The following is a 56218-nucleotide window of genomic DNA, read 5'->3' as shown; positions in this document are numbered from 1 at the left end:
ACGGCCCGAAGCTGGCCGTATCGCCTCAGCTGAAGTCATGAAGGACCAGCCTCCGGGCCGTAGGCCCTCAAGCGCATCTTGGGAGTCCTGGAGTCCAGTCGAACCGCATCCGCAGGCATTCCGCTTACACGGGGGAGGCTGCCGGGAGATCTCAGGGAGGTAGGGAGTTCTCCCTGACTGCCTCCCTGGACCGCATCCCTCTGTCTGACCTGCGTAGATCAACGATCAGGGAGGCAGGGAGGCACGCAGTTCAGACCGTGCGTGACCCCCTCTGGAGGCTTCCGGTAGGGGGTCTCTTTGCCTCCCTGAACTGCACTGCGGGTGATTCCGCTTGACGGTCTGTGGTGGGCCTCGTCTGGCCGTCGCGTGACGAAACCCGGTGCAGCTGCGGACGTTCCGTCACGTGATTGGCTGCCGGGATACCGCCGCCCGGTGACCGGCTGCCGGGTAGAGGGGGGATCCCCCTACCGATGTCCTGCCGGTACACAGTCGGTCCCGACCGTGGGCGGTTCCTGTGAGGGCGGCCGGGTAGAGGGGGGTCCTTACCTGGGTAATGGGGGTGGTAGAGCCCTCTGACCTGCAAGGTAAGGCAGGTAAAGGGGGTCTACGGCATCCCGGCTAAACCCGGTCCGGCGCCGGTTCCGCCTCATTCCTGTGGGTCGCGGACCATCGCGGACCACCCCATCTGACCTGCGGTTTCCTGGACACCCCATCGCGGACCATCGCGGACCAGGCCGCCGGACACGGTTGGGCCGCGATGGTCCGGACAAGACCGACACAAACCCGCAGGTCAAATGGGGTGGTCCGCGATGGTCCGCGACCCACGGCATTGTGACGCGAACCGAGGAAGGGTGATGAGGACCGCCCTTCGGGCGGACGACCCTCAGGCGCCCATAGCCGCCGGGAGCTCCCGGCCGGTCGGCGTCTACCGGGGCCCTGTTCTCCAGGGGTCGCTACTTCCGCTACTCCCGCTACCATGCAGGTCAGAGCCGTGATCGTGGTAGCGGGAAGGGGTAGCGGTAGCGGATAGAGTGCGCTCCCCACCCGGGACGGGCTGGCGTGGTCTCTTCCCTCTCCCCAGGAATCCGCAACAGCCGCCACGCCGCCACAGTGCAGGTCAGAGGGGGTGATCGTGTGGCGGATCGCGTCCGTGTGGCGGATAGGTACCGCCACAGGCAGGAAGGGCAATGAGGACCGCCCTCCGGGCGGACGACCCTCGGACGCCCCCCGCCGACAGGGGCCCGGTCTGCATGGCGGCATCGAGCCCCAGGGCGAGGACGCCGCCTGTTGCGCCGCGTGACCGTCAGGTGGTCTGTGGGACTCCCACGGGCCACCCACCACAGCCCCCACCACGGCCCGTGGGACTCCCACACCCCTGTGGGAGGCACTGACCTGCATGTGAGGGCGTGGGACTCCCACAGAAAGCGTGCCCGGAATCCCCCCGAGCCGCCCCCTGGCGGTCCGTCGGCGCCCTTCACTTCCTCCTGTGGGAGTCCCACGCCGGGCCCGCCTGCCGCCTACAGGAAGTGAGGACCGGACTACGGGTGCCGGTTGGCCAGCACTCGGCGGGCTCTTAGAAGGAGGGCGTGGAGGATTCTGGAGAAAGTTTCTGAAGAGTCGCGACTCAAGCGACTCGTCGCGTCTCACCGCAGGTCAGATTGGGTGTCCCTGAGTCGGGTTGTGCGACTCATCGCGGCTCAGTGTCCGACTCAAGCGACTCAGGGAGCTTCGCTGAGCGGCTTTGAGTCGCGATGAGTCGCGACTCAGGGCAATGTGCGCGGACCTGGTCCGGCCGTCCTGACAGCCTTCCAAGGGGCAGTCGGCGGACTGGGGCAAGGCCATTGGGCCCCCCGCCTTGGAAGGCTGTCAGGAAGCAATCCAGGCGGGCAGACGGCCGCGCAGCGCAACTCGGAACCTGACCCCCGCCGCCTGGACTGCCACTACGGCTTTTCAGAGGGGGCGACCGGGCGCCGGCCGGACCTCCCCCACTTGAAAAGCCTCGGTTGGCCACGCCCACCGGGACCCGCCGGAGGGCCGGACCAGGTCCGCGCATTGCCCCCTTCTAAGAGCACTGCGGAGTGGGTCACCGGCCGGTCATCGGCGGGAACAAGCAAGAGGAGCACCACGTGCGCGGGCGTGCTCCTCTTGCTAGTCGACGGCCGCCCGTGCCGCACTGCACCGCTACAGACAGATACCCCCTCTTTTTTTCCTAAGTAGGGAAGCTCTGCGTCACCGCGTCACCTGATCATGAAAAACACCCTTTGACCTGTGTATATAGCGGTGACGCAGACGGTGGATTCTGCGTCACCGCTGCGTCACCTGCGTCACCTGCGTCACCGGTGTCGGACGCCTGCGTCACCGGTGACGGGCCCCCAATGCTCTGCGTCACCCGAAAAATGCAGGTCAGAGGGCTTGGGTGTCGCAGGTGACGCGGTGACGCAGAAATCCGCACCTCGGACAGACGCGGTCCGGCCGGGCCCCGTTGGCGGGGGGCGTCCGAGGGTCGTCCGCCCGGAGGGCGGTCCTCATTGCCCTTCCTGCCTGTGGCGGTACCTATCCGCCACACGGACGCGATCCGCCACACGATCACCCCCTCTGACCTGCACTGTGGCGGCGTGGCGGCTGTTGCGGATTCCTGGGGAGAGGGAAGAGACCACGCCAGCCCGTCCCGGGTGGGGAGCGCACTCTATCCGCTACCGCTACCCCTTCCCGCTACCACGATCACGGCTCTGACCTGCATGGTAGCGGGAGTAGCGGAAGTAGCGGCCCCTGGAGAGGGGGCAGGGGTCAGAACTCGTATTGCAGCTCGTAGAGATGCCCTGCCTTGGCCATGACCGTGACCTCGATCGGGTGCTCATCGTTGCTGTAGACCACCCGGAAGGTACGGAGTACGGGCAGGTCACTCGGGAGTTGCAGGGCCTCGAACTGTTCCTGGGTGGGAACGCGGGCGGAAACCCGGTCCACGGTGTGGAGCGGTGGGTAACCCATCTCGGCGAGCAGGGCGGGCGTGCCGCCCCGGATCTTCCGGCGTTCGGCCATCGCCGTTCCACGAGCCAGTTCGACCGGGTAGTAGGACTTCACCAATTCGACTGGCGATCCGTCGTACAAGAGGACTTGGCGCCGCAGCACGGCCACACCGTTTTCATCGAGCCGCAGTGCTGCTGCGACGTCCGCGGGCGGGCGTACCTCTGCGACCTCCAACAACTCGATGCTTCCGCGTTTGCCTTTGCTGTTCGCCACCGTGAGCCATGAGTACTGCTCACCGGGTGGCGCCGGTTGGCCGGTGTCCGCCGGGCGGATGGTTTCCTGTTGGTGCGGCCGTACCGTCACGGCCGCACCAGGGCGGCCAACAGCGAGACGTTCGTCCTTCAGTACCTGGAGAGCCTTCTGGACAGTTGCGTTGGCCGCCTCGAACCGGTCCTTGAGTTGCTGGGTCGAGGGGAGTTTGGCTCCCGGCTGAAGATCTCCCGACATGATTTCGTCGCGGAGATCAGCCGCGATACGTTCGTGAAGCGGGCGCCGGTCGTGGGCGTCCAGTTCCGCCTTGGGCACGTCAGATCCTCGGTTCGAGTTCGTAGCGGAGTCGTTGGCCAGTCGCCGGGAAAACTGATTCATCTACCTGGAAGCGCCGGCCGTCGGCGTCCATCGTCAGCCGGGTCATGCAGAGCACGGGTTCAGTGTCGTCAAGGCTGAGTACGTGTCGCTCGGCATCGGTGGGCATGCGTGCCGAGACTTCCTCCCGGACGCGGTGCGCGGAATAGCCCAGTTCGGCAAGGAGGGTGACCGCGCCTCCCCGGATCTTCTTGGTTTCTTCCAGTCGAGTACCGCGCGCGACTTCCATCGGGTAGTAGGTGTCGGTCAGCTCAACGGGTTGGTCGTCGAGGTAGATGACGCGTTGGCGCGCCACCACGGCGGTGCCCTCTTCGACCATGAGCAGCCCTGCCACTCCCGGGGGCGCGGGGACTTCGCCCGCCCGAATGACCCGCTGACTGCCTACGCCTCCCCTGGCCGCAGCTTCCTCCTGCCACGCGTCGCCCTGCGCGTTCTTCCGGGGCGCCACGTACGGCACTGAGCTGCTGACCCAATCGCTGCTGCTCACGCCCGCACTCCTTCCACTCGATCCAGAGGACGACCTCATCGCTTTACACGATAAGCGATACGGCTACGGCAGCAACCTTGCCACCTTTCATGGATAGCGATACGGTTCTCATGTCGCACCGCACCAGCGGAAGCGGCGCAGAGGAGCGTGTTTGCGCTGCTCAGAGGTCTGAAGGAAAGCCCGCAGGGGTGAGTACGGACGACACAAAGAGAGAGCCCCGGCGGGGTGTCCGGTGTTGACGCACCGGGCCCGCCAGGGCCTCAAGCACAGGAGCGGCGCTCGCGGCCAGCAAAGCCGCCGCTCCCTGACCCTCGAAGGGGTAACTCCATGATGCCTGGAACCATCTCGTTACGGCACGCGGAAGCGGTCACGGTTGAGGCCACCACTCCCATTGACGTCCGTGACCTGACGGGTGCGGAGCGGACGGTGGCGTTGTTCGCGTCGGACATGCCGAGCGCGCGGCGCCGCCACACGAAGGACCAGATCCGGGCCTGGATCGTGCAGGGTGTCGAGCGGCTCGGCATGGATGAGGTGCAGCGCAGGGCGGAGTACCTCCGTGGGTGGCGGTTGCTGGATCTGGAAGGGCTGGTGACGGCTCAGATCCAGGCCCTTCACGAGCAGCGTTTCCCCAGGCCCCGGCGCCTGAACAATGCGGAGACGGAAGCGGCGGGCAGCGTCTTCGTTCACGGCATGTCCAGGGCGGCGCAGGTCCGTAACGGCTGGGCCGTCGTGGACGGCGAGTGCCCGTGTGGGCGTACCGGTGACATCGACGTGTGGGGCGGTGACCCGGACGCGTCCTGGAGGCAGGTGTGCCCGGTCCACTGTCAGACGGAGATCGTTGTGGACCACCGTGACCACCGGGCGGCGCTCTGATGGCCGGGCCGGGTCCGCTGGGCGCGCTGTATGCCCGTGTGGCGGTCCCGGCCGCTCCTGCCGTGCCTCTGGCATGGCGGGAGCGGCGCCGGGCCCCTGAGGAGTTCCCCACGGTCCCCGTGGGCGGTCTGGAGTGGTCGCCCCTGGATGTGGCGGCCACCTTGTTCGAGGCGGGTGCCGACTACGAGCTGGGGGATCCCGTTCCCAGTACGGATGTCCTGTACGAGCTGCTGTGTGCCTCGGTGGAGGAGCTGGGTCCGGCCGGGATCGCCGCACTCGTCGACGACTTCGCCGTGCTGGAGGCGGAAGAGTTCTCCGAGGTGGGCGTCTGCCGCCGGTTCGCCTACCGGCTCGCCCTGTCGTTCTGGTACGAGGGGGCCCGCTCCCGGCCGATGACGGTCGGGGAGGCGGCCGTGGCGCTGTACCTGTCGCCCGCCTACCGCCACCACCAGGTCGACGCGTTCACCGTGCGGCGTGCTCCGCTGCTGGTGTCCAGGGCGATCCGGCAGGGCGCCGCCCTGGTCCCGGTGGAGACGCTGGCGCGCCTCGGGGAGGCCATGCGCCGGGAGTTCGCCGCGCCCGTGACGCCGGGCGTCACGCAGGTCAGCGACACGGCCGTGGAGCCGTCACGGGAGGGCGTCACGGCCGTCACGGCGGGGCGTGACTGGCTGTACCGGCAGGCTCTGCCGGACTGGCACCGGCGCCGGTTCTGCTTCGACCTGATCCGCGCCGATGTCCGTCAGCCGTCGCCGCTCGTGGTCCGGTTGGACGGGGGTGGCTACGTGCTGGGGGCGACCCCGCCGGCGGGCCCGGACGGGACCTGGTCGCGGACGCTGCGGGCGCGGTGGTGACGTGCCGGACAACAAGCCCCACGGGGAGGTGCGCCGCCGCCGCAAGCGGCAGGCGGCGTACGTCCGGCACCGGTGCGCCTACTGCCGCCGCCGGTTCCCCCTGTCGATCGCCCTCCTGATCGCCGCACGGCACCCCGTTCACGAACCCGACCCGCCGTTCACGGCCGGAGGGCCGACCGTTCACGGCGGGCCGGTCGTGTTCACGGTGAACGGGTCGGGTGTTCACGGCGGGCCGGTCGTGAACACCGATCGGGCGGGGGTGTTCACGGCGCCGCTCACGCTCGATGTCTGGCGGCTGCTGGCCCGACTCGCCCACGCCAACCAGCCGACCCACAACACCCCTTCGGGTCGGCCACGGTCTACCCCCTGCCTGCACGAATCGACCCCGCACAGCCCGACCCCCGACCCGATCCCCGAGAGGGAGGCTGCATGAACGCGCCCCGGAACCAGTCGACCGACTCCCGTGCCGTCCTGCGGGGCGGACTACCCGACCGCTACCTCACCCCGGAAGACCTGGTCACCACGTTCAGCCTGCCGAGTGTCGAGACCGTCTACGCCTGGCGCCGCAAGCGCATCGGACCGCCCGCCATCCGCATCGGCAAGTACCTGCGCTACGACCCCGCCGCCGTCCACGCATGGGCCCAGCAGCAGACCGACCAGGACACCGCCGCGGCGTAGCCCGCGCGCCGCGCGGCGGGGGAGACGCCATCGCACGGCCGGGGGAGGCGGGGAGAACTCCCCAACCGCCTCCCCCGGCTGCCTCCCCCGCACTGATCAGCAAAAACAGCTCTTGGGGGAGGCGGGGAGGCGGCAGTGAGCACCCACGAAAAACGCCCTCTGGAAGCCACCTGGAGCCCGTGTCTCTGCCTCCCCGAACTGCCTCTTTCGCCCCCCTGCTGAAGGGAGTCAGCCAGCATGGCTGGCCACATCCAAGACCGCTGGTACAAGACCGAAACCGACGCCAACGGCAAGACCACCCGCGTCAAGACCAACCGCCACGGCACCGGTCTTCGCTACCGGGCCCGCTACATCGGCCCCGACGGAACCGAGAAGTCCAAGAGCTACCCCGACGGACAGAAGCGTCTCGCTGAGAAGTGGCTGTCGCAGACCGAGGCGGACATGTCGCGCGGCCAGTACATCGACCCTCGCGCCGGTCGGCTGACGGTACGGCAGCACGCCGAACGGTGGCTGGCGTCGCTCACCATGGACCCCGGAACCTTCGTCAGCACCGAGCAGCGCGTCCGCCTGCACGTCCTGCCGCATCTGGGCACCCGCACACTCGACTCACTGAAGCCGGTGCACGTCCGTGAGTGGCTGCGCAAGCTCCACGACGGGGGAGTAGCCCCCGCCTATCAGAGGGTCATCTTCGCGAACCTCAACGCGATGTTGGGGGCTGCTGTCGAAGACCGTCTGATCCCACACAACCCGTGCCGGTCGGCGTCCGTGAAGGCGCCCAGGCCCGAGCCTCGCCGGATCGTGCCCTGGCGTCCTCAGCGCGTGCTGGCCGTGCGCTCGGCACTGCCGGAGAGGTACCGGGCCACGGTGGACCTGGCCGGCGGGTGCGGCATGCGACAGGGCGAAGTGCTCGGACTGGCTCAGGATGACGTCGACTTCGCGGAAGGAGTCGTGCACATCGTCCGGCAGGTCAAGCTCATCGCCGGAAAGCAGGTGTTCGCGCTGCCCAAGGGAGGCAAGACGCGCACCGTCCCTCTCCCTGAGAGCGTCGCGAGGGTGCTTGAGGCTCACATCGCCCGGCATCCGTCCACGGTCGTGGCGCTGCCGTGGCGATCGGTCGACGGCTCGCCGGTGACTGCTTCGCTGCTGTTCTCCAACGCTCAGGGGCGAGCGGTGAACCGAGTGGTCTTCAACCGTCTGGCATGGCGTCCCGCCCTCGACGCGGCGGGCGTGAGCCGCGCCAGGGAGAACGGCATGCACGCGCTGAGGCACTTCTACGCGTCCGTTCTGCTCGACGCAGGAGAGAGCATCAAGGCCCTGTCCGAGTACCTGGGACACCACGACCCTGGCTTCACGCTGCGGACGTACACGCACCTGATGCCGAACAGCGAGAAGCGGACGCGCGAGGCGGTGAACCACGCGTTCGAGGACGGCCCGCAGACCGATGACGGCCCCACGACGGCCCAGGGGGACTGACGCGGGTAGGAACGTGCAGGTCAGACCGCAAGCGCCGTCAGTAGCGCTGGTTGAGATACCCCAGCAACTCGTCGTGGAGCAGTCCGTTGGACGCGGCGGCGTTGCCGCTGTGCGGGCCCGGGCGGCCGTCGAGGCCCGTGAAGGTGCCGCCGGCCTCCGTCACGACGATCGCCGTCGCGGCCATGTCCCAGAGGGACAGCTCGGGTTCGGCGCAGATGTCCACCGATCCCTCGGCGACCATCATGTACGGCCAGAAGTCGCCGTACGCGCGCGTGCGCCACACCTCGCGGGTGAGGTCGAGGAAGCCGCCCAGCCGGCCCTGCGCCTCCCAGCCGGACAGCGAGGAGTACGCGAAGGAGGCGTCCGCCAGCGTGGAGACGTGCGAGGCGTGGATGCGGTGCGCGGAGGTCAGGCTGCGGCCGGTGAAGGCACCGTGACCCTTCGCCGCCCACCAGCGGCGGCCCAGCGCCGGGGCGGAGACCAGACCGACTACGGGCTGGTAGCCGCCCTCGCCCGCCTCCATCAGCGCGATCAGGGTGGCCCAGACCGGGACTCCGCGTACGTAGTTCTTCGTGCCGTCGATCGGGTCGATCACCCAGCGGCGGGGGCCGGTGCCCTCCATGCCGTACTCCTCGCCGAGGATCGCGTCCCGGGGCCGGGCGCGCTGGAGCTGGCCCCGGATCAGCTCCTCGGCGGCCTTGTCCGCCTCGCTGACCGGGGTCATGTCCGGCTTGGTCTCCACCTTGAGGTCGAGGGCCTTGAAGCGGGACGTCGTCGCGGCGTCGGCCGCGTCCGCGAGGACGTGGGCGAGGCGGAGGTCGTCGAGGTAGTCGGGCATGTGCTGAACCGTATCCGGCCCGGTCGCGGCCCGGCCACCGGGGCCGTCGCTCCGGCACCGGCCCGCGGCCGGCGAAGTGGCGGACATTCGTTCCCGTGGCGGGCGTCCCCGACGCGAACCCTTGACAGTGCGGGGGCACCCGTCAAACCTGTCCGCTAAGCCGTTCACCCCAGGAGGCGACGATGCCTGCTGCCCGGGAATCCCTGCTGGACGCCGCGTACCGCGCGCTCGCGCAGCGGCCCTGGCCCGCCGTGCGCATGGTGGACGTGGCCGCGGCGGCCGGAGTGTCCCGGCAGACCCTGTACAACGAGTTCGGCAGCAAGGAAGGGCTCGCCAGGGCACTCGTGCGCCGGGAGGCCGACGGCTATCTCGCGGGGGTCGAGCGGGCCCTGGCGGACGGCCTCGAACCGCGCGACCGGCTCACCGCCACCGTCGAGTGGACCGCGGCCGTCGCCCGCGACAACCCGATCGTGCGCGCCATGCTGACCGGCTGCTGGAGCGAGCGGCTGCCCACGCCGACACTGTCGGCGGTGCCGTCCTCCTCGGCCGCACCGGCGCAGCGCCGTGCGGACGGCCCGCTGCCGTCGCCCGGCGACTTCGTGCGGATCGTGCGGGACCGGGCGCTGGCGTCCCTGACCGGGCCCGGTGCCGTCCGGCCGGGCAGCGCCGAACTGCTCAGGTCCTGCGAACTGGTGGTACGGCTCGCGCTGTCCTGTGTGGCCGCGCCGCCCGCGGAGGGCCGGATCGCCGACCTGGTGCGGGACGCGCTGCACCGCCAGCCCGTGTGACCGGCGGCCGGACGCTCAGTGGGTGGATCCCGACAGCTGGAGCCCCATCACGCCGATGATGACCAGGCTGATCGAGACGATCTTCAGCGTCGACACCAGGTCGCCCAGGAAGATCATGCCGTAGATCGCGGTGCCCGCGGCGCCGATGCCGGTCCACACGGCGTAGGCCGGGCCGACGTCCAGTTTCTTCAGGGAGAGGGTGAGCAGACCGAAGCTGCCGAGGGCGAAGCAGGCGAACGCGATGGTCGGCCACAGCCGGGTGAAACCGTGCGACAGCTTCAGGCAGACCGCGAAGCCGGTTTCGAGAATTCCGGCCACGACGACCAGCAGCCAGGCCATGTGCTGTCCTCTCCCGTATGTCCGGCTCGGTGCGATTATGCACGTGCCACAGCTGCACCCCCGCAAACGCCGCCGAGGTCAGTCGCCGTCCCTGCGTTCCCGCGTGGCGAGCAACCGGCGCAAAGAGTACAGGCGAGCCGGGTCCGCATGCCCCTCGGCCACCCATTCGTCCAGCGCACAGTCCGGTTCGTCGTGGCTACAGGCCCGCGGGCAGCCCGCGGTGCCGGGCTCCAGGTCCGGGAAGGCGTGGATCACGCGGGACGGGTCGATGTGGGCGAGGCCGAAGGAGCGCACGCCCGGGGTGTCGACGACCCAGCCGTCACCGTTGCCCAGTGGCAGGGCGAGCGCCGACGTGGTGGTGTGCCGGCCCCGGCCGGTCACCGCGTTGACATGTCCGGTCGTACGCCGCAACTCCTCCGGGACCAGCGCGTTGACCAGCGTCGTCTTGCCGACCCCGGAGTGGCCGATGAACGCGGTGACCTTGCCGGTCAGCTGCTCCCGCACCCGCTCCACCGCGACGCCCTCCGCCAGCTCCTGACGGCTGGTGACGACGTACGGGATGTCCAGGTCGCCGTACAGCTCCAGGAGTTTGTCGGGCGAGGCCAGGTCCGACTTGGTCAGCACCAGCAACGGGTCGAGACCGCCGTCGTAGGCCGCGACCAGACAGCGGTCGATCAGCCGGGGGCGGGGTTCGGGGTCGGCGAGGGCGGTGACGACGGCGAGCTGGTCGGCGTTGGCGACGACCACGCGCTCGTACGGGTCGTCGTCGTCCGCGGTCCGGCGCAGCACCGACGTGCGTTCCTCGATGCGGACGATTCGCGCGAGGGCGTCCTTCTTGCCGGACAGGTCACCGACCAGCGCCACCCGGTCACCCACGACGGCCGCCTTGCGGCCCAGCTCGCGGGCTTTCATCGCGTGGACCGTACGGTCCTGGACGAGACAGGTCAGCCGCCCCCGGTCGACGGTGAGGACCATGCCCTCGGCGGCGTCCTCGTGCTTGGGCCGGATGCTGGTGCGCGGCCGGTTGCCCTTGCGGTTCGGGCGGGTACGGATGTCGTCCTCGTCAGTGTGCTTGCCGTAGCGGCGCATGATCCCGGCCCGCCCGTCAGTTCCCGAGCATCCCGGCCCACAGTGCGGGGAAGTCGGGCAGGGTCTTGGCCGTCGTCGCCACGTTCTCGATCCGCACGCCCGGCACCGCGAGGCCGATGACCGCGCCGGCCGTCGCCATGCGGTGGTCCTCGTAGGTGTGGAAGACCCCGCCGTGCAGTGGGCGCGGACGGATGTGCAGGCCGTCGGCGGTCTCCGTCACGTCACCGCCCAGCTCGTTGATCTCCTTGGTGAGCGCGGCCAGCCGGTCCGTCTCGTGCAGCCGCAGGTGGGCCACGCCGCGCAGGGTCGAGGGGGAGTCCGCGAGCGCGGCGACCGCCGCGATGCCCGGGGTCAGCTCGCCCACGTCGCCCAGGTCCACGTCGATGCCGTGGATCGCGCCGGAGCCGGCGAACTCCAGGCCGTACTCGGTCAGCGTGCAGGAGCCGCCCATCTCGGTGAAGATCTCGCGCAGCCGGTCGCCCGGCTGGGTCGTCCGGGCCGGCCAGTCGGGGACCAGCACCTTGCCGCCGGTGACCAGGGCCGCGGCCAGGAACGGCTGGGCGTTCGACAGGTCCGGCTCGACGGTCAGGTCGCGGCCCAGCAGGGCGCCGGGAGTGACCCGCCAGACGTTCGGCTCGCCGCCCGACTCCGGGGTGTCCACCTGGGCGCCGACCCCGCGCAGCATGTCGACGGTCATCCGGATGTGCGGCAGGGAGGGCAGGGAGGCACCGGTGTGGCGGACCTCCACCCCCTGGTTGAACCGTGGCCCGGAGAGCAGCAGCGCCGAGACGAACTGGGACGACGACGAGGCGTCGACCGACACCGGGCCGCCCTCCAGGGCGCCGCCGCCGTGCACGGTCAGCGGCAGCGCGCCGCGGCCGTCGTCGTCGATCCGGGCGCCGAGGTCGCGCAGGGCGTCGATCACACCGTTCAGGGGGCGCTCGTAGGATCGCGGATCCCCGTCGAAGCGGATGGGGCCGTCGGCGAGTGCGGCGACCGGCGGCAGGAAGCGCATCACGGTGCCCGCGTTGCCGACGTCGACTGTGGCCGGGCCGCTCAGGCCCGCGGGCAGCACCCGCCAGGCCTCGCCGGAGCCGTCCGGGCCGACCCCTTCCTCGATGCCGACGCCCATGGCCCGCAGGGCGCCCGCCATCAGGAGCGTGTCGCGGGAGCGCAGCGGGCGGCGCAGCCAGCCCGGTTCGGAGGCGAGCGCGGCGAGCACGAGGGCACGGTTGGTGACGGACTTGGACCCGGGCACGTGGACCGTCGCGTCGACGGCTCCGCTCGCGTGCGGGGCGGGCCAGAGGGCGGTGGGTGCTTCGTTCGGGGCCATGGCCCCACTTTAGTGGGCGGGTGGTGTCCGGGTGCGGCGCCGTGGGGCAGGTCGTCGGCCCGCTCGCGGCTCCGTCCGGCCGGGGGAATCCCGCCGGCGGCGGAGCCGGACGGCGGTGCGGTCCGGGCCGCTGCGGCGGGGGCCGGAACGGGTCCGGCGGCCGGGGCGGCGGCTTTGGCGGCCGGGGCGGGTCACATCCCGAGCAGCCAGCGGCCCCCGCCGATCAGCGAGCACAGCGACACCGCGTGGAACAGGAACAGCCACAGGCCCGCCGGGACGTGGGTCAGGCGGGACAACTGGTCGGCGTCCGAGTCACCCGCCGCGCCCCGCACCCGCTTGGCCTGGAGCTCGAAGGCCGGGCGCACCCCGCCCAGCAGCAGGAACCACACCACCGCGTACCCGAACGCCGCCTGCACCTGCGGTCCGGCCAGCCAGGACACCAGCAGGAAGGTGCCGCCGCTGAGGACCACCGTCAGCACCCCGTACGCGTTGCGGATCATCACCAGCATGGCGACGAGCAGCGCGGTGGCCAGCCAGAGCAGCAGCGTGATGTGCCCGGCGGCCAGCAGCGCCGCCCCGCCCAGGCCGAGCAGCGGGGGCGCGGTGTACCCGGCGGCCGCGGTGAGGATCATGCCGATGCCGTGCGGCTTGCCGCGGCTGACGGTGAGGCCGCTGGTGTCCGAGTGCAGGCGTATGCCGGTGAGCTGCCGGCCGGTGACCAGCGCCACCAGGCCGTGACCGCCCTCGTGCGCGATGGTGACGGCGTTGCGCGAGACGCGCCAGGCCGAGCGCGGCACGACCACGGCGAGCGCCGCGGCCAGGGTGGCCAGCACCACCCACAGGGCCGGGTCGGGCTGGCTGCCCCAGAGCCGGTCCCAGAGGTCGGGCAGCGCGGTCGATGCGGTGCTGTCCATGTGTGGCGGTCGCTCCCTCTGGCTGGTCGAGCCGGTCGAACGGGTCTGGCTGGTCGTGACGGGTCTGGCCGGTCGGACGGGTTTGGCGGGTCGGACGGGTCTTGCGGCTTGTGCGGGTCGTGCGGGTCGCGCCGGTCGTCCGGCAGGTCGGGTCCCGCCGATCGGGTCCGGTGGCCGGGCGGGCGGCTGGGCCTGGCAGTGTGGCACGTACGTGCGGACACCAGGTGAGACGCCATTGCGGCAGCGATCGTTCCTGACGGCGAACGCGCAGGTCACCGTCGTAGAGCCGCGGAGCGGTCCGCGGTTCCTGTGCCACCCGTCGTCCCTGTGCGCCGGCCAGGAGACGCCTGTGACCACCCCGGCGAACCCGCCCCACCCCGTGCCGGGCCGGCACCGCTCCTCCGCGCGCCCTCCCGCCCCCTCGCGACCCCCACCGGTCTGCCACCCTGGGAGGTGTCCGGACGGCCCGGACACAGGAACAGGGTTTGCGCAGGCCGGAGGGGCGAATACAGATGTGTGGACGGTACTCGGCGAGTCGTGCGCCCGAGGATCTCGCCGGAGTCTTCGAAGTCGAGAGGTTCGACCCCGAGGAGACCCTCGCGGCCGACTACAACGTGGCCCCCACCAAAGAGGTCTACGCCGTGCTCGACCGTCCGTTGAAAGACACCGGCGATCCGCGCCCGGTGCGCCAGCTGCGCCGGCTCAGGTGGGGGCTGGTGCCGTCCTGGTCCAAGTCGCCCGAGGGCGCGGCCCGGATGATCAACGCGCGCGCGGAGACCGTGCACGAGAAGCCGTCGTACCGCCGTGCCTTCGCCGCCCGGCGCTGCATCCTGCCCGCCGACGGCTACTACGAGTGGGTGACCGGCACGCAGGAGCGCGACCTGGAGGTCGAGGGGAAGAAGAAGCGCCCGCGCAAACAGCCGTACTTCGTGCTGCCCGCCGACGGATCGGTCTTCGCGATGGCCGGCCTGTACGAGTTCTGGCGGGACCGGACCCTGCCCGACGACCACCCGCGGGCCTGGTGGGCGACCTGCTCGGTGATCACCACGGAGGCGGAGACCACCCCGCTGGCCGTGGCCCCGGCCGACGGGCCGCACAGCCTCGCCGAGATCCACCCCCGGATGCCGCTGATGCTCACCCCGGACCGCTGGGACGCCTGGCTCGACCCGTCCCGCACGGACGCCGGGGACCTGCGCCCGCTGCTCGAACCGCCGCCGCACGGCCTGATGCGCGCCTACCCGGTCCCGACGGCCGTCAGCAACGTCCGCAACAACGGCCCGGAGCTGCTGAAGGAGCTGACGGGCCCGGAAGAGGGCACACTCTTCTGATGTGACGACAGAGATCACCGGGACCACCCAGACCATCGCCACGGACGCGGGGGACGCCCGCGTCACCTGGCACCGGACCCGGCGGGCCCGGCTGGTGCTGGCCGTGAGCCACGGGGCCGGCGGCGGCATCGAGGCACGGGACCTGCGGGCGCTCGCGGCGGCGCTGCCCGACCGGGGCGTCTGCGTGGCCCTCGTCGAGCAGCCCTGGCGGGTGGCGGGCCGGAAGGTCGCCCCGGCGCCGAAGACCCTCGACACCGGCTGGCGCGGGATCTGGCCCGCGCTCACCGCACCGGGACTGCCGGTGATCTCCGGCGGGCGCAGCGCCGGGGCCCGGGTCGCCTGCCGCACGGCCGGCGAACTGGGCGCGCACGCGGTCCTCGCCCTGAGCTTCCCGCTGCACCCGCCGGGCCGGCCCGAGAAGTCCCGGGCCGCGGAGCTGCTGGGGGCGGGGGTGCCCACGCTGGTCGTCCAGGGCGGCAACGATCCGTTCGGCAGGCCGGCCGAGTTCCCCGAGGGGACGTACCGGCTCGTCGAGGTGCCGTACGCCGACCACGGCCTCGCCGTGCCCAAGCGCGCCGGCATCGGCCAGGAACGGGCCCTGGAGATCGTCACCGAGGCGGTCGCGGAGTGGGCCGCGTCACTCGGGTGACGCCCGGGAATGCCGGGCGTGGGCGCACTGTTGTGGCGGTCAGAGTGCTGAGATTCTCCGGCACCGACGTCGTGGGAGAGAGGAAGTCCGCCGCATGGGTTCGACCATCTGCCCGAGCCACAGCAGCCGCCCTGACCTGGACTGGACGGTGCTGCATGCGGCCAAGACCGCACCCATTCGAGGGGCGGCGGGCCCGGGTGGTGTTCTATCCTCCGATTCGAGTGGGACCGCTCTCGGTCCCGTCCGGGATCTTGAGGAGGTGGGTGCGGTCACTGGGACCGACGCAGGGACCGGCAACGGCCAGGCGGAGCTGCCCGAGGGCCGGGGCATCGGCGCGGAGTCCAGCGCGCAGCGCAACGCGCGCTTCGAGCGGGACGCGCTGGAGTTCCTCGACCAGATGTACTCGGCCGCGCTGCGCATGACGCGCAACCCGGCCGATGCCGAGGACCTGGTGCAGGAGACGTACGCCAAGGCGTACGCGTCCTTCCACCAGTTCCGTGAGGGCACCAACCTCAAGGCGTGGCTGTACCGGATCCTCACGAACACCTTCATCAACTCGTACCGCAAGAAGCAGCGCGAGCCGCAGCGCAGCGCGGCCGAGGAGATCGAGGACTGGCAGCTGGCCCGCGCCGAGTCGCACATGTCGACCGGTCTGCGCTCCGCCGAGTCGCAGGCGCTGGACCACCTGCCCGACTCCGACGTCAAGGAAGCGTTGCAGGCGATCCCCGAGGAATTCCGCATCGCCGTCTACCTCGCGGACGTAGAGGGCTTTGCCTACAAGGAGATCGCGGACATCATGGGGACACCCATCGGTACGGTGATGTCCCGGCTGCACCGGGGCCGCCGGCAACTGCGCGGCATGCTGGAGGACTACGCCCGCGATCGCGGACTGGTCCCGGCGGGTGCCGCTGAGTCGAACGAAGCGAAAGGCTCGGGCTCATGAGCTGCGGAGAGCCGCACGACACGGACTGCAGTGAGGTACTCGACCATCTCTACGAGATCCTCGACAGCGAGATGCCGCCGGCCGACCTCGACAAGTTCCAGCAGCACTTCGAGGAGTGCTCGCCGTGCCTGGAGAAGTACGGCCTGGAGCAGGCGGTGAAGAAGCTGGTCAAGCGGTGCTGCGGCCATGACGACGTGCCGATCGACCTGCGCGCCAAGGTGATGGGGCGGATCGACCTGATCCGCTCCGGCCAGGTCGTGCCGGAGCACGAGGTCACGGCGACCCCGCAGGAGTCCTGACCCGGCTCGGTCCCGGCCCGTGCCCACCGGGCCCGTCCGCACGCCCGAGCCGCGGCCCGCGCCTCCGGCCGGCTCGCTTCCTGACTTCGGGGTCATCACCCGAACGTGCTAATCCGTCCGGTACGGGCCCACGGGCCCCCCGAGCCGCGCCTTAGGCTCCGGAGCCAGGACGGGCTGGTCGGGCGGGGAGGGCGTCATGGAGACGGTTCCGGCGCGCGCACGCGTGTACGTCGCCTGCGTCGCCGCCCTTGCCGTGATCGCGATGCTGCGCCTGCCCCACGTCCGCTCGCCCTGGTGGGTGATCACGCTGCTCGCGGTGCTGTACGCGGTCTGTGAGCGGATCGTCCGGCGCCGCTTCGGCGGCACCTTCCACCCCGTCCTGCTCGCCGGGGCCTTCCTGCTGCCCGCGCCCGCCGCCGCGTTCGTACCGGTGCCCGGCGCGCTGCTCTCGCCCGCCGAACGGCCCCGCGTGCTGCGCCGGATCTGGCGCGCCGCCCAGTCCTCGCTCGCCGTGTGGGCGACGGCCCGCGTGCACTGGTGGCTCGGCGGCGGGGACGCGGTCGTGCACTCCGACTTCCCGTACGCGCTCGTGCCCGTCGCCGCCGCCGTACCGGTCTTCTGCCTCGTCCTCGGCGCGCTCGACGGCGGCCTGCGCGCCCTGGGCGTCGGAGTGCCGCCCGCCCCGTGGGGACAGCGCGGGACGGGTCTCGCGCGCCGCGCCTGGCGCGCGCTGCTGCCCCGCTCGCTCGCGCCGATCGCCGTGCACGGGCTGGCCGGGCTGATGATGGCCGTGCTGTGGCGCGGCCCGCACGGGCCCGTCGCGGCGCTGCTCGTGCTGCTGCCGATGGGCGTGTCCTGGTGGGTCTTCGCGCAGTACCACCGGGAGCGGGCGGCCCACCAGGCGACCATCCGCGCGCTCGTGCAGGCCGTCGACATCAAGGACGGCTACACGCGCGGCCACAGTGAGCGGGTCGGGCAGGCGTCCGTGCTGATCGCCCGGGAGCTGGGCCTGGGCGACGACCGCGTCGAGATGCTGCGGTTCGCCGGGATCCTGCACGACGTGGGCAAGCTGGGCGTACCGACGCGACTGCTGCGCAAGGACGGGCCGCTGACCCCCGAGGAACGGCGCGTGATCGAACTGCATCCCGAGTACGGCCACGAGATGGTCCGCGGGATTTCCTTCCTCGGGGAGGCCCGGGCGGCGATCCTGCACCACCACGAACGGCTCGACGGCACCGGCTACCCGTACGGCCTCGCGGGCGGTCAGATCCCCGAGTGCGCGCGGGTGGTGGCCGTCGCCGACGCCTTCGACGCGATGACCTCCACCCGCACCTACAGCAGGGCGCGGCCCGTCCCGGCGGCACTGCGGGAACTGGAGCGCTGCGCCGGCGCGCAGTTCGACCCCCGGATGGTCGCCGCGCTGGCGCGGGCCCTGGGGCGGCACGGCTGGCATCCCGCGGTCACCGCCGACGAGCCGCGGTATCCCGTGCTGCCGGCCGAACCCCTCGCGGACCCCCGCGGAGCACACCGGTGACCCCGCTCCGGCTGGTCCACGCCGCCGCCGCGCTGCTAGCCGCGCTCTCCCTCGCCGTCACCCTCGTCTCCGGCGTCGACCAGCGGGGGACCGCCCTCGCGTTCGGCGTGCTCATAGCCGTCGGCGAGCTGACCGTCCCCCGGGGGCCGGGACCCGCTCGGGCGGCGGGCATCCCCGTCCACGTCACCGGGGCCGACGCCGTCACCGGCGTCGACACCCGGGAGACCGCCTCGCTCGGCGCGGCCGGCGCGCTGTCGTACGCGCTGCTCGGCGAGGGAGCCGGACATCCGGCCACGTCCCAGGCGCTCGGCCTGGCCCAGAGCGCGGGGACCCCCGTCCGCGCCGCGCAGGTCGTCACCATCGTGGTCGCCGCCTCGCTGCTCGGCAGCGTCCCGCACATCTGGTGCGGCCGGACCGCCACCCCCGATCTGCTGGCCCGCCGCGTCCTGACCACCGGCTTCGCCGCCGTCTGCTGCCAACCCCTGGACGGCGACGGCGTGTTCGGGGCCTGGGGCGGCGTCACCCACGCCGTGCTGCTGCTCGTCCTCCTCGTGCTCACCGCGCTGTGCGACGCCGTACTGGCCGCCGCGCTGGCCCACTCCCGCACCCGGTGGCCGTTCGGACCGCTGCTGCGGGACGAACTGCGCGCGCTGCCCGGGATCGGGTCCGCGGTGTGCGCGACGGGCGCGGTGATGGCGCTCGCGGTGGCCGCCGTCGGACTGTGGGCGCTGCCCGTGTTCTGCCTGCCGCTCCTGCTCACCCAGCTCTCGCTGCGCCGGTACGCCGCCGTGCGGGCCACCTACCGGCAGACCATCGCCTCTCTCGCCCGGGCCACCGAGACCGCCGGGTACACCCCGGCCGGACACGCCCACCGGGTCGCCGCGCTCAGCCGGGCCGTCGGCCGGGACCTCGGGTTGACCTCGCCCGAGCTGACCGTGCTGGAATACGCGGCGCTCATGCACGACATCGGCCAGCTGAGCCTGGTCGACCCGGTGCCGGCCGGTGCCACCGCCGGGCTGCCCGCCGAACAGCAACGGCGGATAGCGCTGCTCGGCGGTGCCGTCGTACGGCAGACCGGGGTGGACGCCGCGGTCGCCGTGGTCGTGGAGCGGCAGGCCGACCCGTACCGGGAGCAGCCGGTGGCCGCGCGGATCATACGGGCCGTGAACGCGTACGAGGAGAAGGCGCGGGACGCCGGTCCCGGCGCCCCCCTCGCGGCGCTGGAGGAGCTGCGGCTGGGCACCGCCGGGGACTACGCGCCGGACGTGGTGGAATCGCTCGCGCGGGTGCTGGGCGACCGGGCCGCGGGACGCGAGCGGTTCGGGCCGGGCGGGGGCGGACGTCGGACGGGGCTGTCTGACCCGGCCCGCGGCTGGGTAACCCATGGGTAATGAGCGGCCCTCCCGCCGTACGTGGTTGGATGCGAGGGAGAGGGTGTCCGGGGGCACAAGCCAGCCCACAGTGCGGATCTGGAACTGGCAGGCGGGAATCGTGAGGATCTTCGGCAAGGGACGGCACCGGCCCTCCGCCTCGTGGCGGCAGGCCACCGACCGGGCGTTCACACTCATCGGTGACGGCCGGTACGAGGACGCGGGCGAGCTGCTGACACGCGCCGCCGACCTGGAACCCTGGCTGTCCGAGTCCTGGTTCAACCTCGCCCTGCTGCACAAGTTCCGGCACGACTGGGAGCAGGCCCGCGCGGCCGGACTGCGCGCCGTGGCCCTGCTCGACCGGGAGACCGGCGCGCCCGACTGGTGGAACGTGGGCATCGCCGCCACCGCCCTACAGGACTGGCCGCTGGCCCATCGTGCCTGGCAGGCGTACGGACTGCGGGTGCCCGGGGGCTCCCGGCCGGGAAGCGCCGCCGCCTCCGGCGAACCGCTCGGCATGGAGCTGGGCAGCGCGGTCGTCCGGCTGTCCCCGGAGGGGGAGGCCGAGGTGGTGTGGGGCAAGCGGCTCGACCCGGCCCGGATCGAGGTGCAGTCCATCCCGCTTCCCTCGTCGGGGCGCCGCTGGGGCGAGGTCGTCCTGCACGACGGGGTGCCGCACGGCGAGCGCACCACGGCGGCCGGGCACGCCTATCCGGTCTTCGACGAGATCGAACTGTGGGCGCCGTCGCCGGTGCCCACCTGGGTGGTCCTGCTGGAGGCCGCCACCGAGGCCGACCGGGACGCGCTGGAGCAGCTGGCCGCCGACGCCGGCTTCGCCGCCGAGGACTGGTCGTCGTCCGTGCGGCTGCTGTGCCGGATGTGCTCCGAGTCGCGGATGCCGTCCGACGAGGGGGACGGGGAGCACCTCGACCCGCACGATCACAGCGAGCCGGGACATCCGGGGCCGCTCGGGCACCGGACGGACGGCCAGCTGTGGGTACCGGAACGGGAGTGCGGGGTGGCCGCGCCGGCCTCACTGGTCCGGGGGCTGCTGGACGGGTGGGTGGCGGACAGCCCGGACTCCCGGGACTGGCGGGATCTGGAAGAGGTCTGCTAGGCGCTTCACTGGACGGGCGGGGGTGCGCCGTCGCTCCGGCTGCGACTGCGCCTGGGTCTGCGGCTGCACCTGTACCTGTACCTGTACCTGCACCTGGGTCTGTGCCTGCGGCTTCGGCTGTCTCCGCGTCCGCGCCCGTGTCTGCGGCTCCTGCTGTCTCTGCGTCCGAGTCTGTGCCGGGGGCGCTTGCACGTACCCTGTATCAGCAACATTTCCCCGTTCCAGCATTTCCCCGTTCCACCATTCATTTCCCTGTTCTTTGAGGAAGGCATACGTCGGTCATGGCGCAGCAGGACACCGATCAGCAGCACGCGGGCGTGCTCCCCGTGGACGACGAGGGCTTCGTCATCGACACCGACGGCACCGAGGAGCGCGAGGCCGCCTGGCGGGAGCGCGGCACCTCGCGGCCGATCACGGTCGTCGGCAATCCGGTGCTGCACAAGGAGTGCCAGGACGTCACCGAGTTCGGTGACGAACTCCAGCAGTTGGTCGCGGACATGTTCGCCAGCCAGCGCACCGCCGAGGGCGTGGGCCTGGCCGCCAACCAGATCGGCGTCGACCTGAAGGTCTTCGTCTACGACTGCGGGGACGACGGCGGCGAACGGCACGTCGGCGTGGTCTGCAACCCGGTCCTCGTCGACCTGCCCGCCGACCGGCGCCACCTGGACGACAGCAACGAGGGCTGCCTGTCCGTGCCTGCCGCGTACGCGCCGCTGGCCCGTCCCGACTACGCCGAGGTGACCGGGCAGGACGAGCGGGGCAACCCGATCAAGGTGCGGGGCACGGGCTACTTCGCCCGGTGTCTTCAGCACGAGACCGACCACCTGTACGGCTACCTGTACATCGACCGGCTCTCCAAGCGCGAGCGCAAGGACGCGCTGCGGCAGATGGCCGAGAACGAGCCGCGCTACCCCGTGGTCGCCAACGACTGAGGCCCCGGCAGGGCCTCGACCAGCCGGCTGTGACGCCCGGCCAGGGAACCCCTGGCCGGGCGTCGTGCGTAGCGGTCCAAAGCCGAGCGTACAAGAGGGGAATCTCGGCGCGCGGGGGTAGTGAATGGAGCGAATCCGTTCCCAGACCGGTCAGTTGTGGTGCTGAATGGGGTGCGCGGGATACGCAACGGCGCACGCCCGGCACAGCGGGAGGGGCGTGCGTATCTGACGGCTGAGAGGGGTTAGTTCGTGCGTGCGTTACCACACGGCACCATATCGACGCCGACGGCGGTGGCAGTGCCACCGCCGCTCGCTCTCCCGGTGATCGAGGAATCCTTTCCCAGGCAACTGCATCCGTATTGGCCCAGGCTCCAGGAGAAGACCCGCCTCTGGCTGCTCGAAAAGCGGCTCATGTCGGCGGACAAGGTTGCGGAATATGCCGATGGTCTGTGCTACACGGACCTGATGGCGGGGTACTACACGAGTGCCGCCGACGACGTGTTGCAGGCCATTGCCGACTACAGCGCGTGGTTCTTCGTCTGGGACGACCGACACGACCGTGACATCGTGCACGGCCGGACGGCCGACTGGCGGCGGCTGAGATCGCGGTTGCACACGGCCCTCGATTCACCACGGCACCATCTGAACCATCAGGATCCCCTGGTCGCGGGGTTCGCGGACAGCACGCTGCGGTTGTACTCCTTCCTTCCGCCGACCTGGAACACGCGGTTCGCCCGCCACTTCCACTCGGTGATCGAGGCGTACGACCGCGAATTCCACAACCGCACCCAGGCATATGTCCCGGGCGTCGAGGAGTACCTGGCCCTGCGCCGCCTGACCTTCGCGCACTGGATATGGACGGACCTGCTGGAGCCGAGCGTGGGTCTCGAACTTCCCGACGCCGTGCGGAAAGATCCGGCATACCGCCGTCCGGCACTGCTGAGCCAGGAATTCGCCGCTTGGTACAACGACCTCTGCTCACTGCCCAAGGAACTGGCGGGCGCCGAGGTGCACAATCTGGGAATCAGCCTCGTCACCCATGAGGGAATGGCCCTGGAAGACGCGGTCGGTGAAGTCAGGCGACGTGCCGAGGAATGCATAACGGAATTCGTCGAGGCGGAACACACCGCCGTGCGGTTCGCCGACGGTCTGGCCGACGGAACGACGCAGGGAAAGGAACTCAGCGTCGCCGTTCGGGCCTGCATCTGCAATATGCGCAATTGGTTCAGCTCGGTCTACTGGTTCCACCACGAGTCCGGCCGCTACCTGGTCGACCGCTGGGCGGACCGGTCCACGCCCCCGTACGTCAACAACGAAGCGGCAGGTGAGAAATGACCGTCGAGTCCGTGCGGCCCGTGCCTCCCGGGACGCCACCACTCTCCGAGCCACCGCTGGCCGGCGGCGGTGTGCCGGGCCTGGGCCACGGCTGGCGGCTGGTCCGCGATCCGCTGGCCTTCATGTCCCGACTGCGCGACCACGGCGACGTCGTACGGCTGAAGCTCGGCCCGAAGACGGTGTACGCCGTCACCTCCCCGGAACTCACCGGAGCGCTGGCCCTCAGCCCCGATTACAAGATCGACGGGCCGCTGTGGGAATCCCTGGAGGGGCTGCTCGGCAAGGAGGGGGTGGCCACCGCCAACGGGCCCAGGCACCGCCGCCAGCGGCGCACCATCCAGCCCGCCTTCCGGCTCGACGCGATCCCCGCCTACGGGCCGATCATGGAGGAGGAGGCGCACGCGCTGACCGAGCGCTGGCGGCCCGGCGAGACCGTCGACTGCACCTCGGAGTCCTTCCGGATCGCGGTGCGCATCGCCGCCCGCTGTCTGCTGCGCGGCGAGTACATGGACGAGCGGGCCGAGCGGTTGTGCGTTGCGCTCGCCACCGTCTTCCGCGGTATGTACCGCCGGATGGTGATGCCGCTCGGACCGCTGTACAAGCTGCCCCTGCCGGCCAACCGCGAATTCAACCGGGCGCTGGCCGACTTGCACCTCCTGGTCGACGAGATCGTCGCCGAGCGCCGCGCGTCGGGGCAAAGGCCGGACGATTTGCTGACGGCTTTGCTGACGGCCCGGGACGAGAAGGGCGACCCCATCGGGGAACAGGAGATCCACGACCAGGTCGTCGCGATACTCACCCCCGGCAGCGAAACGGTGGCCTCCACGATCATGTGGCTGCTCCAGGTGCTCGCCGAACACCCGGAACACGCCGAGAAGGTGCGCGCCGAGGTGGAATCCGTCACCGGCGGCCGGCCGGTCGGATTCGACGACGTCCGGGCGCTCGGACACACGAACAATGTCGTTGTCGAGGCGATGCGCTTGCGTCCGGCCGTATGGATATTGACCCGGCGCGCGGTGACGGACACCGCGCTCGGCGGCTATCGCATTCCGGCGGGGGCGGACATCGTCTACAGCCCGTACGCGGTCCAGCGCGATGCCCGTTCGTACGCCGACAACCTCGGCTTCGACCCCGACCGCTGGCTGCCGGAGCGGGCCAAGGACGTGCCGAAGTACGCGATGAACCCGTTCAGCGTGGGCAACCGCAAGTGCCCGAGCGACCACTTCTCGATGGCCCAGCTGACCCTGATCACCGCGGCACTGTCGGCGAAGTACCGGTTCAAGCAGGCCGGCGGGTCGAACGACGCGACCAGGGTGGGCATCACGCTCCGCCCGCACCGGCTGCTGCTGACACCCGAGGAGTGGTGACGGGCCCGGCGCGCCAGGCCCCCCGTCCCCGGTGACGGTGCGCGACGCCTGTTGCCACCGGCGCGCGTTCAGGCGGCCTCGGGGCCCCGGAACGTGCGCCGGTAGGCGTACGGGGTCGTCGCCAGCGTCCGGACGAACTGGTGGCGCAGTGCGGCGGCCGTGCCGAAGCCGGTACGGGCCGCGATCGCGTCCATCGTCTCGTCCGTCCGCTCCAGCAACTCCTGGGCCAGCAGCACCCGTTGGCGCAGGATCCAGCGGTAGGGGGTGGTGCCGGTCTCCTGCTGGAAGCGGCGGGCGAAGGTGCGCGGCGACATGTGCGCGCGGTCGGCGAGCTGCTCGACGGTGACCTCCTCGTCGAGGTGCTCGTCCATCCAGGCCAGCACGTCGCCGACGGTGTCGCACGGGCGCTTGGGCAGCGGACGCTCGATGTACTGGGCCTGCCCGCCGTCCCGGTGCGGCGGCACCACCATGCGCCGGGCGATCTTGTTGGCGATCTCGGGGCCCTGCTCCTTGCGCACGATGTGCAGGCAGGCGTCGATCCCGGCCGCGGTTCCGGCGGAGGTGATCACCGGGTCGTCGTCGACGTAGAGCACGTCCGGCTGGATGATCGCCCGCGGGCAGCGCAGGGCGAGGTTGTGGGCGTGCCGCCAGTGCACGCTGCACCGCCGCCCGTCGAGCAGCCCGGCGGCACCGAGCACGAACACCCCCGAGCAGACGCTGAGCACCCGCGTCCCGCGCTCCGCCGCCGCCGCCAGGGCGTCCAGCAACTCGGGCGGGAACGTGCGGTCGGCGAACCCGTTGCCCGCCGGTACGGCGATCAGGTCGGCCTCGGCCAGGCGCTCCAGCCCGTACGGCGTGGAGACGGTCAGCCCGCCGACATGGGTCTGCAACGCCGGGCCCTCCGCCGAGACCACGGCGAAGTCGTACGTCGGCAGCCCCTCGTCACTGCGGTCGATGCCGAACACCTCGCAGACGACGCCCAGTTCGAAGGGGTGCGCGCCGTCCAGCAGGACGGCCACCACGTTTTTCAGCATGCTGCCAGTGTGCCTCGTTCTTGGCAGTAATTCGAGGGTGTGCGGCAGCCCTGCCACTGTCGGCGCGGGGTGTGCGGGACGACAGTAGTGTCCATGAATACGAACCAGATCGAAGGTCTGACCGGAATGGGTGCCGTCCTCGCGATCCTCGTCCTCCTGGCCCTCCCGTCGGTGCTCGGCATGGTGCGCGACCGGCGCATCGACCGGCAGATCAGGGAGGCCCAGGAGATCGGCGACGTCAAGGTGGCTCAGAAGTCCTCGTCCAGGTCGACGGTGCCCTCCACCGCCACCTGGTACGCCGACGGGCGCCGCTCGAAGAAGTTGGTCAGCTCCTGAACCCCTTGCAGCTCCATGAAGGAGAAGGGGTTCTCCGAGCCGTACACCGGGGCGAAGCCGAGGCGGGTCAGCCGCTGGTCGGCGACGCACTCCAGGTACTGCCGCATCGAGTCGGTGTTCATGCCGGGGAGGCCGTCACCGCACAGGTCGCGCGCGAACTGCAGCTCGGCCTCCACGGCCTCCCGCAGCATCTCGGTGACCTGCTGCCGCAGCTCGTCGTCGAAGAGGTCCGGCTCCTCCTTGCGGACGGTGTCGACCACGTCGAAGGCGAAGCTCATGTGCATCGTCTCGTCGCGGAACACCCAGTTGGTGCCGGTGGCCAGGCCGTGCAGCAGGCCCCGGCTGCGGAACCAGTAGACGTAGGCGAAGGCGCCGTAGAAGAACAGCCCCTCGATGCACGCCGCGAAACAGATGAGGTTGAGCAGGAAGCGCCTGCGGTCCGCCCTGGACTCCAGGCGCTCCAGCTTGTCCACCGAGTCCATCCAGGTGAAGCAGAACTGCGCCTTCTCCCGGATGGACGGGATGTTCTCGACGGCCGCGAAGGCCGCGGCGCGGTCCTCCGGGTCGGGCAGATAGGTGTCCAGCAGGGTCAGGTAGAACTGGACGTGCACCGCCTCCTCGAACAGCTGGCGTGACAGGTACAGCCGCGCCTCCGGGGAGTTGATGTGCTTGTACAGCGTCAGCACCAGGTTGTTCGCGACGATCGAGTCGCCCGTCGCGAAGAACGCCACGAGCCGGCCGATGAGGTGCTGCTCGGCGGGGGTCAGCCGGGCGAGGTCGGCGACGTCCGAGTGGAGGTCGACCTCCTCCACGGTCCAGGTGTTCTTGATGGCGTCCCGGTAGCGCTCGTAGAAGTCCGGGTAGCGCATGGGGCGGAGCGTCAGCTCGAAGCCCGGGTCGAGGAGATGGGCGTTGCGGGTCATGTCCGTCGGCGCGGTGCGCCGTCCTCCAGGGGTGGTGGTCGGGTGCGGGGCGTCAGTCACTGGCAGGCTTCGCAGGACTCGGGGTTCTCCAGGGAGCAGGCGACGGCGTCGGGATCGGCGACCTGCTGCGCGGGGACGGCCGCCCGGGGCTGCGCCTGGGCGGCGCGGGCGATCCGGGTCGCCGGGCGGGAACGCAGGTAGTACGTGGTCTTCAGGCCCTGTTTCCAGGCGTAGGCGTACATCGAGGAGAGCTTGCCGATGGTCGGCGTCTCCATGAACAGGTTCAGGGACTGGGACTGGTCCAGGTACGGCGTGCGGGCCGCGGCCATGTCGATCAGACCGCGCTGCGGGATCTCCCAGGCCGTGCGGTACAGGGCGCGCACGTCCGCCGGGATCCAGCCGAAGTCCTGCACCGAGCCGCTGGCGTCGCGCAGCGCCTCGCGGGTGCGGGCGTCCCACACGCCCAGCTCCTTGAGGTCCCGGACCAGGTACGAGTTGACCTGGAGGAACTCCCCGGACAGGGTCTCGCGCTTGAACAGGTTGGAGACCTGCGGCTCGATGCACTCGTACACGCCCGCGATGGAGGCGATCGTGGCGGTCGGGGCGATGGCGAGGAGCAGCGAGTTGCGCAGGCCCGTGCGGGCGACGCGCTCGCGCAGGGCCGCCCAGCGCTCCGGCCAGGCCGGCGTCACGCCGTAGTGGTCGGGGTGCAGCACGCCCCGCGCGGTACGGGTCTTCTCCCAGGCGGGCAGCGGACCGATGGGGGTCCCCCCGGCACCGGAGCTTGTCGCAGGTGCTTGGGGGCGCTCGGCGAGGTCGGCGGAGGCCTCGTAGGCGGCGAGCATGATGCGCTCCGCGATCCGGGTGGACAGCTCGCGCGCCGCCGGGGAGTCGAAGGGCAGCCGCAGCTGGAAGAAGACGTCCTGAAGACCCATCACCCCGAGGCCCACCGGCCGCCACCTGGCATTGGAACGGCCGGCCTGCTCGGTCGGGTAGAAGTTGATGTCGACGACCCGGTCGAGGAAGGTGACGGCGGTGCGGACCGTCTCGTCCAGCCGCTCCCAGTCGATGTCCCCGCCGCGCACGAACGCGCCCAGGTTGACCGAGCCCAGGTTGCAGACCGCGGTCTCGCCGTCGTCGGTGACCTCCAGGATCTCCGTGCAGAGGTTGGAGGAGTGGACGACGTGGCCCGGCTCGGCCGTCTGGTTGGCGGTGCGGTTGGCCGCGTCCTTGAAGGTCATCCAGCCGTTGCCGGTCTGCGCGAGGGTGCGCATCATCCGGCCGTAGAGATCACGGGCCGGGACGGTCTTCTGCGCGAGCCCGGCCGCCTCCGCCCGGCGGTAGGCGGCGTCGAACTCCGCGCCCCACAGGTCGACCAGGCCGGGCACGTCCGACGGCGAGAACAGCGACCACTGCCCGTCGGCCTCGACCCGGCGCATGAACTCGTCCGGGACCCAGTGCGCGAGGTTGAGGTTGTGGGTACGGCGGGCGTCCTCACCGGTGTTGTCGCGCAGTTCCAGGAACTCCTCGATGTCGGAGTGCCAGGTCTCCAGGTAGACCGCCGCCGCGCCCTTGCGCCGGCCGCCCTGGTTCACGGCGGCCACGGAGGCGTCGAGGGTCTTCAGGAACGGGACGATGCCGTTGGAGTGCCCGTTGGTGCCGCGGATCAGCGAACCGCGGGAGCGGACACGGGAGTAGGAGAGACCGATGCCGCCGGCGTGCTTGGAGAGGCGGGCCACCTGGTGGTAGCGCTCGTAGAGGGAGTCCAGCTCGTCCTTCGGGGAGTCCAGCAGGTAGCAGGACGACATCTGCGGGTGGCGGGTGCCGGAGTTGAAGAGGGTGGGGGAGGAGGGCAGGTAGTCGAGGCGGCTCATCAGCCCGTAGAGCGCGGCGACCTCGGCCGCGGCACGCGCGCTGTGGTCCTCGGCCAGGCCGGCGGCGACGCGCAGCATGAAGTGCTGGGGCGTCTCGATGACCTTGCGGGTGAGGGGGTGGCGCAGCAGGTAGCGGCTGTACAGCGTGCGCAGGCCGAAGTAGCCGAAGCGGTCGTCGGCGGCCGGGTCGGCCAGGGCGTCGAGGCGGGCCGCGTGCAGCCGGACGAACTCCGCGGTGCGGTCGGCGATGAGCCCCTCGCGGTGGCCCACGGCGATCGACTCGGTGAACGACGTGACGCCCTGCGAGGCCGCCTCGGCGTGGACGGAGAGGGTCAGCAGGCGGGCGGCCAGCCGCGAGTAGGCGGGGTCCTCCGAGATCAGCCCGGCGGCCGCCTCCGTGGCCAGCTCGCGCAACTCCGCGGTGGCCTCGGCGTCGGCCCGCGCCGACCGGCCGCGCAGCGCGGCAGCGGCGACCCGGCCGGGGTCGGCGTCGGGGAGGTCGGTGGTCAGCTCGGTCAGGGTCCGCAGCAGCGCGGCACCGGGACCGTCGGTCTCCACGGGGACGGCGGTCGCCTGGACGGCTGAAGCCGGATCGGCTGGCGCGATGGTCACGTGTGGCTCTCCCTCGCTCGGCACGGGGCCTTGCGGGAGGGCAGGGGGCAGCACACGAGCGCAGACAGCGGCACGCATCCGCCGGCCCATTCCACGAGGCCCGGACGTCAGGCACCCGGACCGGACGGCCGGGCGCACTGTCGGCAGGTCCTCGGACTGAAGCCTGCATGCTCGTATGCGGGCATACGGGCATGAGTACACCGTTGCGGGACAGTTCCGGATTCACACCGGATTCCCCTGCGACGACAGCGAGCATGAGCATACATCTAGTGCCGCCTTGCGGTGCCACCCCTAGATGTTGTGTCACGGCGGTATCGGAGTGTCAACGGGTAGGTGAGAAGAGTGACGTGGTCGCCCGGCCCTGGTGGCGGGGCGGGGGTCGTGGGCGGCCGGTCGCGCGGTTCCCCGCGCCCCTGTGGGAGGTGTCGGTGGTCGTGCGGGCGCGGGTCGTGGGTGTGGCAGCGGGCCGCCGTCGCCGGTCGGCTTCGGCGGCCCGCTGGGGGATGTGTGCGGTTGTCCGTACGCTTCCGCGTGCCCCTGCGGGGCGGTCTTTCAGTGGTCGGCGCCGGCGGTCGCGGGGGTCGGCTCCGTCCGGACGCCGCTGTCGCCCGCGTCGGCCGTGTAGTCCTCCGGGGCCGTCTCGTCCACGCCCTCGGGAGCCTTCACGGCCTTCAGGACGAAGGTCAGGGCGACGGTGACGAGGACGTTGAGCACGAACGCCGTCGTGCCGATGTAGCCGATCTCGCCGATCCCGGGGATCTCCTTCGCGGAGCCGCCGAAGTGCTTCTGCGTGGGCGAGGCGACGCCGTACGCGGCGACCGTGCCGTACACCATGCCGACGGCCCAGCCCGCGAGCAGCGCCCAGCGGTGGAACCAGCGGGTGAACAGGCCGCCGACCAGGGCCGGGAAGGTCTGCAGGATCCAGATGCCGCCCAGCAGCTGGAAGTTGATGGCGACCGTCTTGTCCATGCTCAGGACGAAGACCAGCGCGCCCACCTTCACCAGCAGCGACACGATCTTGGAGACCCGGGTCTCCTGCGCCGGCGTCGCGTTCGGCTTGATGAAGTCCTTGTAGATGTTCCGGGTGAACAGGTTCGCGGCCGCGATGGACATGATCGCCGCGGGCACCAGGGCACCGATGCCGATCGCCGCGAACGCCACGCCCGCGAACCAGTCCGGGAACATGTCCGCGAACAGCTGCGGGATGGCCAACTGGCCGTTGTCGACCTTGATCCCGGCCGCGATGGCCATGAAGCCCAGCAGGGCGAGCAGGCCCAGCATCAGGGAGTACAGCGGCAGGACCGTGGTGTTGCGGCGGATCACCTCACGGCTGCGCGAGGACAGCGTCGCGGTGATCGAGTGCGGGTACATGAACAGCGCGAGCGCGGAGCCCAGCGCCAGGGTGGCGTACGTCCACTGGCCCGGCTCCGCCGGCGCGAGCGCCCCGCGCGGTGCCCCCGTCGCCGGGTTGGTCTGGGCGAAGGCGTGGCCGGCCTTGGCGAAGATGTCGTCGAACCCGCCCAGCTTGATCGGGATGTAGATGATCGCCACCGCGATGACGATGTAGATCAGCGTGTCCTTCACGAACGCGATCAGCGCGGGTGCCCGCAGCCCCGACGAGTAGGTGTACGCGGCCAGCACGCCGAACGCGATCAGCAGCGGCAGGTCCTTGACGAACCAGTTGGTGTTCTCGCCGCCGCCCACGCCCATCACGTCCAGGACCGCCTGGATGCCCACCAGCTGGAGCGCGATGTACGGCATCGTCGCGAGGATGCCCGTGAGTGCCACCGCCAGCGACAGGCCCTTGGAGCCGAACCGGCCGCGCACGAAGTCCGAGGTGGTCACATAGCCGTGCCGGTGCGAGACCGACCACAGCCGGGGCAGGAAGGTGAAGATCAGCGGGTAGACGATGATCGTGTAGGGCACGGCGAAGAAGCCGGACGCGCCGGCCGCGTAGATCGCCGCCGGGACGGCCACGAAGGTGTAGGCCGTGTACAGGTCGCCGCCGAGCAGGAACCAGGTGATCCAGTTGCCGAACGACCGGCCACCGAGCCCCCATTCGTCGAGGCTGTGCTCGTTCTCGGCCCGGCGCCAGCGCGCGGCCAGGAAGCCCATGACCGTGACGGCCAGGAAGAAGAAGATGAAGACGCCGAGCGCGACACCGTTGACGCCACCGTTCACTTCGCGGCACCTCCGCTCCGGGTCCTGCGGGCGCGCTGGTCACGCTGCCACAGGTAGTAGGCGATCATGGTCAGCGCGGTGGAGATCAGCACCCACAGCATCTGGTACCAGTAGAAGAACGGGATCCCGATGAAGGTGGGGTCGATCTTGGCGTAGGAGCCGACCCACAGCATCGCCACGAAGGGCGCGACGAGACACAGCGCGATGACCACGCGTACCGGTGTCACCACCGGTTGTTTCACTTCAGGCGCATCCGGCATGCCTGGGCTCCATCCCCTCGTTGATCACCTGGTGCAACGCGCAGGCAATGTAGGTTACGGCGCCGAGGGAGCGGAAGCCCTATCCGTATTTCGGTAGCAAACAGCGATCCGGCGGCGAGGAAAGCCCTGGTGGTGGTCCGCGGGGTCCGCTTCCGGCCGTCCGCCGCGGCCGGCCTCCTGCCGCTCCCGGCCGTCCGCCGCGGTGCAAGCCTCCTGCCGCGCCGCCCGCTTCTCGGCCCGGGTGGCGAGCGGTCCGGCCGGGGAGGTGATCCGCGCCTCGTCGTAGGGCGTCCCGTACCGGGTGGACGGGGGGCGACCCCGGATGTGCCGCGTGCACACCCGCAACGCGTCCGCGACGACGGCCCCGGTGCGCGGTGATCGGGACGAACCAGGGGTGTGAGCGGTGGGCGTCGCGTAGGATCCGAGAGCCGCCGCGACCGTCCGGGCGGCGGAGACGTCTCTCCCCGGGAGCGCGCGACACGGACCAGCCGGCCGCGCCGACGATCGCGACGAGGGTCCATACGGCGATGGCTGTGACGTTCGCGGTACGCATCGGGGAGCCCGGCCGCCCACGTGGCGGCGGGCGGCACGCACAACGGGACCGGGGCGCGCGCCACCCCGCGCGTACGGCCTCAAGTGGCCCTTTACTGCGGTCGCTTCAGCCGCGCGACGAACTTGTAGCGGTCCCCGCGGTAGACCGACCGCACCCACTCCACCGGGTTGCCGTTCTTGTCCCGCGAGTGGCGGGAGAGCATCAGCATCGGCAGGCCGACGTCCGTGCTGAGCAGGCCCGCCTCACGCGGCGTGGCCAGCGAGGTCTCGATGGTCTCCTCGGCCTCCGCCAGATGCACGTCGTACACCTCCGCCAGGGCGGTGTAGAGGGACGTGTACTTCACGAGACTGCGGCGCAGCGCCGGGAAGCGCTTGGCGGACAGGTGCGTGGTCTCGATCGCCATCGGCTCGCCGTTGGCCATCCGCAGCCGCTCGATGCGCAGCACCCGGCCGCCGGCCGAGATGTCCAGCAGTTCGGCGAGCCGGTCGTCGGCGGTGATGTAGCCGATGTCCAGCAGTTGCGAGGTCGGCTCCAGACCCTGGGCGCGCATGTCCTCGGTGTAGGAGGTGAGTTGCAGCGCCTGGGAGACCTTCGGTTTGGCGACGAACGTGCCCTTGCCCTGGATCCGTTCCAGCCGGCCCTCGACGACCAGTTCCTGAAGGGCCTGGCGCACGGTGGTGCGCGAGGTGTCGAATTCGGCGGCGAGCGTGCGCTCCGGCGGGACCGGTGTGCCCGGCGGCAGCGTCTGCGTCATGTCGAGCAGGTGTTTCTTCAGGCGGTAGTACTTGGGCACGCGCGCGGTACGGACGGTCGCCCCACCCTCGTTCTCCGCACTGCTGACGTCGGTGCTCATGTTCTGCCTTCCCGGCTCCGGGTGCCGAATGCGACCGATGTCCCATCGGCCTCGGATCACATCGTGGCACGGCATCGTGTGACGGGAGGCCACCCGAACGGTCCGTGATCTCCTCTGTATACCGTCGCACCCCCCGTTGGTCTAGTCCATAGGGCCCTCCGGGGAGCCGTGGTTCGCCCGAAGTGGTCCGTCCGATCTGTCGCTTGCGGAATGAAAGGTCTCTGCATATCTCGGTCGGATCACGGACGCTCCGCGCCTGGTTGAACACCCTTGACAGGTCAATTGGTCTGGGCCAAGCTCCCCGTACTGGTCTACACCATTGGTCCAGGTCCCGGCCCCATGGGCGGTACGTAGCGTTGCGCTCACCGCGGGGAGGCAGGGGGGTTTGTGGCATCCCTGAGGAGGGTGGCGTGAAGCGCAAGCTGATAGCCGCGATCGGTATCGCGGGCATGGTCTTCTCCATCGCGGCGTGCGGCGACAACAAGGACGACGGCGGGTCGAGTGGCGCGGACGCCAAGGAACTGACCGTCTGGCTGACCGTCGACGCGCAGAACAACTGGCCCGACCTGGTGAAGGCCGCCGACGCCGCGGTGCAGAAGAAGCACCCCGGCATCAAGATCAAGCACGAGTACTACGGCTGGCCGGACAAGAACACCAAGCTGGACGCCGTCCTCGCCACCGACAAGGCCCCCGACGTGGTCGAGATGGGCAACACCGAGATGCTGAGCTACATGGTCAAGGGTGCCTTCGCGCCCGTCGACCCGGCCAAGTTCACCAACTCCTCCGCCTGGCTCGACGGCCTCAAGGCATCCGTGACGTACGAGGGCAAGACCTTCGGCGTCCCGTACTACGCCGGCGGCCGGGTCGCCAACTGGCGCAAGGACATCGCGGCTTCGGCCGGCATCAAGGCCACCCCGAAGACCTACGACGAGCTGACCGCCGACCTGGACAAGATCCAGAAGAAGCAGGGCGACAAGTTCAGCGCCTGGTACCAGCCCACCCGCGACTGGTACGCGGCCATGTCCTTCGTCTACGACGCCGGCGGCGCCATCGCCAAGGAGGAGGGCGGCACCTGGAAGGGCACCCTCTCCTCGCCGGAGTCCCTCAAGGGCCTCACCGATTTCAAGAACGTCATCGACAAGTACATGCACGGTGACAAGACCAAGGACGAGTCCGACCGTTACATCGTCTACGGGCAGGGCCAGTCCGGCATGATCTTCGGTGCCGCCTGGGAGGGCGCGACCTCGGCCGACCCGAAGAACGACAAGACCGGAAAGCTCAAGGACAACCTTGAGAGCTTCGTGATGCCCGGCCCGTCCGGCAAGAACATGCCGGTCTTCCTCGGCGGCTCCGACCTCGCCGTCCCGGTGAAGTCCAAGGCCCAGGAGGTCGCCGCCGAGTGGATCAACGCCTTCACCGGCCCCGACGGCCAGAAGGGCCTGATGGCGAAGGGCAACCTGCCCAACAACACGACGGACCTCCAGACCCTGAAGAAGGACCCGGCGACCGTCGTCCCCGCCACCGCGGCCGAGTCCAGCTGGTTCGTCCCGATGGCCTCGGGCTGGCTCCAGATCGAGAAGTCCCAGGTCCTGCAGACCATGCTGCAGGACATCGGCACCGGCAAGCAGTCGGTCGAGGCCGCCGCGAAGGAAGCGGACGCCGCGATCGACAAGGTGATCAACACCAAGTGACGTGAGCGCAGGGCCCCGTGGACCCCGGGGAGTCCGGGGGCGGGGGCCCTGCATCTCGTACGGCCGCGCGGTGTCCGGTGCCGCACGGCCCCCGGGACCCGGACTCCGTACGCAGGCGCGGCCCTCCGGGACCCGGGTCTTCGTGCGGAATTCCGGCTTCCGTACGGGATTTCTGCTTCGTACGACCAGAAGGACCGCTGAGGAGCGCGCGATGAGTGCCGCAGACACGACCACCCCCGCCAAGGTGCCGCCGCCGCGGCAGGCGCCACCACCGGGCGGCACCCGACAGCCACGCGGAAAGCGGACGTCCGGCGGCGCGGGCATCCCCTGGCTGCTGCTCGCCCCCTGCCTGGTGATCCTCGCCCTGGTCATGGGCTATCCGCTGGTCCGCCTGGTCACCCTGTCCTTCCAGAAGTTCGGGCAGTCCCAGCTGTGGGGCTTCCAGCCGGCCGAGTCGGTCGGGTTCGACAACTTCTCCAAGGTGCTCGGCGACGGCGAGTTCTGGCAGGTCGTGCTGCGCACGATCGTCTTCGCGGCCGGTTCCGTGATCTTCACGATGGTCCTCGGCATGCTGGTCGCCCTGCTGCTGCAACGGGTCTCCGGCTGGGTGAAGATGCTCATCAACATCGCCCTGGTGGCCAGCTGGGGCATGCCCGTCATCGTCGCCACCACCGTCTTCAAATGGCTGTTCGACACCGACTACGGCGTCTTCAACGCGGTGCTGAGCAAGCTGCCGGGCGTCGATCTGATCGGCCACAACTGGTTCGCCAACGGGCCGCAGGGCCTCGCCGTCATCATGCTCCTGGTGATCTGGGGCGCCGTGCCCTTCGTGGTCATCACGCTCAGCGCGGGCCTCACCCAGGTGCCCAAGGAACTGGAGGAGGCCGCCCGTCTCGACGGCGCGGGCGCCTGGGGCGTCTTCCGGTACGTCACCCTGCCCATCCTCAAGCCGATCATCGTGATGCTCACGACCCTCTCGGTCATCTGGGACATGGGCGTCTTCCCGCAGGTCTTCGTGATGCGGGGCGGCCACCCGGAGTCCCAGTTCCAGCTGCTGACCACCTACTCCTACGACCGCGCCTTCGTGGTCAACGACTATGCGCAGGGCTCGGCGATCGCCGTGATCACCGTGCTGCTGCTGCTCGGTGTGGTCGCCGTCTATATGCGCCAGATGCTGAAGATCGGAGAGGTCGAGTGAGCAGCGTGAGCAGCACGAGCGACATGAGCGGCACGGGTGCCGTCGCCGCCGGTGGCCGGCGCAGGAGCGGGGCCCGGCTCGGCTGGAACCTCCTCGGCCTCCTGGTCTTCGTCGTCGCCGGCTTCCCCGTCTACTGGATGGTCAACACGGCGTTCAAGCCCGCCAAGGACGCCATCGACGCGGACCCCAGCCTGCTGCCCACGGAGCTGACCCTCTCCAACTTCCGCCGTGCGCTGGACATCGCCGACTTCTGGGGACCGGTCGGGCGCAGCCTGATCGTGTCCGTGTCCGTCGTGGCCATCGGCGTCGTCGTCGGCATGCTGGCCGCGCTCGCCATCTCCCGGTTCGCCTTCCGCGGCCGGAAGATCGTGATCGTCGGCATCCTCGCGGTGCAGATGATCCCGCTCGTCGCCATGATCATCCCGGTCTTCCTGCTGCTGAACGACCTGGACCAGTACGACAAGCTCACCGGCCTGATCATCACCTACCTGACCTTCATCCTCCCCTTCACGGTGTGGACGCTGCGCGGCTTCATCGTCAACATCCCGCGGGAGCTGGAGGAGGCCGCGATGGTCGACGGCTGCACCCGCACCGGCGCCTTCGTCCGCGTCGTCTTCCCGCTGCTCGCCCCCGGCATGGTCGCCACCTCGGTCTACGCCTTCATCCAGGCGTGGAACGAGTACCTGTACGCCCTCATGCTGATGAGCCAGCAGCACCAGACCGCGACCGTGTGGCTCGGCAACTTCACCACCAAGCACGGCACCGAGTACGCGCCGATGATGGCCGGTGCCACCATGATGGCCGTGCCGATCGTGGTCCTGTTCCTGTTCGTCCAGCGCAAGATGGCAGCCGGTCTGACCGCGGGCGCCGTGAAGGGATGACGCCCTGATGACCACACTCGCCGGCCGCACCGACACCCTCACCCGCGACGCCCTCGCCGTCCTCCAGCCCGGTTTCGACGGCACCACCGCCCCCGACTGGGTGCTGCGCCGCCTCGACGAGGGCCTGGCGTCGGTGGGACTGTTCGGCCGCAACATCGCCTCACCGGAACAACTCGCCGCCCTGACCGCCCGGCTGCGCGCCGAGCGCGACGACATCCTGGTCGCCATCGACGAGGAGGGCGGGGACGTCACCCGCCTCGAAGTGCACACCGGCTCCAGCTTCCCCGGCAACCGCGCGCTCGGCACCGTCGACGACGTGGCGCTCACCCATGACGTGGCCCGCGAACTCGGCCGCCGGCTCGCGGCCTGCGGGGTGGACTTCAACTGGGCCCCGGTGGCCGACGTGAACTCCGACCCCGCCAACCCGGGCATCGGTGTCCGCTCGTTCGGCGCCGACCCCGACCTGACGGCCCGGCACGTCGCGGCCTACGTCACCGGTCTCCAGTCGGCCGGTGTGGCCGCCTGCACCAAGCACTTCCCGGGACACGGCGACACGACCGTCGACTCGCACCACGCGATGCCCCGCGTCGACATCGCCGCCGACCTGCTGCACTCCCGCGAGCTGGCTCCCTTCCGGGCCGCCGTGGCGGCCGGCACCCGGGCCGTGATGAGCGCGCACATCCTGGTCCCGGTCCTGGACGCGGACCGCCCCGCCACCCTCTCCGGGCGCATCCTGACCCAGCTGTTGCGCGGCGAACTCGGCTACACCGGTCTGATCGTCACCGACGGCATAGACATGCAGGCCATCGCCGCCACCTACGGCATGGAACACGGCAGCGTCCTCGCCATCGCGGCCGGCGCCGACGCGATCTGCGTGGGCGGCGGGCCGTCCGACGAGGGGACGGTGAGCCGGCTGCGCGACGCCCTGGTGGCCGCGGTCCGCTCCGGCGAGCTGCCCGAGGAACGGCTGGCGGACGCGGCCGAGCGGGTGCGCGCGACGGCCCGCTGGACGGCTGCCGCCGACGGGAGCGCGGCCGGCCCGGCGGGAGAGGCGCCCCGGGAGGACATCGGCCTGGTCGCCGCCCGGCGCGCGCTGCGGGTGACCCGCTCCGGCCGGTACGAGCCGCCGGCCGGGGCCCCGTACGTCGCCACCTTCACCCCGGCCATGAACATCGCCGTCGGGGACGCGACCCCGTGGGGCGTCGCGGGGGAACTTGCCCGGCTGCTGCCCGGCACGCGGACGGGAAGCTTCTCGGGCGCGGAGGCGGGACAGGTGGCGCTGGCCGCCGCGGGCGACGGCCGGATCGTCGCCGTCGTCCGCGACGAGCACCGGCACCCCTGGATGACGGCGGCCCTGGACACCCTGCTGGCGTCCCGCCCCGACACGGTCGTGGTCGAGATGGGCGTCCCGCAGGCCCCGCCGCGCGGCGCCCTGCACATCGCCACCCACGGCGCGGCCCGCGTCTGCGGACAGGCGGCGGCGGAGATCGTGGTCGGCGGGTGACAGCGGTTCCACGGCACACGAGGGCGCCGGGCTCCGACAGGGAGCCCGGCGCCCTCGTCCGTGCGCCGCGGTGGCCGGGTGCGGTCCGGGACCGGTCAGATGCCCTGCCAGTCCGGCTTGTTGCCGTAGGCGTGCCGGAAGTAGTCGGCGAGTTTCAGCTTGGCGGCGGCGGCCTCGTCCACGACGACGGTGGCGTGCGGGTGCAGTTGCAGCGCGGAGGCGGGGCAGACCGCCGCCACCGGTCCCTCCACGGTCGCCGCGACCGCGTCCGCCTTGCCCTCACCGGTCGCGAGCAGCACCAGGTGCCGGGCCTCCAGGATGGTGCCGATGCCCTGGGTGATGACGTGGTGCGGCACCTGCTCGATGTCGCCGTCGAAGAACCGCGCGTTGTCGATCCGGGTCTGCTCGGTCAGCGTCTTGATCCGGGTGCGCGAGGCCAGCGAGGAGCACGGCTCGTTGAAGCCGATGTGCCCGTCGGTCCCGATCCCGAGCAGCTGAAGGTCCACGCCGCCCGCCTCGGTGAGCGCCCGGTCGTACGCGGCGCTGGCGCCCCGCACGTCCTCGGCCGTGCCGTCCGGCCCCATGAACGCGTCCATGCCGACCCCGAGCGGCTCCAGCACCTCCCGGCGCAGCACCGAACGGTAGGACTCCGGGTGATCGGCCGGCAGCCCTACGTACTCGTCGAGCTGCGCTATCCGCGCCCGCGAGGTGTCCACGGCACCGGCGCGCACCTTCGCCGTCAGCGCCTGGTAGATGGGCAGCGGGGTCGAGCCGGTGGCCACGCCGAGCACGGCGTCGGGCTTGTGTCTGAGCAGCCGGGCCATGGCCTCGGCGATCAGTTCGCCGCCGGCCGCGGCGTCCGGGACGATGACAACTTCCACGCTGGGCCTGCCGTTCTGAAGAGGGCTGGAAGGTATATGTGGTTTAGACCAATCTAGCATCGACCCGCTACGGACGCCGCCCCCGAGGGAGTGGTGAAGGGGGCCGCTGTCGCCCACGGGCCGGGGGAGGGGGCAGTGACCGAAATCGCCCCCGCCGGCCGGCCCCGTTCCCGGCCGGGCCGGGCTAGGCTGCGAAACGGCGGTGACGAACAGTCCCCGGCGCATGGACACACCCACGTGGTCTAGTCCACAATGAATTCAGGTACGGCGTACGGCAGGACCGTACGCACGGTACAACCGCAGACTTCCGTCTTCCCCGCACAGGAAGGCGGACCGAGGAACCGGAGCTCTCTGCCCTGACTGCCCCGGCTCCTCATCCTTCGGCCGACCGGGACCGCACACCCCACGGCCGTTGTTGCTCCGGGCTGCGGTGCCGGGAGGGTTGAGGGTCCCTCTCAGGCGCCGCGGCCCGCGGGTGTTTCCGGGGCCGACAGACCGCCGGGTACGCTCGCAGGTGTGCCCTCCATGAACGAACTCGTACGCCAGCACACAGCCCTCGACGACTCCGATCTCGAATGGCTGCACCTGCTGGTCTCGGAGTGGCAGCTGCTCTCCGACCTCTCCTTCGCCGACCTGGTCCTGTGGGTTCCCACCCATGACGGCACCCGGTACGTCTCGGTCGCCCAGATGCGTCCCAACACCGGGCCGACCTCCTACCAGGACGACATGGTCGGCCACCTCGTCCCGCGCGGCCGGCGGCCCATGCTGGACGTGGCGCTGGACGAGGGCCGGATCGTGCGCGAGGGCGACCCGGAGTGGCGCGAGGAGGTCCCGGTCCGGGTCGAGTCGATCCCGGTGCGCCGGGCGTCGCGGGTCCTCGGTGTCATCGCCCGCAACACCAACCTGCTGACCGTGCGCACGCCGAGCCGTCTGGAGCTGACGTATCTCCAGAGCGCCTCCGACCTCGCGCAGATGATCGCGGCGGGCTCCTTCCCGTTCCCGGACCAGCAGGTCGACATGGACGCCTCACCGCGGGTCGGCGACGGCCTGATCCGGCTCGACGCGGACGGCATCGTCCAGTACGCCTCCCCGAACGCCCTCTCCGCCTACCACCGGCTCGGCCTCGCCGCCGATCTGCTCGGCCACCACCTCGGCCGTACCACCGCCGAACTCGCGCCGACCCGTGGGCCGGTGGACGAGGCGCTGGCCAAGGTCGCCAGCGGCTGGGCGCCCCGCGAGTTCGAGATCGAGTCGGGCGACGGGGTGATCCAGTTCCGGGCGATCCCGCTCAAGCCGAAGGGCGTCCGCGTCGGTTCGCTGGTGCTGCTCCGGGACGTCACCGAACTACGGCGCCGCGAGCGCGAGTTGATGACCAAGGACGCGACCATCCGGGAGATCCACCACCGGGTGAAGAACAACCTCCAGACGGTCGCCGCGCTGCTGCGCCTGCAAGCCCGGCGGATCGAGTCGGAGCGCGGCCGGGAGGCGCTGGAAGAGGCGGTGCGGCGGGTCGGGTCCATCGCGATCGTGCACGAGACGCTCTCCCAGAACCTGGACGAGCGCGTCGAGTTCGACGAGATCGCCGACCGCGTGCTCGCGATGGTCGCCGAGATATCGCCGGGCAAGGTGACCGGCAGGCGCACCGGGCGCTTCGGCATCCTGGACGCGGAGGTGGCGACGCCGCTGTCGATGGTCCTCACCGAGGCCCTGCAGAACGCCGTCGAACACGGTTTCCGCGAGGGCGACACCGGAACGGTCGAGGTGTCGGCGGTCCGCGGCGGCTCCACCAAGGAGGCCCGGCTGCTCGTCACCGTCCAGGACGACGGCGTGGGCCTCCCCGAGGGCTTTGACCCGCACCGCTCGGGCAACCTCGGTCTGCAGATCGTACGAACCCTGGTCGAGGGAGAGTTGGGGGGTACGTTCGATATGGTGCCTGCGCCCGAACGGGGGACGCGGGTGATCCTGGACATTCCGGTGCCGACCCGGAAGTAGCGGCGGACGGCGCGTTCGGGCCGAGGGGTCCGCGGGCCCCGGTGTCACGGCCGGGCCGGAAAGCGGTCCACGCCCCGCACAGCAAAAGACCCCGGACCCAGGTCGGGTCCGAGGCCAGTGCTCGTTGCGGTCGTGCTAAGCGCATCGGGGGTACTGCGCGCTGCGGCTCGGGGGCGGGAGATGCGTACTCGCTGTACGCGCCGCCAAGCTCAGGCTGTCCAACAGGGTGGGAGTGTCAGGCGGTTGCCTGACGGGCCCGGTTGCGAGCGGCGCGGCGCTTCATGGCGCGGCGCTCGTCCTCGCTGAGACCACCCCAGACGCCGGAGTCCTGACCGGACTCAAGCGCCCACTGCAGACACTGCTCGATAACCGGGCAGCGACGGCAGACGGCCTTGGCTTCCTCGATCTGCAGCAGCGCAGGACCGGTGTTGCCGATGGGGAAGAACAGCTCGGGGTCTTCCTCGCGGCAAACGGCGTTGTGACGCCAGTCCATGGCTGCTACCTCTCTTAATATGACGTGCGGATTGCTTGTGAATGTGAACGCTTTCACGAATCCCTCAACAAGTGAAGGGCCGACCGCCAGGTTCCCTGACGTGGTCCTGTGGTTTGAAGAGGGGTTCTGGTGATCAATGGAGGCTGGTGTTTCGAGCCGTCCCGATCGCCACGTAGAGACTCGCAAACCTCAGCGGCGGATACAACCCCTTCCGAAAAGTTTTTTTTGATTCCTCGGTGTCGACTAGGTCACAGCCGTACTTCCATGGGGTGGATCCTGGCCTAAACGTTCGAGTGAAAGGACTTTGGTCCGTTCTACTCACACAATCACACGCAGTGCACGGCGTACGCCTGTGAACGTCACACTCGTACGCAGTCCCAGATGGTCGCCGTCCATCTGGAGAGGCAGTGGCGCCTTCGATTGCAAGGTGAAGCGGTCCATGTCGTGCAGGGACACGACGTGCTTGCCGTGGGGCCCGCGCTCGGGGGACGAAGTGAGCAACTGGGTGCCATACCGGGCAACCGAGGCCGCGGAAAGGCGGCTGAGACCCATGACGTCGATGCCTTTGTCGAACGCGGCCTTAGGCGACGTATACATCGGGCGATTGCCGAGATACGTCCAGGGAGACGTGTTGGACACTATGGCCACGACAAGATCCCTGATCGGGTCCGCGCCCTCGCGTTCGAGCGTGATCGTGCCGCGCCTGCGGTTCGGCTCGCCGATGAACTGCCGCAGAACCTGGCGCACATACAGGGCGTGGGTCGAGGTCTTTCCGAGTTCACGCTGCTGCTCGACCCGGCCCACGACGCCCGCGTCGAATCCGAGCCCCGCGTTGAAGGTGAACCAGCGGGCCGGGACCGACTCGTCCTCGGTGCCGGGGGTGCCCGCGGCGAGTCCGAGTCCCACGACACGCCGGCGCCCCTGGGCCACGGCGTCCAGCAGCGCGCCGGTGGCCTCCACCGGGTCGTTGGGCAGGCCGAGGGCGCGGGCGAAGACGTTGGTGGATCCGCCGGGGACCACGGCGAGGCCCGGCCGCCGCTCGGGGTCGGGGCCGTCGTGCAGCAGGCCGTTGACGACCTCGTTGACGGTGCCGTCGCCGCCGAGCGCCACGACCAGGTCTATGTCGTTGCTGTCCGCGGCCTGCCGGCCGAGGTCGCGCGCGTGCCCCCGGTACTCGGTGGTGACCGCCTCCAGCTTCATCTCGCTGGCCAGGGCGTGGATCAGTACGTCACGCGTACGTGCGCTTGTGGTGGTTGCCGCCGGATTGACCACGAGTAGTGCACGCATGGGGTGCAGCGTACCTACTGGGTGGTACCGGGCCCAGACCGAGGTAGGGATCCGGTAAGAGGCGACGGCACGGTCCTGGACACCGGGTGCGGTACGGCGACGGCTACCCTGCTGGGGTGAGCAGTGAGCAGAACCCCACCCCGGACCCCGCGGCCGCCGAGGGCCCCCGTCCGCGCCGGCTGACCTGGGCGGCGGCGCTGGCCGCACTGGAGGGGGCCGCGCTGGTGGCCGGCGGCGTGTGGACGTTCGTCCTCGGTCTCACCGGTTCCCCGGACGACCGGCAGCAGGCCGTCACGCTGGGCATCACCCTGATCGTGCTGGCCCTGCTGCCGCTGCTCGCGGCGCGCGGGCTGCTGCTGCGCCGCAGCTGGAGCCGGGGGCCCGCCGTGATCACCCAGCTCATGGCCCTGCCCATCGCCTACAGCCTGCTCAAGGCCGACAGCGCGGCCGTCCCGGCGGGCATCGTCCTCGCGGTGGTGGCGGTGGCGGCACTGGTCCTGCTGATCAACTCCGAGACCACACAGGCCCTGGGGATCCGCGGCCCGGGCCGCCGGGAGGAGCCCTAGCGCGCCGCGGCAGGGGAGCGCGCCGGGCCAGTGGACGGATCGGTGGGGGCACCTCGTCACGCGAGGATGCCGCTCAAGGGGCAGGCCCTGTTCCCCGGCGGGTTGCGCCTTCGGGTTCGGGCCCGTTTCCACTGAGGGGCGCCGCTGCGACCGGCTCTCGCCGTCGGGAAGGGCGCCCGGTGGGCCCTACTACTCCTCCACGAGCAGCTTCTCCCGGAGCTGGGCCAGCGTCCGGGCCAGCAGGCGGGAGACGTGCATCTGCGAGATGCCGACCTCCTGTGCGATCTGCGACTGGGTCATGTTGCCGAAGAACCGAAGGAGAAGGATGCGCTTCTCTCGCGGCGGTAGGTCTTCGAGCAGTGGCTTGAGGGACTCGCGGTACTCGACCCCCTCCAGCGCCTCGTCCTCCGCGCCGAGCGTGTCGGCCACCGCGGGGGACTCGTCGTCGGTGTCGGGGACGTCCAGGGAGAGCGTGGAGTAGGCGTTGGCCGATTCCAGCCCCTCCAGGACCTCCTCCTCCGAGATCGCCAGCTTCTCGGCCAGCTCGTGCACGGTGGGGGAGCGGCCGTGCTGCTGCGACAGCTCCGCCGTGGCCGTAGTGAGCGCGAGCCGCAGCTCCTGCAACCGCCGCGGGACGCGCACCGCCCAGCCCTTGTCCCGGAAATGCCGCTTGATCTCGCCGACGACCGTGGGCGTCGCGTACGTCGAGAACTCCACCCCGCGCTCCGGATCGAACCGGTCCACGGACTTGATCAGGCCGATGGTCGCGACCTGGGTGAGGTCGTCGAGCGGCTCGCCGCGATTGCGGAACCGGCGTGCGAGGTGCTCGACGAGCGGCAGGTGCATCCGGACCAGCCGGTTGCGCAGCTCCGCATACTCGGGACTGCCGTCCTCGAGCCCGCGCAGCTCGACGAACATGGCGCGCGCCCCGCTGCGGTCCTGAGGATCGTGCTGCGTGCCGGAAACGCCCTGGGCGCCCGGCGCGTCGTCCCCGGAGTATCGCTCGTGCTCGCTCATCGTCCCGCCCGTAGTCTTTCCCCGAGCCCTGGCCTCCGCCCGGACCGGGGATGCGACCCCGGCCCGTCCCGCCGAAGGCGCGCTCTGCATGGCACCGTCCCGGTCGGCCTGCTCGGAGTGGTCCTCCGGATGCGGCCTGGCCTGTTCGGGGATGCCGTCGATGCCGTCCGCCGTGCGCCGAGATCCGCTCGGGGCGACCTCGCCCGCGGCGGGCAGCTCCCGTGTGCCGCGCTCCTCGTCCTGCATCGGCCCGTCCCCGTTCCTCACGCCGGCCCGGGTCCCGCGCCGCGCTGTTTGTACAGGCTGATCGACACGGTCTTGTCCTCGTCGACGGCCGACGAGACCTTGCCCGCCAGGGCCGACAGCACGGTCCAGGCGAAGGTGTCCCGCGAGGGCGCGTGCCCGTCCGTGGTCGGCGCCGACACCGTGACCTCCAGCGAGTCGTCGACGAGGCGGAAGACACAGCTGAGCACGGAGCCGGGCACGGCCTGCTGGAGCAGGATCGCGCATGCCTCGTCCACCGCGATGCGCAAGTCCTCGATCTCGTCCAGGGTGAAGTCCAAGCGGGCGGCGAGTCCGGCCGTGGCCGTCCGCAGCACCGACAGGTAGGCACCCGCAGCCGGCAGCCGGACTTCCACGAAGTCCTGGGTCGCGGGCTCGCCTGCGATCTGGGACACCCTCACCTCCAAGGTGGTACAAGCTTTACAGGGCCGAGGGTCGCCCCCCGGGATAACGCGATTCCTGGTTCAGCGGTGACGCTATCGCGCTCGGAACGTTCTGTCCCCGCGACCCCAACCCCCTGGCGTCACTCACAGTAAAGCTGTGAATACGCTCCGTGTCTAGGGGTCTGCGGGCCCAAATGGGAAGAGCGCGCGCCGGGTTGACGTACCCAGACGTCAGACGGCCGAACCGTCCGAACTGGTCGTCGACATGCAGTGTCACACGAGGACGTGGTCGACGAAGCACCAGCGCCAGTCCTCGCCCGGCTCGAAGGTCCGCATCACCGGGTGACCGGACCGCTCGTGGTGCCCCGTCGCATGTCTTCCCGGCGACGAGTCGCAGCAGCCGACGTGGCCACAGCTCAGGCAGAGCCGCAGTTGCACCGGATGCGTGCCCTGTGCGAGACACTCCGGGCAGGTCTCGTTCTGGGGTCTCGGCTCCGGGTGCGGCAGCGCGTCGGCGTGCGTGCACTGTTTCATGATTGCCAGATTACGACGGGTGTGCGGTTGGCCGCGCGGAAAACGAGGGCGGGGCGAGGACATGGACGTGATGCCGCTGCTGTTGCTGGTGGCGGGCAGTGCGGCGGTGGCCGGGGCGGCCCGGCGCACCGCGGTGCCGGCACCGCTGCTGCTGGTCGCGGTCGGCCTGGCGGTCTCGTACGTACCCGGGGTGCCCGGGTACACCCTCGACCCCGAGGTGGTGCTCCCGCTCCTGCTGCCCCCGCTGCTGTACACCTCGGCGAGCGACAGTTCGTACCTCGACCTGCGGGCGCAGCTGCGGCCCGTGGCGCTGCTCTCGGTGGGGTACGTGCTGTTCGCGACCTTCGTCGTCGGCTGGGCGGTCTATCTGATCGTGCCCGGGATACCGCTGACCGCCGCCCTGGTGCTGGGCGCGGTGGTGGCGCCGCCGGACGCGGTCGCCGCGACGGCGGTCGCGCGCCGGGTCGGACTGCCCGCCCGGATCACCACGATCCTCCAGGGCGAGTCCCTGCTGAACGACGCCACCGCGATCACCGCGTACCGGGTGGCCCTCGCGGCGGCCGTCGGCGAGGGCGCCACCTGGCTCGGCGGGATCGGCGAGTTCCTGCTCGCGGCCGTCGGCGGCGTCGGCATCGGGCTGGTGCTGATGGCGCCGCTCCACTGGCTGCGCACCCATCTGAAGGAACCCCTGCTGCAGAACACGCTCTCCCTGCTGATCCCGTTCGTCGCCTACAGCGTCGCCGAGCAGGTGCACGCCTCCGGGGTGCTCGCGGTCGTGGTCGTCGCGCTCTATCTGGGACACCGCGCGTGGGAGGTCGACTTCGCCACCCGGCTCCAGGAGGACGCGGTCTGGCGGATGGTCGCCTTCGTGCTGGAGTCGGCGGTCTTCGCCCTGATCGGACTGCAACTGCCGGTCGTCCTGCGGGGGCTCGGGGAGCACGAGGGCGTCGCGGCCGCGGGGTACGCGGCCGTCCTCTTCCTGGTGGTGGTCGCCACCCGGTTCGTGTGGGTGTATCCGGCGGCGTTCCTGCCGCGGCTGCTGTCCGCGCGGGTCAGGGAGCGCGAGCAGAACCCCACCTGGCGCGGCGCGATGGTCACGGCATGGGCCGGGATGCGCGGCGTGGTGTCGCTGGCCATCGCCTTCTCGATCCCGCTCACCGTGCACGGCGGACACCCCTTCCCACAGCGCAACCTGATCCTCTTCCTGACCTTCACGACGGTCATCGGGACGCTCGTGGTGCAGGGGCTGTCGCTGCCCCCGCTGATCCGGCTGCTGGACTTCCCCGGCCGCGACCCGCAGGCCGAGACCCTGGCCGAGGCCAATGCCCAGGCGCAGGCGTCCCGGGCGGCGGAGGTCCGCCTCGGCGAACTGCTCTCGGACGAGCGCAACGCCCTGCCGCCGCCGCTCGCCGACCGCCTCCGCGCCGTCCTGGAACGCCGCCGCAACGCCGTCTGGGAACGGCTCGGCGCGGTGAACCCGGTGACCGGGGAGAGCGTCGACGACACCTACCGTCGGCTCTCCCGGGAGATGATCAGCGCCGAACGCGATGTGTTCGTACGGCTGCGGGACGGCCGCTACATCGACGACGAGATGCTGCGCACGCTGCTGCGCCGGCTGGACCTGGAGGAGGCGGCGGCGTACCGGGAGGCGGCCTAGGGTCCCTTTGATGAGTCTTTGCGGCGTCGGGGCGGCTCGGCAGCGCCCTGAAGGGCCGCGGGAAACCCGTGACCGGGGATGCCACCGTGGCCGCCCGCCCGTCATGGCCCGGCCGCGGTGGAGTCCCTACGGTTCTGGGAAGGGCCGGCCCGTGATCACGGCCGCGACGGTCGTACCGGGCGGGAAGGCACCCTCCTCCGCCAGGACGAGGAGTCCGTAGAGCAACTTGGCGACATAGAGACGTTCCACCGGCAGGCCGTGGCGCTGTTCGAAGTCCTCGGCGAAGGCGTCGAGTTCGGGGCTGGTGCGGGCGTACCCGCCGCAGTGGAACCGGTCGTCGAGCGACCAGGAGCCGCGGCGGGCGCCGAAGGCATCCTCCTGGAGGGCCCGCACCTCGGCGGCCAGGAACCCGCCTCTGAGGACCGGTATGCCCAGGGCGCGCTGATCGGGCGCGAGTCCGGCGGCGAGCCCGGCCAGCGTGCCGCCGGTGCCGCAGGCGACCGCGACGACGTCGGCGTGCCCGCGCAGTTCCTCCCCCAGCGCCCGGCAGCCGCGCACGGCCTCGGCGTTGCTGCCGCCCTCGGGGACGACGTACGCGTCCTCGGCGCCCGTCGCGTGCAGCAGGGTGCCGAGGGTTTGCGGGTCGGTCTTCCCACGGTACGTCGATCGGTCGACGAAGTGCAGACGCATGCCGTCGGCCGCGCAGCGGGCCAGGGAGGGGTTGAGGGGACGGCCGGCCAGTTCGTCGCCGCGGACCACGCCGACCGTGGGCAGACCGAGCAGGCGGCCCGCGGCGGCCGTGGCCCGCAGGTGGTTGGAGTAGGCGCCGCCGAAGGTGACGATCGTCCGCCCCTTCGCCGCGGCCAGATTCGGTGCCAGCTTGCGCCATTTGTTGCCGGTCAGCTCCGGGTGGATCAGGTCGTCGCGCTTGAGCAGCAGCCGGACACCGTGCCGGGCGAACCGGTGGTCGCCGACGGCCTCGGTGGGCGACGGGAGACGGGCGGCGAGAGGCACACGACTGACCATCACACCATTGTCACCGGGCGCCGGACACCGGCCCCGGTGGCACGCGGTGGAACGCGAAGGCACGCGGCGGAACGCGATGGACGGCCGGCGGGACCGGAGCCGGGAGCAGGGGATCCGGGGCGGCCCCGCCCGCCGGTCCTTCAGGCGTTCCGGGCGGTCAGTCCTTCAGGCGTTCCTTGACGCGTTTTCGCAGCCGGCTCATGGTGAAGCCGCGGGGGTCCACCTTGCCCGGCTGCCACTCCAGATGACCGGTGACCGAACGTTCCGTCCAGCCGTGGTGGCGGCAGATCGCCGCGGACACCTTCTCGATCGCCGTCAGCTGGGCCGCGGGCCACGGGTCCTTCCCGTCGCCGAGGTTCTCGCACTCGAAGCCGTAGAAAGAGCGATTGCCGTCGGTGTCGGCCTCGTTGTCGGCCGGCGGCGACTTCTCGGCGATCACCGCGCGGAGCACGTCGTCGTCGCCGGGCCCCGCGTGGTTGGCGCGGCCGTAGCCGACGAGATGGACCCGGCCGTCCTTGGTGATCACGCATGGCACAGCGGGCCCGGCAGTTCGGCGTGGCCGTCCCGGCAGAGCTCCACGGTCAGGTCGCTGCCCCCGGTCACCGTGTGGTGGATCATCACCCCGTGGACGGGCCCCCACGGCCCCTTGTGGTTGCGATTGTGATGTTTCCAGTCGCCGACTTCGACGACCGTGACACCCTCTGCTCTCAGGGTGTCCCGAAAACGGGTCGCGGACATGGGTGAGGCCATGGACGCCTCCTTCGCACCGGGCCGCAGTCACTTGTTGCGACCGATCGACCACGGTAAGTTTTAGTGAAATCAGACGTCCTGGCTACTTCGTTCGGGTGGTGTGCGAGCCGATCCGGACACCCCGCGCGCCCGGCGCCGCCCGGCGTGAAAGAGCCTTCTTTCTGCCCACTAATGCGATGATCCATTCCCGCTCTTTCGGGTAATGGTGCAGCAACGTTCCGTGCTGGAAGGCTGGTCGCGAGCAAGGCCGATGCCCGGCGCAGTTCGGTGCCGGTGCAGACTGGGAGGGCAATTCTCTATGTCGGTAGGCGAAGAGGTCCGCACGGATCAGGGCAGGCCGCAGCAGTCTCTGGACACGGCGGCAGCGCGGAACCTGGCCACCACCACCAAGTCCGCGCCCCAGATGCAGGAGATCAGCTCCCGCTGGCTGCTGCGGACACTTCCCTGGGTGAACGTGCAGGGTGGCACGTACCGAGTGAACCGTCGGCTGACGTACGCGGTCGGAGACGGCCGCATCACTTTTGTGAAGACCGGCGACCGCGTCGAGGTGATCCCCGCCGAACTGGGCGAACTGCCGGCCCTGCGGGCGTACGAGGACGGTGACGTCCTCTCCGAACTGGCCCAGCGCTGCCGCCAGCGGGACTTCGCCCCCGGCGAGGTGATCGCCTCGTTCGGCAGCCAGACCGACGAGGTGTACCTGCTGGCGCACGGCAGGGTGGAGAAGCTGGGGACGGGCCCGTACGGCGACGACGCGGTCCTCGGGGTCCTCGCCGACGGCGCCTACTTCGGCGACCAGGCGCTGCTCGACCCGGACGCCATCTGGGAGTACACGGCCCGCGCGGGCACGACGTGCACCGTGCTGATCCTGTCCCGTCAGGACTTCGAGCAGGTCGCGGAGCGCTCGGACTCCCTGCGCGAGCATCTGCGGCAGCTGCGCGCGATCCCGGCCCAGCGCACCAACAAGTACGGCGAGAAGGCGGTCGACCTCGCGGCGGGCCACCGCGGCGAGCCGGACATCCCGCACACCTTCGTCGACTACGAGGCGAAGCCCCGCGAGTACGAGCTGAGCATCGCCCAGACCGTGCTGCGCATCCACACGCGCGTGGCCGACCTGTACAACCAGCCGATGAACCAGACCGAGCAGCAGTTGCGGCTCACCGTGGAGGCGCTGAAGGAGCGCCAGGAGCACGAGCTGGTCAACAACCGCGAGTTCGGCCTGCTGCACAACTGCGAGTACGACCAGCGGATCCAGCCGCACGACGGCGTACCCGGCCCGGACGACATGGACGAGCTGCTCAGCCGGCGGCGCGGCACCAAACTGTTCCTCGCCCACCCGCGCGCGATCGCCGCGTTCGGCCGCGAGCTGAACAAGCGCGGGCTCGTCCCGGAGACCGTCGACATCGGCGGCAACCGTATCCCGACCTGGCGCGGAGTACCGATCTACCCGTCCAACAAGATCCCGATCAGCGAGGCGCGGACGACCTCGATCATCGCCATGCGTACCGGCGAGGAGGACCAGGGCGTCATCGGCCTGAGGCAGTCCGGTATCCCGGACGAGATCGAGCCGAGCCTGTCCGTCCGCTTCATGGGCATCAACGAGCAGGCCATCATCAACTACCTCGTGACGGCCTACTACTCGGCGGCGGTCCTGGTGCCGGACGCGCTCGGCGTCATGGAGAACGTCGAGATCGGCCGGTGGAGGTGACGTTTCCGCACTTCGCGGCCGTGTTCCCGCCCACCCGGGCGGGTACACCCTCGGGATACCAGCCCAGCCGGGGTGGCATCGCCACCGTCCGCGGACTCCGCGAGGGGGAGCCATGGCCGAGTTCATGACGGAGACGAAGCAGTGCCCTGCCGGGGGACCCCGGGCCGGTGACCCGCAGGCGCCGGGGGACCGGTCACGGCCCGCCCGGGAGGGCGGGCCCCCGCCCGACGGACACGAGGCCACGGCCGTCCTGGACCGGACCCGGGAGTCGGTCGACCCCGAACTGCGGGCCGCCGTCGAGTCGCTGCCCGGTGCCATGCGCCGGATCGCGCGCTACCACTTCGGCTGGGAGCACGCGGACGGCACGCCGGCGGCGGGCAACGCGGGCAAGGCGATCCGGCCCGCGCTCGTCCTCACCGCGGCCTCGGCGCTCGGTGGATCCGGGGCGCGGACGGCGGCCCTGCGGGCCGCCGCGGCGGTGGAGCTGGTGCACAACTTCACCCTGCTGCACGACGACGTGATGGACCGGGACACCTCACGCAGGCACCGGCCCACGGCCTGGACCGTGTTCGGCGTCCCTGACGCGATCCTCGCCGGGGACGCGTTGCAGGCGCTGGCCCTGCGGCTGCTCGCCGTGGATCCGCATCCCGCGTCCCGGGCCGCCGCCGCCCGGCTCGCGGACTGTGTGGTCGAGCTGTGCGAGGGCCAGCACGCGGACACGGCGATGGAGCAGCGCGCCCCCGACGAGGTCCGCCTCGACGACGTGCTCGTCATGGCCGAGGCCAAGACCGGCGCGCTGATCGGCTGCGCCTGTGCCCTCGGCGGGCTCTACGCGGGCGCGGACGACGAAGCGGTCGCGGCGCTGGACGCGTTCGGACGCCAGGCCGGGCTCGCCTTCCAGCTGATCGACGACGTCATCGGGATATGGGGTGACCCGGAGCGCACCGGCAAACCGGCCGGTGCCGACCTCGCCGTCCGCAAGAAGTCGCTGCCGGTCGTCGCGGCCCTGACCTCCGGCACACCGGCGGCGGCCGAACTGGCCGAGCTGTACGGACGGCCGTACGACGAGAAGGACCTGGAGCGGACGGCGCAAGCCGTGGAGCGCGCGGGCGGCCGGGACTGGGCCCAGGTGCAGGCGGCCGACCGGATGTCGCGGGCGATGCAGGAACTGGTCCGCGCGGTGCCCGATCCGGAGGCGGCCGGGGGCCTGCTCGCGCTGGCCGAGTTCGTCACCCGCCGCAGCAGCTGAGGCTCACCTTCCGCCTGCGAAAGGGCCCCGGAGCCACCACCGGGACGTGCGGCTCCTGACCCCGCACGTACCCGACGGCTCCGGCCCGCCGGTCCCGCGCGCTCCGCGGTGCGCGGGACCCGTCGAACTTCCGTCGCGCCCGGCCCGAGGGGCCCCCGACCCGCCACAGCGGGCGCCGGTCCCGGGCCCGTCCTACGCTGTCGCCATGGACAGCGAGGAACACGCCTGTCCCGTCTGCGGACAGCCCGTCGAAACAGTCGTCAAGCGGCACAAGACCCTGGGCGCCTGGGTTCCCGTGTGGGGCCCCGGCCCGTGCCACAACCCCCGCTGCGCGGCCTGCGCCGGCGCCGCCGCCGAACGGTCCCCTCGCGGGCCCCGGGAGACCCGCGCGAAGCGGCACTGAGCGGCACTGACCCTGTCCCCGCGCCGGGGCCGGCACCGTCCGCGGGCACGGGCGGTCCGGCCGAGGCCGTAGCGTGACCCCATGCCGAAACTCCCGTACATCCTCCACATCACGGAACGTGCCCTGTGGGACGCGGCCCGCGAGCGCGGCACGTATGAGATGTCCACCCGTGGCCGCACGCTGCGCGAGGTGCCCTTCGTCCACTTCTCCTCCCGCGCCCAGCTCCCGCGCGTGGCGGCCTTCCTGTACGGCTCGTACGACCGTCCCGGGGATCTGGTGGTCCTGGTCGTGGACCCGGCGCTCCTCGGCGTACCCGTGCGGTGGGAGGCGGTGGAGCCGGACGGCGAGGAGTTCCCGCACGTCTACGGGCCGGTGCCGGTCGGGGCCGTGGTGGACGTGGAGCCCTGGGGGTGACGTCGCCGGGGGGACGGCGCCGGGCATGGCGCTTCGCGATGGTGCTGTGGGCGCTGGCCGTGGCCGGCGGTGGAGGACTCACACTGTGGCTCCAGGCCGGGACCGGCCCCCGGGAGCCCTACGTCTGGGAGCGGACCCGGACCACGCCCGCACCGCCGCCCGTGGCGGACGGGGACGACGGCGGGTGCCCGCGCAGGCCCCCCGCCGTACCGTCGGCCGCACCGTCGAGCCTGCCCCCCGCCCTGCCCAGCGGACCGGACATCATGGTCTGCGCATACGCGAGCCTGTCTCACCGCTGACCCCCGGCGCCGGCGGACCGCCCGTCTCCGGATCCCGCCGGGTCAGGCAGTACAGGCCGCCCGCCGGGTCGCGCAGCACCGTCCAGTGCGGGCCGTGGGCCACGACGGCGGCGCCGAGCACCTCGTGGCGCGCCAGGACAGCGGCGACGTCCGCGCAGGCCAGGTCGGGGTGGGCGGTGGCGGGCCGCTCGTCCCGGAGCCGCTGGAGCAGGATCCGGACGGGCAGCCCCGGCGGCGGACGCAGCACCCGGAACTCGGGAAGCGAGCCGGTCAGCGGCTCCCAGCCGGTCAGCCCGGCCCAGAAGGCGCACTCGGCGTCGTAGGCGGACGGCGGGATGTCCAGGCACACCTGGTCCAGTCGGCTGCCGTCCACCACCGCGGGCCGGACCGCCTCCCCGTGCCAGGGCACGGCACAGAACAACAGCCCGGCCGGTGAGCGCAGCACGCACCACCCCACGTGCTCGGCGACCGGGACCGCACCGAGGTCCCGGGCGACCGCTGCGAACGCCCCGACATCGGCCACCGAGAAATCGAGATGCGCACCGCCCGCCCCCGCCTCGACACCCTGCACCTTCACGCAGGCGTCGCCGTCGGACGGCAGCAGGGTCACGAACTCGTCGCGGGCACCGCGGAATTCCGAGAGCCCGGTACCGGTGACGGCCGTCCAGAAGTCACGGGCCGCGCCGACCCGGTCGGCGGGCCGGTCGACGAAGGCATAGGTCCAGCGGATGCTCACGCGCCGATCGTAGGCGGCCGGGCCGGGCCGCCCCGGGAAACAGAGAACCGCACCCGGCCCAGCAGGACACCGTGGTCGGCGCCCCGGGGACCGGGTGCGGCGGGGAGACCCTGTGATCGAGGAGAGCGCAGGGCAGAAGGCACTCGGGAAGATCAGGCCTTCTTGGTCTCCCAGAAGATCTTGTCGATCTGGGCGATGTAGTCCAGCGCCTTCTGGCCCGTCGCCGGGTCCTTGGACGCCTTGGCGGCCGAGAGGGCCTTCAGGGTGTCGTTGACCAGCTGGTGCAGCTCCGGGTACTTCTCGAAGTGCGGCGGCTTGAAGTAGTCGCTCCAGAGCACGGAGACGTGGTGCTTCGCCAGCTCGGCGCGCTGCTCCTTGATGACGGTGGCACGCGTCTGGAAGTGCGGGTCGTCGTTGCCGGCCATCTTTTCCTGGACGGCCTTCACCGACTCCGCCTCGATGCGGGCCTGGGCCGGGTCGTACACACCGCAGGGCAGGTCGCAGTGCGCGCTGACCTTGACCTTGGGGGCAAACAGGCGGGAAAGCATGGAGCATTCCTTCCTCGTGATCGTCTTCTCAGGTGGGACATTACTCCCTGAGAAGCGGGATTTCGCGAGTGCCCCCGTGGGCTTAGGACAAAAGTCCAGGGTCAGACTGGGACTGGTGGAGGAACGGACCGGGGAGGTGCCGGCGATGCCGGAGCTGTCGCAGGAGATCGAGCGGGGGAGGGCCGTGCCCTTCGGGCTGGCCGAGGTGTCGGGGCCGTCCATGGTGCCGACGCTGTATCACGGGGACTGGCTCGTGCTGCAGTACGGCGCCCGGATCAGGCCAGGGGACATCGTGGTCCTGCGGCATCCCTTCCAACAGGATCTGCTCGTGGTCAAGCGTGCCGTGGAACGCCGCGAGGGCGGCTGGTGGGTGCTGGGGGACAACTCGTACGCGGGTGGTGACAGCACCGACTACGGGGCCGTGCCCCAGGAGCTGGTCCTCGGCCGGGTCCGGCTGCGGCTGCGGCCGCGCAGGCCGGATCAGCGTTCGCCGCTGGCGCTGGTGGGCTGGGCCCTGTCCGCGGTCAGGCCGGTGCTCCCGGACCGGTCGGCCTCCAGGCGTTTGCGGGCCCGGTAGGCGGCCACGTTGGCGCGCGTGGCACAGCGGTCGGAGCAGTAGCGCCGGGAGCGGTTGGTCGAGGTGTCCAGGTAGGCGTTGCGGCAGGGAGCCGCCTGGCACAGGCCCAGACGGTCCACGCCGTACTCGGTCAGGTGGAAGGCCAGGCCCATGGCGGCGGTCGCCGCGTAGCCCGCGGTGGCGTTCGACGGGTGGTCGGCGAGGTGCATGTGCCACAGCGGGCGGCCGTCGTCGTCCCGGTGGTCGTGCCCGGAGATCTGCGGGCTGACCGGGAATTCCAGCAGCAGCGAGTTCAGCAGGTCGACCGCCAGCGTCTCGTCGCCCTGATCGGCGGCCTCGAAGACGGCGCGCAACCGGGCCCGCACCGAGCGGAAGCGGGTGACGTCGGCGTCGGTCGCGCGACGGGCCGCCGACTGGTTGACGCCGAACAGACCGCGGACGGCCTCGACCGTGGTGAGCGAGTCCTTGCCCCGGAGCGGCTCCTCGCTGTTGACGAGGCGTACGGCGTAGTCCGAGTAATAGGCCAGTTCCACTTGTAGTCCTTACGGTGGCACTCTATGGTCGGGGATGCGATCCGGTAAGAGGCGGTCGCACTTCCAGGGTATTACGGACCTTCGCAGTGGAGGGGTTGCGATGACGGACGCGCACGCGGTCACCACGGGTGCCGACTGGCGGGCCTGGCAGGAGAGCTGGGACCGGCAGCAGGAGTGGTACATGCCCGACCGCGAGGAACGCTTCACGATCATGCTCGACATGGTGGAGAGCTGCGTCGGCACCGCGCCGCGCGTGCTCGACCTCGCCTGCGGCACCGGCAGCATCACCGCCCGGCTGCTCAAGCGCTTCCCGCAGGCCGTCAGCACCGGAGTCGACCTCGACCCCGCGCTGCTCGCCATCGCCGAGGGCACCTTCGCGGGCGACGCACGGGTCAGCCTCGTCACCGCCGACCTCAAGGACCCGCAGTGGCCCGCGCTGCTGCCGTACGACTCGTACGACGCGGTCCTGACCGCCACCGCCCTGCACTGGCTGCACAGCGACCCCCTCGCGGCCCTCTACGGTCGTGTCGCGGACCTCGTGCGCGACGGCGGTGTCTTCATGAACGCGGACCACATGATCGACGACACCACGCCCCGGATCAATGCCGCCGAGCGCGCCCAGCGGCACGCCCGCATGGATCAGGCCAAGAACGCCGGCGCCCTCGACTGGGCCGAGTGGTGGCAGCTGGCCGCGAACGACCCGGTCCTGGCCGGACCGACGGCCCGCCGTTACGAGATCTACGGGCGTGCAGATCTTTAACTCGTCTTTTTGATCTTGGTTTGGGTGGGGTCGGAAGCGAGGAACCTTGCGACGTCGGCAGATGTACGGAGGCGGGC

At 71.0% G+C, this 56218-nt stretch carries 53 protein-coding genes, 1 pseudogene and 1 riboswitch; of the genes and pseudogenes, 30 read left to right on the top strand and 24 right to left on the bottom strand.

Annotation, left to right across the window (positions count from 1 at the left end):
* Nucleotides 1-2787: 2787 nt before the first annotated feature.
* Together ACFY2B_RS41030 and ACFY2B_RS41025 are read right to left on the bottom strand one after the other, a co-directional pair.
* Nucleotides 2788-3552: a GntR family transcriptional regulator gene (locus ACFY2B_RS41030; RefSeq protein ID WP_390768162.1), complete on the bottom strand. Its 765-nt coding sequence runs from the start codon at nt 3550-3552 to the stop codon at nt 2788-2790.
* A gap of 1 nt (nt 3553) precedes the next feature.
* On the bottom strand, nt 3554-4099 hold the full coding sequence (locus ACFY2B_RS41025; RefSeq protein WP_390768161.1) for a GntR family transcriptional regulator: 546 nt from the start codon (nt 4097-4099) through the stop codon (nt 3554-3556).
* 327 nt (nt 4100-4426) lie between these two features.
* Between ACFY2B_RS41025 and ACFY2B_RS41020 the strand changes: the two genes are divergently transcribed.
* From ACFY2B_RS41020 to ACFY2B_RS41000, 5 genes are all read left to right on the top strand, one after another.
* Nucleotides 4427-4972, top strand: a complete 546-nt coding sequence (locus ACFY2B_RS41020) for a hypothetical protein (RefSeq protein WP_390768160.1) — start codon at nt 4427-4429, stop codon at nt 4970-4972.
* A 62-nt stretch (nt 4973-5034) separates the two neighbouring features.
* On the top strand, nt 5035-5823 hold the full coding sequence (locus tag ACFY2B_RS41015) for a hypothetical protein (RefSeq protein WP_390768159.1): 789 nt from the start codon (nt 5035-5037) through the stop codon (nt 5821-5823).
* A 1-nt stretch (nt 5824) separates the two neighbouring features.
* Complete coding sequence (locus tag ACFY2B_RS41010) at nt 5825-6256, top strand: hypothetical protein (RefSeq protein WP_390768158.1); 432 nt, start codon at nt 5825-5827, stop codon at nt 6254-6256.
* Nucleotides 6253-6501, top strand: coding sequence for a helix-turn-helix transcriptional regulator (locus ACFY2B_RS41005; RefSeq protein WP_390768157.1), 249 nt, complete (start codon nt 6253-6255; stop codon nt 6499-6501). Before ACFY2B_RS41010 ends, ACFY2B_RS41005 begins: the two co-directional genes overlap by 4 nt.
* 237 nt (nt 6502-6738) lie before the next feature.
* Nucleotides 6739-7974 (top strand): tyrosine-type recombinase/integrase, encoded by a 1236-nt coding sequence (locus tag ACFY2B_RS41000; RefSeq protein WP_390768156.1) that lies wholly within the window; start codon nt 6739-6741, stop codon nt 7972-7974.
* Between the two features lie 37 nt (nt 7975-8011).
* On the opposite strand, the gene hisN is transcribed toward ACFY2B_RS41000, so the two are convergent.
* Nucleotides 8012-8812: a histidinol-phosphatase gene (gene hisN, locus ACFY2B_RS40995; RefSeq protein WP_390768155.1), complete on the bottom strand. Its 801-nt coding sequence runs from the start codon at nt 8810-8812 to the stop codon at nt 8012-8014.
* Nucleotides 8813-8994: 182 nt separating this feature from the next.
* Here hisN and ACFY2B_RS40990 point away from each other — a divergent pair, with 182 nt between their 5' ends.
* Entirely contained in the window at nt 8995-9600 is a 606-nt protein-coding gene (locus ACFY2B_RS40990) for a TetR/AcrR family transcriptional regulator (protein WP_390768154.1), read from the top strand.
* Between the two features lie 15 nt (nt 9601-9615).
* Here ACFY2B_RS40990 and ACFY2B_RS40985 read toward each other — a convergent pair whose 3' ends face one another.
* The 4 genes from ACFY2B_RS40985 to ACFY2B_RS40970 form a co-directional block, all read right to left on the bottom strand.
* Nucleotides 9616-9939 (bottom strand): DMT family transporter, encoded by a 324-nt coding sequence (locus ACFY2B_RS40985; RefSeq protein ID WP_390768153.1) that lies wholly within the window; start codon nt 9937-9939, stop codon nt 9616-9618.
* A 78-nt stretch (nt 9940-10017) separates the two neighbouring features.
* On the bottom strand, nt 10018-11028 hold the full coding sequence (gene rsgA / locus ACFY2B_RS40980) for a ribosome small subunit-dependent GTPase A (protein WP_390768152.1): 1011 nt from the start codon (nt 11026-11028) through the stop codon (nt 10018-10020).
* A 16-nt stretch (nt 11029-11044) separates the two neighbouring features.
* Nucleotides 11045-12361: a 3-phosphoshikimate 1-carboxyvinyltransferase gene (aroA, locus tag ACFY2B_RS40975; RefSeq protein WP_390768151.1), complete on the bottom strand. Its 1317-nt coding sequence runs from the start codon at nt 12359-12361 to the stop codon at nt 11045-11047.
* 191 nt (nt 12362-12552) lie between these two features.
* Nucleotides 12553-13275 carry a M50 family metallopeptidase gene (locus tag ACFY2B_RS40970; RefSeq protein WP_390768150.1) on the bottom strand — a complete coding sequence of 241 codons (723 nt, stop codon included), beginning with the start codon at nt 13273-13275 and terminating at the stop codon, nt 12553-12555.
* Nucleotides 13276-13787: 512 nt separating this feature from the next.
* On the opposite strand from ACFY2B_RS40970, the gene ACFY2B_RS40965 reads away from it, so the two are divergent.
* The 10 genes from ACFY2B_RS40965 (at nt 13788) to ACFY2B_RS40920 (ending at nt 24149) form a co-directional block, all read left to right on the top strand.
* A complete protein-coding gene (locus tag ACFY2B_RS40965; protein WP_390768149.1) occupies nt 13788-14603 on the top strand; it encodes an SOS response-associated peptidase in 816 nt (271 codons plus the stop codon).
* Between the two features lies 1 nt (nt 14604).
* Nucleotides 14605-15252, top strand: coding sequence for an alpha/beta family hydrolase (locus ACFY2B_RS40960; protein WP_390768148.1), 648 nt, complete (start codon nt 14605-14607; stop codon nt 15250-15252).
* Between the two features lie 259 nt (nt 15253-15511).
* A complete protein-coding gene (gene sigR, locus ACFY2B_RS40955; RefSeq protein ID WP_390768147.1) occupies nt 15512-16195 on the top strand; it encodes an RNA polymerase sigma factor SigR in 684 nt (227 codons plus the stop codon).
* On the top strand, nt 16192-16494 hold the full coding sequence (gene rsrA, locus ACFY2B_RS40950) for a mycothiol system anti-sigma-R factor (protein WP_390768146.1): 303 nt from the start codon (nt 16192-16194) through the stop codon (nt 16492-16494). Before sigR ends, rsrA begins: the two co-directional genes overlap by 4 nt.
* A gap of 196 nt (nt 16495-16690) precedes the next feature.
* Nucleotides 16691-18028, top strand: coding sequence for an HD-GYP domain-containing protein (locus tag ACFY2B_RS40945; RefSeq protein ID WP_390768145.1), 1338 nt, complete (start codon nt 16691-16693; stop codon nt 18026-18028).
* Entirely contained in the window at nt 18025-19419 is a 1395-nt protein-coding gene (locus ACFY2B_RS40940; protein WP_390768144.1) for an HD-GYP domain-containing protein, read from the top strand. The genes ACFY2B_RS40945 and ACFY2B_RS40940 overlap by 4 nt, the downstream gene beginning before the upstream one ends.
* A 100-nt stretch (nt 19420-19519) precedes the next feature.
* The gene (locus tag ACFY2B_RS40935) at nt 19520-20515 is read left to right on the top strand and encodes a tetratricopeptide repeat protein (protein ID WP_390768143.1); all 996 of its coding nucleotides are present in this window, start codon (nt 19520-19522) and stop codon (nt 20513-20515) included.
* A 281-nt stretch (nt 20516-20796) separates the two neighbouring features.
* Nucleotides 20797-21447, top strand: coding sequence for a peptide deformylase (gene def / locus ACFY2B_RS40930; protein ID WP_376534536.1), 651 nt, complete (start codon nt 20797-20799; stop codon nt 21445-21447).
* Nucleotides 21448-21696: 249 nt separating this feature from the next.
* Nucleotides 21697-22782, top strand: coding sequence for an epi-isozizaene synthase (gene cyc1, locus ACFY2B_RS40925; RefSeq protein WP_390768142.1), 1086 nt, complete (start codon nt 21697-21699; stop codon nt 22780-22782).
* Entirely contained in the window at nt 22779-24149 is a 1371-nt protein-coding gene (locus ACFY2B_RS40920; protein ID WP_390768141.1) for a cytochrome P450, read from the top strand. Before cyc1 ends, ACFY2B_RS40920 begins: the two co-directional genes overlap by 4 nt.
* A gap of 68 nt (nt 24150-24217) precedes the next feature.
* On the opposite strand, the gene ACFY2B_RS40915 is transcribed toward ACFY2B_RS40920, so the two are convergent.
* The gene (locus ACFY2B_RS40915) at nt 24218-25183 is read right to left on the bottom strand and encodes a helix-turn-helix domain-containing protein (RefSeq protein WP_390768140.1); all 966 of its coding nucleotides are present in this window, start codon (nt 25181-25183) and stop codon (nt 24218-24220) included.
* Nucleotides 25184-25276: 93 nt separating this feature from the next.
* Between ACFY2B_RS40915 and ACFY2B_RS40910 the strand changes: the two genes are divergently transcribed.
* Nucleotides 25277-25519: a hypothetical protein gene (locus ACFY2B_RS40910; RefSeq protein WP_390768139.1), complete on the top strand. Its 243-nt coding sequence runs from the start codon at nt 25277-25279 to the stop codon at nt 25517-25519.
* Here ACFY2B_RS40910 and ACFY2B_RS40905 read toward each other — a convergent pair.
* The 5 genes from ACFY2B_RS40905 to ACFY2B_RS40885 all read right to left on the bottom strand — a co-directional run bounded on the left by ACFY2B_RS40905 (nt 25432) and on the right by ACFY2B_RS40885 (nt 32775).
* Complete coding sequence (locus ACFY2B_RS40905) at nt 25432-26442, bottom strand: ribonucleotide-diphosphate reductase subunit beta (RefSeq protein WP_390768168.1); 1011 nt, start codon at nt 26440-26442, stop codon at nt 25432-25434. The two genes, ACFY2B_RS40910 and ACFY2B_RS40905, sit on opposite strands and share 88 nt — an antisense overlap.
* 56 nt (nt 26443-26498) lie before the next feature.
* Complete coding sequence (locus ACFY2B_RS40900; RefSeq protein WP_390768138.1) at nt 26499-28928, bottom strand: ribonucleoside-diphosphate reductase subunit alpha; 2430 nt, start codon at nt 28926-28928, stop codon at nt 26499-26501.
* Between the two features lie 124 nt (nt 28929-29052).
* Nucleotides 29053-29220: riboswitch (cobalamin riboswitch) on the bottom strand.
* Between the two features lie 260 nt (nt 29221-29480).
* Nucleotides 29481-31109, bottom strand: coding sequence for a monocarboxylate uptake permease MctP (mctP, locus tag ACFY2B_RS40895; protein WP_390768137.1), 1629 nt, complete (start codon nt 31107-31109; stop codon nt 29481-29483).
* Nucleotides 31106-31369, bottom strand: coding sequence for a DUF3311 domain-containing protein (locus ACFY2B_RS40890; protein ID WP_390768136.1), 264 nt, complete (start codon nt 31367-31369; stop codon nt 31106-31108). Before ACFY2B_RS40890 ends, mctP begins: the two co-directional genes overlap by 4 nt.
* 644 nt (nt 31370-32013) lie before the next feature.
* Complete coding sequence (locus ACFY2B_RS40885) at nt 32014-32775, bottom strand: GntR family transcriptional regulator (protein ID WP_390768135.1); 762 nt, start codon at nt 32773-32775, stop codon at nt 32014-32016.
* Between the two features lie 410 nt (nt 32776-33185).
* Between ACFY2B_RS40885 and ACFY2B_RS40880 the strand changes: the two genes are divergently transcribed.
* The 4 genes from ACFY2B_RS40880 (at nt 33186) to ACFY2B_RS40865 (ending at nt 38049) form a co-directional block, all read left to right on the top strand.
* Nucleotides 33186-34466, top strand: a complete 1281-nt coding sequence (locus ACFY2B_RS40880; protein ID WP_390768134.1) for an extracellular solute-binding protein — start codon at nt 33186-33188, stop codon at nt 34464-34466.
* A gap of 211 nt (nt 34467-34677) precedes the next feature.
* The gene (locus ACFY2B_RS40875; RefSeq protein ID WP_390768133.1) at nt 34678-35664 is read left to right on the top strand and encodes a carbohydrate ABC transporter permease; all 987 of its coding nucleotides are present in this window, start codon (nt 34678-34680) and stop codon (nt 35662-35664) included.
* Between the two features lie 23 nt (nt 35665-35687).
* The gene (locus ACFY2B_RS40870; RefSeq protein WP_390768167.1) at nt 35688-36545 is read left to right on the top strand and encodes a carbohydrate ABC transporter permease; all 858 of its coding nucleotides are present in this window, start codon (nt 35688-35690) and stop codon (nt 36543-36545) included.
* Between the two features lie 7 nt (nt 36546-36552).
* Nucleotides 36553-38049: a glycoside hydrolase family 3 protein gene (locus ACFY2B_RS40865; protein WP_390768132.1), complete on the top strand. Its 1497-nt coding sequence runs from the start codon at nt 36553-36555 to the stop codon at nt 38047-38049.
* A gap of 95 nt (nt 38050-38144) precedes the next feature.
* Here the strand turns inward: ACFY2B_RS40865 and nagB are convergent, their stop codons facing one another.
* A complete protein-coding gene (nagB, locus tag ACFY2B_RS40860; RefSeq protein ID WP_390768131.1) occupies nt 38145-38930 on the bottom strand; it encodes a glucosamine-6-phosphate deaminase in 786 nt (261 codons plus the stop codon).
* 525 nt (nt 38931-39455) lie between these two features.
* On the opposite strand from nagB, the gene ACFY2B_RS40855 reads away from it, so the two are divergent.
* Entirely contained in the window at nt 39456-40922 is a 1467-nt protein-coding gene (locus ACFY2B_RS40855; protein ID WP_390768166.1) for a sensor histidine kinase, read from the top strand.
* Nucleotides 40923-41157: 235 nt separating this feature from the next.
* Here the strand turns inward: ACFY2B_RS40855 and ACFY2B_RS40850 are convergent, their stop codons facing one another.
* Nucleotides 41158-41415: a WhiB family transcriptional regulator gene (locus ACFY2B_RS40850; protein ID WP_007491230.1), complete on the bottom strand. Its 258-nt coding sequence runs from the start codon at nt 41413-41415 to the stop codon at nt 41158-41160.
* Between the two features lie 318 nt (nt 41416-41733).
* On the bottom strand, nt 41734-42702 hold the full coding sequence (locus tag ACFY2B_RS40845) for a diacylglycerol/lipid kinase family protein (protein WP_390768130.1): 969 nt from the start codon (nt 42700-42702) through the stop codon (nt 41734-41736).
* A 116-nt stretch (nt 42703-42818) separates the two neighbouring features.
* Between ACFY2B_RS40845 and ACFY2B_RS40840 the strand changes: the two genes are divergently transcribed.
* Nucleotides 42819-43268, top strand: coding sequence for a hypothetical protein (locus tag ACFY2B_RS40840; RefSeq protein WP_390768129.1), 450 nt, complete (start codon nt 42819-42821; stop codon nt 43266-43268).
* A 189-nt stretch (nt 43269-43457) separates the two neighbouring features.
* Here the strand turns inward: ACFY2B_RS40840 and ACFY2B_RS40835 are convergent, their stop codons facing one another.
* The 3 genes from ACFY2B_RS40835 to ACFY2B_RS40825 all read right to left on the bottom strand — a co-directional run bounded on the left by ACFY2B_RS40835 (nt 43458) and on the right by ACFY2B_RS40825 (nt 45484).
* Nucleotides 43458-44531 (bottom strand): RNA polymerase sigma factor SigF, encoded by a 1074-nt coding sequence (locus ACFY2B_RS40835; RefSeq protein ID WP_390768128.1) that lies wholly within the window; start codon nt 44529-44531, stop codon nt 43458-43460.
* A 17-nt stretch (nt 44532-44548) separates the two neighbouring features.
* On the bottom strand, nt 44549-44962 hold the full coding sequence (locus ACFY2B_RS40830; protein ID WP_004925829.1) for an anti-sigma regulatory factor: 414 nt from the start codon (nt 44960-44962) through the stop codon (nt 44549-44551).
* Between the two features lie 261 nt (nt 44963-45223).
* Nucleotides 45224-45484: a UBP-type zinc finger domain-containing protein gene (locus ACFY2B_RS40825; RefSeq protein WP_376534499.1), complete on the bottom strand. Its 261-nt coding sequence runs from the start codon at nt 45482-45484 to the stop codon at nt 45224-45226.
* Nucleotides 45485-45545: 61 nt separating this feature from the next.
* Between ACFY2B_RS40825 and ACFY2B_RS40820 the strand changes: the two genes are divergently transcribed.
* Nucleotides 45546-47141 (top strand): Na+/H+ antiporter, encoded by a 1596-nt coding sequence (locus ACFY2B_RS40820; RefSeq protein ID WP_390768127.1) that lies wholly within the window; start codon nt 45546-45548, stop codon nt 47139-47141.
* A 126-nt stretch (nt 47142-47267) separates the two neighbouring features.
* Here the strand turns inward: ACFY2B_RS40820 and ACFY2B_RS40815 are convergent, their stop codons facing one another.
* Both ACFY2B_RS40815 and ACFY2B_RS40810 read right to left on the bottom strand, forming a co-directional pair.
* Nucleotides 47268-48167 carry a 1-aminocyclopropane-1-carboxylate deaminase/D-cysteine desulfhydrase gene (locus tag ACFY2B_RS40815; protein WP_390768126.1) on the bottom strand — a complete coding sequence of 300 codons (900 nt, stop codon included), beginning with the start codon at nt 48165-48167 and terminating at the stop codon, nt 47268-47270.
* Nucleotides 48168-48324: 157 nt separating this feature from the next.
* A pseudogene (locus ACFY2B_RS40810) lies at nt 48325-48917 on the bottom strand (N-acetylmuramoyl-L-alanine amidase).
* A 298-nt stretch (nt 48918-49215) separates the two neighbouring features.
* On the opposite strand from ACFY2B_RS40810, the gene ACFY2B_RS40805 reads away from it, so the two are divergent.
* From ACFY2B_RS40805 to ACFY2B_RS40790, 4 genes are all read left to right on the top strand, one after another.
* On the top strand, nt 49216-50622 hold the full coding sequence (locus ACFY2B_RS40805) for a family 2B encapsulin nanocompartment shell protein (protein ID WP_390768125.1): 1407 nt from the start codon (nt 49216-49218) through the stop codon (nt 50620-50622).
* A gap of 124 nt (nt 50623-50746) precedes the next feature.
* The gene (locus tag ACFY2B_RS40800; protein ID WP_390768165.1) at nt 50747-51871 is read left to right on the top strand and encodes a family 2 encapsulin nanocompartment cargo protein polyprenyl transferase; all 1125 of its coding nucleotides are present in this window, start codon (nt 50747-50749) and stop codon (nt 51869-51871) included.
* 205 nt (nt 51872-52076) lie between these two features.
* Nucleotides 52077-52274, top strand: a complete 198-nt coding sequence (locus ACFY2B_RS40795) for a hypothetical protein (RefSeq protein ID WP_390768124.1) — start codon at nt 52077-52079, stop codon at nt 52272-52274.
* Between the two features lie 81 nt (nt 52275-52355).
* Nucleotides 52356-52688 carry a DUF952 domain-containing protein gene (locus ACFY2B_RS40790; protein ID WP_390768123.1) on the top strand — a complete coding sequence of 111 codons (333 nt, stop codon included), beginning with the start codon at nt 52356-52358 and terminating at the stop codon, nt 52686-52688.
* Nucleotides 52689-52949: 261 nt separating this feature from the next.
* Here the strand turns inward: ACFY2B_RS40790 and ACFY2B_RS40785 are convergent, their stop codons facing one another.
* Nucleotides 52950-53723: a VOC family protein gene (locus ACFY2B_RS40785; protein ID WP_390768122.1), complete on the bottom strand. Its 774-nt coding sequence runs from the start codon at nt 53721-53723 to the stop codon at nt 52950-52952.
* 152 nt (nt 53724-53875) lie between these two features.
* On the bottom strand, nt 53876-54271 hold the full coding sequence (gene sodN, locus ACFY2B_RS40780) for a superoxide dismutase, Ni (protein WP_376534473.1): 396 nt from the start codon (nt 54269-54271) through the stop codon (nt 53876-53878).
* A gap of 145 nt (nt 54272-54416) precedes the next feature.
* Between sodN and sodX the strand changes: the two genes are divergently transcribed.
* The gene (gene sodX, locus ACFY2B_RS40775) at nt 54417-54848 is read left to right on the top strand and encodes a nickel-type superoxide dismutase maturation protease (RefSeq protein WP_390768164.1); all 432 of its coding nucleotides are present in this window, start codon (nt 54417-54419) and stop codon (nt 54846-54848) included.
* Here sodX and ACFY2B_RS40770 read toward each other — a convergent pair.
* Nucleotides 54752-55381 (bottom strand): CGNR zinc finger domain-containing protein, encoded by a 630-nt coding sequence (locus ACFY2B_RS40770; RefSeq protein ID WP_390768121.1) that lies wholly within the window; start codon nt 55379-55381, stop codon nt 54752-54754. The two genes, sodX and ACFY2B_RS40770, sit on opposite strands and share 97 nt — an antisense overlap.
* A 100-nt stretch (nt 55382-55481) precedes the next feature.
* Between ACFY2B_RS40770 and ACFY2B_RS40765 the strand changes: the two genes are divergently transcribed.
* A complete protein-coding gene (locus ACFY2B_RS40765; RefSeq protein ID WP_390768120.1) occupies nt 55482-56141 on the top strand; it encodes a class I SAM-dependent methyltransferase in 660 nt (219 codons plus the stop codon).
* Nucleotides 56142-56218: the final 77 nt, after the last annotated feature.

Origin of the sequence: Streptomyces sp. NPDC001270 (assembly GCF_042896695.1) — a bacterium.
Taxonomy (GTDB): domain Bacteria; phylum Actinomycetota; class Actinomycetes; order Streptomycetales; family Streptomycetaceae; genus Streptomyces.
Note: the sequence above shows the minus strand (reverse complement) of the source record. Positions and strands in the feature narration are given on the sequence as shown.

Excerpts from the sequence above, each read along its gene's own strand:
- ACFY2B_RS41020 (WP_390768160.1), top strand. The coding sequence starts at position 4,427 with ATGATGCCTGGAACCATCTCGTTACGGCACGCGGAAGCGGTCACGGTT.
- ACFY2B_RS41005 (WP_390768157.1), top strand. The coding sequence starts at position 6,253 with ATGAACGCGCCCCGGAACCAGTCGACCGACTCCCGTGCCGTCCTGCGG.
- ACFY2B_RS41000 (WP_390768156.1), top strand. The coding sequence starts at position 6,739 with ATGGCTGGCCACATCCAAGACCGCTGGTACAAGACCGAAACCGACGCC.
- hisN (WP_390768155.1), bottom strand. The coding sequence starts at position 8,812 with ATGCCCGACTACCTCGACGACCTCCGCCTCGCCCACGTCCTCGCGGAC.
- ACFY2B_RS40990 (WP_390768154.1), top strand. The coding sequence starts at position 8,995 with ATGCCTGCTGCCCGGGAATCCCTGCTGGACGCCGCGTACCGCGCGCTC.
- ACFY2B_RS40985 (WP_390768153.1), bottom strand. The coding sequence starts at position 9,939 with ATGGCCTGGCTGCTGGTCGTCGTGGCCGGAATTCTCGAAACCGGCTTC.
- rsgA (WP_390768152.1), bottom strand. The coding sequence starts at position 11,028 with ATGCGCCGCTACGGCAAGCACACTGACGAGGACGACATCCGTACCCGC.
- aroA (WP_390768151.1), bottom strand. The coding sequence starts at position 12,361 with ATGGCCCCGAACGAAGCACCCACCGCCCTCTGGCCCGCCCCGCACGCG.
- ACFY2B_RS40970 (WP_390768150.1), bottom strand. The coding sequence starts at position 13,275 with ATGGACAGCACCGCATCGACCGCGCTGCCCGACCTCTGGGACCGGCTC.
- ACFY2B_RS40965 (WP_390768149.1), top strand. The coding sequence starts at position 13,788 with ATGTGTGGACGGTACTCGGCGAGTCGTGCGCCCGAGGATCTCGCCGGA.
- rsrA (WP_390768146.1), top strand. The coding sequence starts at position 16,192 with ATGAGCTGCGGAGAGCCGCACGACACGGACTGCAGTGAGGTACTCGAC.
- ACFY2B_RS40945 (WP_390768145.1), top strand. The coding sequence starts at position 16,691 with ATGGAGACGGTTCCGGCGCGCGCACGCGTGTACGTCGCCTGCGTCGCC.
- def (WP_376534536.1), top strand. The coding sequence starts at position 20,797 with ATGGCGCAGCAGGACACCGATCAGCAGCACGCGGGCGTGCTCCCCGTG.
- ACFY2B_RS40920 (WP_390768141.1), top strand. The coding sequence starts at position 22,779 with ATGACCGTCGAGTCCGTGCGGCCCGTGCCTCCCGGGACGCCACCACTC.
- ACFY2B_RS40915 (WP_390768140.1), bottom strand. The coding sequence starts at position 25,183 with ATGCTGAAAAACGTGGTGGCCGTCCTGCTGGACGGCGCGCACCCCTTC.
- ACFY2B_RS40910 (WP_390768139.1), top strand. The coding sequence starts at position 25,277 with ATGAATACGAACCAGATCGAAGGTCTGACCGGAATGGGTGCCGTCCTC.
- ACFY2B_RS40905 (WP_390768168.1), bottom strand. The coding sequence starts at position 26,442 with ATGACCCGCAACGCCCATCTCCTCGACCCGGGCTTCGAGCTGACGCTC.
- ACFY2B_RS40890 (WP_390768136.1), bottom strand. The coding sequence starts at position 31,369 with ATGCCGGATGCGCCTGAAGTGAAACAACCGGTGGTGACACCGGTACGC.
- ACFY2B_RS40885 (WP_390768135.1), bottom strand. The coding sequence starts at position 32,775 with ATGAGCACCGACGTCAGCAGTGCGGAGAACGAGGGTGGGGCGACCGTC.
- ACFY2B_RS40875 (WP_390768133.1), top strand. The coding sequence starts at position 34,678 with ATGAGTGCCGCAGACACGACCACCCCCGCCAAGGTGCCGCCGCCGCGG.
- ACFY2B_RS40870 (WP_390768167.1), top strand. The coding sequence starts at position 35,688 with ATGAGCGGCACGGGTGCCGTCGCCGCCGGTGGCCGGCGCAGGAGCGGG.
- ACFY2B_RS40865 (WP_390768132.1), top strand. The coding sequence starts at position 36,553 with ATGACCACACTCGCCGGCCGCACCGACACCCTCACCCGCGACGCCCTC.
- ACFY2B_RS40855 (WP_390768166.1), top strand. The coding sequence starts at position 39,456 with ATGAACGAACTCGTACGCCAGCACACAGCCCTCGACGACTCCGATCTC.
- ACFY2B_RS40850 (WP_007491230.1), bottom strand. The coding sequence starts at position 41,415 with ATGGACTGGCGTCACAACGCCGTTTGCCGCGAGGAAGACCCCGAGCTG.
- ACFY2B_RS40845 (WP_390768130.1), bottom strand. The coding sequence starts at position 42,702 with ATGCGTGCACTACTCGTGGTCAATCCGGCGGCAACCACCACAAGCGCA.
- ACFY2B_RS40835 (WP_390768128.1), bottom strand. The coding sequence starts at position 44,531 with ATGCAGGACGAGGAGCGCGGCACACGGGAGCTGCCCGCCGCGGGCGAG.
- ACFY2B_RS40825 (WP_376534499.1), bottom strand. The coding sequence starts at position 45,484 with ATGAAACAGTGCACGCACGCCGACGCGCTGCCGCACCCGGAGCCGAGA.
- ACFY2B_RS40820 (WP_390768127.1), top strand. The coding sequence starts at position 45,546 with ATGGACGTGATGCCGCTGCTGTTGCTGGTGGCGGGCAGTGCGGCGGTG.
- ACFY2B_RS40815 (WP_390768126.1), bottom strand. The coding sequence starts at position 48,167 with ATGGTCAGTCGTGTGCCTCTCGCCGCCCGTCTCCCGTCGCCCACCGAG.
- ACFY2B_RS40805 (WP_390768125.1), top strand. The coding sequence starts at position 49,216 with ATGTCGGTAGGCGAAGAGGTCCGCACGGATCAGGGCAGGCCGCAGCAG.
- ACFY2B_RS40800 (WP_390768165.1), top strand. The coding sequence starts at position 50,747 with ATGACGGAGACGAAGCAGTGCCCTGCCGGGGGACCCCGGGCCGGTGAC.
- ACFY2B_RS40795 (WP_390768124.1), top strand. The coding sequence starts at position 52,077 with ATGGACAGCGAGGAACACGCCTGTCCCGTCTGCGGACAGCCCGTCGAA.
- ACFY2B_RS40790 (WP_390768123.1), top strand. The coding sequence starts at position 52,356 with ATGCCGAAACTCCCGTACATCCTCCACATCACGGAACGTGCCCTGTGG.
- sodN (WP_376534473.1), bottom strand. The coding sequence starts at position 54,271 with ATGCTTTCCCGCCTGTTTGCCCCCAAGGTCAAGGTCAGCGCGCACTGC.
- sodX (WP_390768164.1), top strand. The coding sequence starts at position 54,417 with ATGCCGGAGCTGTCGCAGGAGATCGAGCGGGGGAGGGCCGTGCCCTTC.
- ACFY2B_RS40765 (WP_390768120.1), top strand. The coding sequence starts at position 55,482 with ATGACGGACGCGCACGCGGTCACCACGGGTGCCGACTGGCGGGCCTGG.